We start from the raw sequence: 56438 nt of genomic DNA on the forward strand, positions 1-56438 counted from the left end.
GCTACCGGGTTCGGTACCGCAGTGTCGGCGTTCTTCTGGGTCTATGCGCCGCTTTGCCTGGTCGTGGGCTGGCTGTGTGACCGGTTCTGCGTCTACCGCCTGTTCGCCGCCGGGATCGCGCTGTGGGCGGCGGCAACGCTTTTGACCGGTTTCGTCCACGGTCTGGCCATGCTGATCGCTTTGCGGCTGATATTGGGCCTGGGCGAAAGCATCGCCTTTCCCGGCAGTTCCAAGATTTTTGCCGCCGAAGTTTCCGCAACCAGCCGCGGCATGGCCAACGCGATGGTCGCTGCGGCTCTCGCCTTCGGTCCGGCAGTCGGCACGCTCAGCGGCGGCCTGATTCTGGAAAGCCACGGCTGGCGGCCAATCTTCTGGATCTTTGGTGCGGTGACGCTGCTTTGGCTGATACCGTGGCAGGCCGTCGCCGCGCCGCTGCGCAGCACGAACGTGGCGGTGCCGGTGACCGACCCCGTCCCGCTGGGGCGCCTGCTGCGCGTGCCGAGCGTCTGGGTGGTGGGCATCGGGCATTTCTGCACCAATTACGGGTTCTATTTCCTGCTGACCTGGTTGCCGCTCTATCTGGTCAAAGAACGCGGACTTTCGATCGGCGACATGACTGTTCTGACCACCCTGGGGTTTACCGTGCAGGGGGTCATGGCTTTGGTGATGGGCCGCGCTTCGGACCGCTGGGTCAAGGCCGGTGCGGACGAGGCGCGGGTGCGCCGCGGGCTGATGGTAGCAGGACAGGCCATGATCGCGGCGGCGATCGGCGGGGTGTTCTTCGCCCATTCCGCCTTGGCCGTCGGCGCCTGCCTCGTCCTGGCAGGCCTGGCCACCAGCCTCTTATCCGTTAACGTGTTCGCCATCGGCCAGATGTTTGGCGGCGCGCGGGCATCTGGCGGCTGGATTGGAATCCAGAACATGGTCGGCAATTTATCGGGCATCATAGGCCCGATCGCCACGGGGGTGATGATCGACCAGCTGGGCGGTTATGGCTGGGCCTTCGCTCTTACCGCGCTGGTTCCGGCGCTGGGCGCCTTGTGGTGGTGGAAGGCCGTTCCGCCGATCCGCCAGTTCGACGCACTCTAAAGCGCAACGAAGCGGCCTGCGGCGCGGTCCTTGCGTACCTTAAGGCCGTCGAACACCTCGCCGCTCATCGCGATGTAGACGCCGGGCGCAGCGACCTGCGCCGTGGCAAAAGCCATGCCGAGGTTGAAGTTGGCATCCGTTTCGGCAAACCGCGCCGGGCTGAGCGCGCCGGTCAGGCAGATTGTCTTGCCCGGAACCTGGGCGGCCAGCACGCCGGCGGTTTCGGTCATGGTATCGGTGCCATGGGTCACGACGATCCGCGTTTCGGGCGCTTGTGCCGCAGCGCTCGCGATCGCAGCGCGGTCGGCATCGTCCATCTCAAGGCTGTCCTTGCGCATCAATTCGACAACGCGAAACGGCAGCGCGACCCGCGCCTCGGTCAGCAAGGCCGGAATGCCGCTATCGACGATCTGGTATGCGCTGAGCGCGTCGAAATAGTTCTTGTCAATCGTGCCGCCGGTGGTGAGCACAAGAATGGCTGGGCTGGTCATGCACCGCCCTTAGTCGCCCCGCGCCGTCCCGGCCAGTCGGTAGCATGGCCGACCCACAGCGCCAGCCAGATCAGGACCGGCTGAAAAGCCAGACGCGGGATATGGTAACCCAGCCCCAGCCCGCCATCGGCGCGGGCCGTGTCGTTGAACATGTGCTGCAGGTTGGCCGGCCAGACGCACAGCGCATACAGTGCCAGCCCCCACCCCGCGGCCCGGCGCAGCGGCGCGGACCACGGCTGCAGCAAGCCCGCCGCGCCGGCCAGTTCGGCCACGCCGGTCAGCGCGACCACAGCCGTCGGTGCGGGTACCCACGGCGGCATGATCGTCAGAAAAGGCGCGGGATTGGACAGGTGGATCACCCCCGCCGCGGCGTAGAACAGCGCCAGCACCCAGCGCAGCACAGTGCGCGTCATGGCCGGAATTGCACGCCGGTCATCTGTTCCGACAGATCCCACAGCCCTTCGGCCAATGCCGCGTCACGGATATGGGGATGGGCACCGGCGAAAGGGGGGGTATCAGGACCGGCCATCGCGGCGATGTTGCAGTCTTCACAGTAAACCCCGCCCACGGTGTCCAGAAGGGGGGATACCGCGCACCACACGCTGGTGGCTGCACCTTCTTCGGTTGATTTGAAACGCGGATCGATGGTGCCCTCGGCATCCATCCAGCCCATCGCGATCTGCTCCTCGCGCGTCAGATGGCGCTGCAGCGGCGTGGCAATCCCGCCGGGATGAACCGCAAAGGCACGCACGCCGCGGGGCGCGCCCAGCGTGTCCAGTTGCAAGGCAAACAGCGCATTGGCCGACTTTGCCTGACCGTAAGCCTGCCATTTGTCATAAGGGCGGCTTTCAAAATTGGGATCGGCAAGGTCGGGCGGGCAGATCCGGTGGCCGATCGACGACACCGAAACCACTCGCGCGCCGCCAGCGGCTTGCAGCAGCGGCCACAACCGCGCCGCCAGCTGGAAATGCCCCAGATGGTTGGTGGCGAACTGGCTTTCGTATCCGCGTGCATCGCGGGTCAGCGGGTTGGCCATGACGGCGGCATTGCCGATCAGCATATCGATCCGGCCCGTGCGCGAGCCGACATCGGCCGCAAAGGCATCGATCGAAGCCGGATCCGACAGATCCAGCGCGGCGATTTCCGCCCCGCCTGCCACCCCGGCCAGGTCCTGCGCCGCCTGATCAGGCCGCCGCGCGCCTACGATCACGCGCGCGCCGGCTCCGGCCAGCGCGCGCACCGTTTCGGTGCCAAGGCCCGAATATCCGCCTGTAACAACCGCAACCTTGCCGGCAAGATCGATCCCCTGAACGACCTCGCGCGCGGTAGAGCGATAGCCGAAAGGCGAAGCGATCGGGGCCTGGGCAGTGTTCATGGCAAGGCATCCTTTGATGTGCCGGCCAAGGGATAGGGCCAGCGCAGCGAAACACAACCGGCGCAGCGTATCAGGCGGCCAGCGCGCCCTGTTCCATGGCATCGATCGCGCCGTGCAGCCGGGTAGCTGATTCGGGATCCAGCTGGTGTTCGAACAGCGTCAGGTGGCGCTTCAGCGTCAAGCGAACGGCACCGGTGCCCGTGCCGGTCGGCTCGCCAAGTTCGCGGTAGTGTTCCAGCCCGTAGCGCAGGATGATGGTCGCGTTGATTGCCAGATCACGCAAAGCTGCGCGCGGCCAATCGAGCTGGCCGGTATCGACCAGCCGGGCCAGATGCACCTCGATCTGGGTAAAGGTCTTTGCGGTCCATTCGGGCGCGCGTTCGGCAATGACCGCAACGTGCTCACCGTATGCAGCCTGGTCGCGGTAGAGAAAGCGGAACGTCCGAAACTCGTCCATCAGGGCGCCGATCAACCGGGTGTAATCGGCCAGGGCATCACCCTGCGCCGCCGGGGCCAGCGCCAGGCGTGCATCGATCACCGCCGCGAATTGATCGGCAATGGCTTCCAGCAGGTCACGCCTGGTCTTGAAGTGGTACCACAGGTTACCTTCGGCAATCCCGCATTGCGCCGCCAGCGCCGCGGTAGTGACCGCGCCATAACCCTGTTCGTTGAACAGCGCCCGCGCGGCCACCACGATCCGGTCACGCGTTTTCATCCGTAATGCGACAGTTCGACCATCATCTTCTTGTAGCCATGGACGAAGCAGGCCGGCACGCGTTCCGGTTCGCCCACGGGCGTCGCACGCAGGCGGCGCTTGCCCATTTCTTCAAGCAGGGTGCACAGCTGCATTTCAGCCACGCGCGCGCCCACGCAGCGGTGGATCCCGTAACCGAACGACAGATGCCGCCGGGCGTTTTCGCGGTCGACCCGGATTGCGTCGGCATCCTTGAAAACGGCTTCATCGCGGTTGGCGGAAATGTACCACATCACCACTTTGTCGCCCTTTTTCATGGGCACGCCATCGACTTCGGTATCTTCCAGCACCGTCCGGCGCATATGTGCCAGCGGCGTCTGCCAGCGGATCAGTTCCTGCACCGCATTGGGGATCAGCGCGGGGTCAGCTTCCAGCTTGGCGCGTTCTTCGGGGAATTGAGACAGGCCCCAGACAAATCCCGACATCGAATTGCGGGTGGTATCGTTGCCGCCGACGATCAGCAAGATCAGGTTGCCCATGAACTCCTGCTGGCTCATGTGGTTCATCGCATCGGACTGAAGCATGACAGAAATCAGATCCTTGCCCGGATTGGCGACCTTTTCCTGCCACAGCGCGCCAAAAGCCTCGCCCATCTCGGTCAAGGCCGCATTGCGGCGGGCATGGCCTTCGGGTGTGGTCATCTGTTCGACATCGCCGCCCATGTCCGACCAGTAGGTCAGCTTGTGGCGTTGCTCCCACGGGAAGTCGAACAGCTTGGCCAGCATCCCGGTGGTAAGTTCGATCGAGACGCGATCAACCCAGTCAAACGCCTCGCCAACTGGCAGCGAATCGAGCACTTCGCCGGTGCGCTGCTGTATTTCTGCCTTCATCGCGGCCACTTCGCTGGGTCCGAACGAAGGCGCGATGGTGCGCCGCTGCGCGGTGTGGTGCGGCGGGTCCATGGCGATGAACATCGGCATGCGCACTTCATTTTCCATCAAGCGGTCGACGATGCCGGTGATCGCGATGCCGCCATATTCCCAGCCGGACGAAAAAATCTTGGGCAGCGCCTCGATCTTAACGATCGGTTTGTGCGTGCTGACCGACCAGTAAGGACCGAACGGACTGTCGGGAACATACTGGATCGGCGCCTGTGCCCGCAGTGTGCGGAACGGTTCCTGCCAGCGATCCTGAGCATAGAGTTCAGGGCGGCTGACATCGATCGGCGCCAGCGGCGGGGCGTTACGGTCCAGTGCGGCGGTGGCCATGGCAATCCTCTCCCACGGGTCCTTGCCCGTCTAGGGTATGCACCCTAATCGGATGCGCGGCCGTGTCAATCGGATCAGAAGTCGACGGCCAGGAACCCGTTGACCGAGCGCGGCTGGTTAGTGCGGTAAAGCCCGGGTCCGCCCGAAACGAGGCCGTACTGGTCCAGTACGTTGTAGATCTGCACCCGTGCGGTCACCGCCTTGCCCGCGACCTTGAATGAATAACGCGCGCCCAGATTCACGATCTGCCGCCCGACAATTTCAAGGGAATTGTCGGTAGTGGCCGGCATTGCGCCGCGTTCCAGAACGCTGGCGTCAAACGACAGTCCTTCGGCCCACGGCGTGCGCCAGTTGAGGTTGACGTTGAACAGATGCTTGGCCACCCCCACGGGACGGCGCCCGATGGTTCCGGTGGCTCCGGCGTCGCGCTGGACCTGCGCATCCAGCACCACCCCGCCGGCCACCAGATCGAGCCGCGCGGTCAGCGGGCCCGAAAGCGAAAACTCAGCCCCGCGGTTGCGGATCGACCCGACCTGACGAAAGGCTTGTGCGGAATCGAAGCCGAAATAAGGCTTCGACAATTCAAATACCCCCGCGATCAGCTTGACCCTGGGAGTGATTGCCCAGCGCAGCCCGGCGTCCTTCTGGCTGGTCAGGATCGCGGGCAAAGGCGCGTTGCGGTTAGCCGCATTGGGCGGCGCAGTGCCGCTTTCCTCCAGCCCGCGCGCATAGCCAGCGAAGAGGCTGACCCCCTGTGCCACCGACACGGCGGCGTTGACGTTATACAGCCAGGGATCATCCCGGCCAACAATCGGCGCCACACCGGGCAGCTGCGTGGTCTTGCGATAGCGCACTTTGGACAGCCCAAGGCCCAGTTCCCCGACATTGCGCCAACGCCCGCTATAGGCCAGCCCCAGCATGTCCTGGCGAACGCGTTCGCGGCTGACCGGGCCAAACGTGAAGCTGGCCGGACGGGCCGCATCTTCCTCCTCATAAATGGTCGTCGGGCCAAGGTCGAACTCCTGCGACCCGCCAAACTCGCTGCGGGCATCGCGTGAGCGCAGGCTGAGGTGAAGCACATGAAGCCGCGGCCCATCCGGAACCGAATGGCTGACCCGCAATTCTCCGCTGAGCGAGCGTTGGTGAAGCGGCGGATCGGCAAACAGCAGCCGTGTGGCGCTGCCATCGGGCGCAACATCGGTCAGCAGGTTGAAGTAACCTTCGCGCTGTTTGAAGCTTGACCGGAACAGGCCCAATCGTACCGCCCAGCCGCGCGCCGGGGTAATGCTGGTCAGCAGGCCGGCGGATTGCGCGATAAGGCGGTAATCGGCCCAATGCGGGCCCAGGTAAGTGTGCTTGGCAGGAACCGGCGGCAGGTAATTGCCTGCCGCGATATAAAACGGCCCAGCTTCGTCGTTGTAATCATCAAACCGGGCATAGAACGGCAACAGTTCAATCCCCGGGGCCGGCCGCCAGCGCAGTGCCAGCGATTCGCTATGGCTGATGCTGTCGGTCCCGTCGGGATAGCCGGTGCGCGACACGTTGGCACCATAGGCCAGCCCCAGCGTTTGACCGAGCGGCGCCGATCCGGTCAGTTCCATCCCCGCCGAACCAAAACTGTCACCGTTGACCACCACCGATGCGCCTGCCTTGTCGCCGGGGCGGCGCAGCGCAATGTCAACAATGCCGCTGGGCGCGGCGAACGGATAGCCCTGGGCTGAAAGGCCCACCTTGATCCCGGTCGAATCGGTCAGCAGTCCGGGAAAATCGAAGGCTGGATCGAAATAGAGCCCGTCGATCCGGACATTGCCTGCCGCCGTTGGCGAAAAGCCGCGAACATTCCCGCCGTTGTAGATGCCCAGCACCTCGCGCCCGACCGAGTAGCCGAAGCCATCCTCGGCTTCGGTGACGGCGTTGTCGCTGCTGCGGTCTTGCGCAGCGGCCGGTGCGGCCAAGACGCAGGCCATGACCGGCGCCACAATCGTTAATGTGCTGAATGCCCTCACCAACCGCCCCCTCTATCCCGATGGGCGTTATCCCGATGGCATTCCTGCCTGATACAGCCGCTCGACAGGCGGCGCCGAGGGACCGGCCAACGACGCCCGGACAAAAACGTGCCGCCCGGACACAGGTCCGGACGGCACCTCGCTGAACCTCGGTTGCGGTCAGTTGCGCGCGGCGACGCGGCGATAAGGAACGAAATCGCCCAATGCGATGAATCCGGTCACGAAATTGCCGCTGCGTTCAACGGTCTGGACACGGTCCAGCCGGCAGAACGAACCGCCCGTAGGATAGGTCACCAGAATATCGTCATCATCAAGCTTGCGGGCATTTTGTGGACGGTTGACCCAGATCGTGCCTCCCGAACGATAAACCAGTGCCGTCTTGTCAATCACGGTGCCATCGCGCGATTCGCTAAGGCTGATGCAGCTGGCAGGTTTGCCCGGCTCACGCCCTTGGAGCATCTTGGCAAGCTGTTCTTCCCCGGAAAGCCGGGGGCCAGCCTGTGCGGCCGATCCGCCGATCAGCAATGATGCGGCAATAAGGGCAAAACCAGTTATGCGCATGGGATGCTCCTTCGCTTGTCCTGTCTGGGTAGAGCATACTATCTGAACCGGGCCTGAAATGATCCCTTTGTTTTCGCCGATCCGCGTTACCAGACGTTGCCAGCCGCAATAGCCTTCTGTTCTGCCGCGCTGGAACGACGACCCAGAACGGCATTGCGGTGGGGAAAGCGCCCGAAGCGGAAGATCATCCGGGCATGTTCCCGCGCGAAGCGTAAGTTTCGCGCGTCACCCAGTTCGGCAAACCGGTGCAGGCTTGCGCGCTGATCTTCGGCGTGTTCGGAATGCATCAGCGGCAACAGTACGAACTGTGCCTGGCCTTTGGGCAGGCCGCGGTGCCACCCCCGCGCGATCGCGGCGCGGGACAAGGCGCGGGCCAGCGGATCGGCGGCAAAGGCGGCGGGCGATCCGCGGAAACAGTTGCGCGGTATCTGATCGAACAGCAGGATTGCAGCGCGTGCCGTATCGCGATTGGTCAGGAAACGATCGGCGCTCAGGTACGAAAAGGGGCCAACCCGGCGGGCAAACCGCCGCGCCAGCATGGCATCGACAGCGTCGTCGCGCTTGTACCACTGCGCCGGCTTCAGGACGTGGAACCAGACGTGCAGCAGGTCAGCTGCCCAAGCCGGTGATGCCAGTGCCATGCTTTCAACCAGTGCCGCCGACAGTCAGCCCGTCGACCAGCAGGGTTGGCTGTCCGACCCCGGCCGGCACGCTTTGCCCGCCCTTGCCGCAAATCCCTACGCCTTCGTCGATCTGCATGTCGTTGCCGATGCCGATCACCTTGGTCAGTACCGTCGGCCCGTCACCGATCAGCGTCGCGCCCTTGATCGGCGCACCCAGCTTGCCGTTTTCGACCTTGTAGGCCTCGGTACAACTGAACACGAACTTGCCCGACACGATGTCGACCTGGCCGCCGCCAAAACTCTTGGCGAAGATCCCGCTTTTCATCCGGCTGAGCAGTTCTTCCGGATTATCGTTACCCGCGCGCATGAAAGTGTTGGTCATGCGCGGCATCGGAGCGTGGGCATAGTTTTCGCGGCGCCCGTTGCCGGTGGCGGGCACGCCCATCAGCCGCGCGTTGAGCCGGTCCTGCATATAGCCTTTAAGGATGCCGTCCTCGATCAGCACGTTTTCCTGGGTAGGTGTGCCTTCATCGTCGATCGACAGCGATCCGCGCCGCCCCTGGCCATTGACGCCAAGCAGCGTGCCATCGTCGATCACCGTCACCCCGGGCGCGCCGACACGGTCACCGATCCGGCCCGAAAAGGCGCTGGTGCCCTTGCGGTTGAAATCGCCTTCCAGCCCGTGGCCGACCGCTTCGTGCAGCAGCACGCCGGGCCAGCCGGGGCCAAGCAACACCTGACATTCGCCGGCCGGCGCGGCCACGCTGTCCAGATTGACCAGCGCCTGCGCCAGCGCATTGTCGATCGCCCGGTTCCAGGTTTCAGGAAGAAACAGATCATCGTACAAGCGCCGCCCGCCGATCCCGAACGACCCGGTTTCGCGGCGTCCGTTCTGCTCGACCACGATCCCGACATTCAGCCGTACCAGTGGCCGCACATCGTGCGCGGTAAAGCCATCGGCGCGGACGATCTCGATCACTGACCAGGTCGCAGCCAGACTGGCGCTGACCTGGACCACGCGCGGATCGCGGGCCCGGGCGGCGGCGTCGATCGTCTCGAGCAGCCTGACCTTTTCGGCAAAGTTGATCGCATCAAGCGGCGAGGCGTCGGTATAGAGGTGGCGGTTGTTTTGCCGCGGCGGCGGCGCGGCCTCGCCTTTGGCCGGATCGAGCAATTGCAGCGTTTCGCCGGCGCGGCGGATTGCAGCCAGGCTGATTTCGTTGGCATGGGCAAAGCCGGTCATCTCGCCCGAGAGGCCGCGCAGGCCAAACCCGGCATCGCGGGCATAATCGGCTGTTTTCAGACGGCCGTCATCAAAGGCAAACGTCTCGCTGGCGATGAACTGCATATACAGTTCACCATCATCGCAGGCCCGCAGCGTATCACGAGTGACGGCCAGCGCCTCATCAGGCGTGATCTGGCGGTAAAGGAGCGAGCGGGGATCGGAAGCGTTCATGCGCCCCGATATAGGGATTGCGCGCGGCGGCGCCAGTGCTGCGTTCAGGGGTGCGGGGTGTTGCTGCTGCCAGCGGCGATATCGGGGGCGGCAGACAGATCGGCCCCATCCGCCGGGCCGCCTTTCAGCACAAAGCGCTTGTCGCAATAGCCGCAGTCGACATAGCCATGCTCGTCGATTTCCAGCCAGACGCGCGGATGGCCCAGCGCCGCGCCGCCGGGAATGTCGCGTGCCCCGTCGCAGCTGACGCGGGTGGTGGTGACTGATGCGGTTTCCGGCGGCTTGATCATGGCCGCGCCATAGCGACTGCGCCGCGCCATTTCCAGCCTTTACGAACGCGGCGCGAGGTCGCAAGGAAGCGGTCATGGACACCCCCGCCGCAATATCGATCCGCGATCTCGCCAAGATATATGCCGCGCAGGGCGGCGCCCCTGCCAAGCACGCACTGAAGAGCGTCAGTTTCGACGTGCCGCAGGGCCAGATTTTCGGCCTGCTCGGCCCCAACGGCGCGGGCAAGTCGACCCTGATCAATATTCTGGCGGGCCTGGTCAACAAGACTGGCGGCAGCGCCAATATCTGGGGTTTCGACATCGACGAGCATCCCCGCAATGCCAAACGGTCAATCGGGATCGTGCCGCAGGAGATCGTCTTCGACCCGTTCTTCACGCCTTATGAGGTGCTGGAAAATACCGCCGGGTTTTATGGCGTCCCCAAGGCGGCGCGGCGCAGCCTGGAAATCCTGGCCGAAGTGCACCTGGCCGACAAGGCAAACGCTTATGCCCGCACGCTGTCAGGCGGCATGAAGCGCCGCCTGCTGATCGCCAAGGCGCTGGTTCACCGCCCCCCGGTTATCGTGCTGGATGAACCCACCGCCGGGGTCGACGTCGAACTGCGCCGCCAACTGTGGGACCTGGTGGGCGAACTCAATTCCGAAGGGGTGACTGTGGTCCTGACCACCCATTACCTCGAAGAGGCCGAGCAATTGTGTGACCGTATCGCCATCATCAACCACGGCGAACTGATTGCCAACAAACCGACCCGCGAACTGATCGGTATGGCGCGCGAAAAGGTGGTGGTGCTGACACTGGACCGCGATGTGGCCGCGCTGCCCGCCAGCGCATCGTTCCTGAAATGCGAAAGCGTGGGCGACCGCATGATCGAAGTGACTTACGACAAGGATCGCACCAATGCCGGCGAAGTGCTGGCGCAGCTGCAGGGCCAGGGCTTCGGAATTGTCGACGTGACCACGCGTGAGGCCGATCTGGAGGATGTTTTCGTCACTCTGACCAGCGCGGCCCGCGACGCAGCATGATCACTTCAGACGTCATCATCGTCGGGTCGGGGGCGGCTGGGCTTACTGCGGCACTGGCGCTGGCCGACAGGGTCAAGGTGCTGGTGCTGGCCAAGGGCGATCTGACCGGCGGGTCGACCGCGTGGGCACAGGGCGGCATTGCCGCCGTGCTGGACGAAGGCGACACCTTCGAAAACCACATTCGCGATACCATGGTCGCCGGGGCCGGGCTGAACCGGCTGGAGACGGTCGAGTTCGTGATCGAGCAGGCCCCCCACGCGATCCAGCGGCTGATCGATCTGGGCGTGCCGTTCAACAAGGAAGCAGGCGACCTGCACCTGACGCGTGAGGGCGGGCATAGCCACCGCCGCATCGTCCACGTCGCCGATGCGACCGGCTGGGCCGTGCAGGAAGCGCTGCTGAAAGCAGCCGCCGCGCATCCCAATGTCACGCTGCTGCCGCACCAGAGCTGCATTGATCTGATTACCGGCAAGCACGAGGAACGCTATTCGGGATCGGGCCGCGTCTGGGGGGTCTATGCCCTTAACGAAAAGACCGGCAAGGTTGAGGCGCATACCGCCCGCGCCACGATCCTGGCGACCGGCGGGGCTGGCCGCGTCTACCAGTTTTCAACCGCGCCGCGCGGTGCCACGGGAGACGGGATTGCCATGGCCTGGCGCGCGGGGGCACGCGTGGGCAACATGGAAATGATGCAGTTCCACCCCACCTGCCTCTACAACCTCGACGTCAAGAACTTCCTGATTACCGAGGCGGTGCGCGGCGAAGGCGGGCGGCTGATCAATCCCAAAAGCGGGCACCGCTACATGCCCGACTATGACGAGCGCGCGGAACTGGCCCCGCGCGATATTGTCGCCCGCGCCAACGACGCCGAAATCAAGCGCGACGGGCTGGACTTCGTCCATCTGGATATCAGCCACCAGCCGCCTGAGTTTGTCCGCGAACACTTCCCCAACATCTACGAAAAGCTGATCGGCCTGGGGATCGACATGACCAAGGGCCCGATCCCGGTCGTCCCCGCACAGCATTACACGTGCGGCGGGGTGATGATCGACCTTGCCGGGCGGACCGACTTGCCAGGGCTGTATGCCGCAGGCGAATGCACCGAAAGCGGACTGCACGGGGCCAATCGGCTTGCCAGCAACAGCCTGCTCGAATGCTTCGTTTTCGGCGAGGCGGCAGCCAAGGACATACTGGCGCGCTGGGACAGTTTCGAGGCCCCGCCTACCGTGCGCGGCTGGGATGAAAGCCGGGTGACCGATTCGGATGAAGAGGTCATTATCAAACAGAACTGGACCGAAATCCGCCGCTTCATGTGGAACTATGTCGGGATCGTGCGGACCACCAAGCGGCTGGAACGCGCGGCGCACCGTATCCAGATGATGTTTGGCGAGATCGAGGATTATTACGGCCACTTCCGCGTTTCGACCGACCTGATCGAGCTGCGCAATCTGCTGCAATGCGCCGATCTGATCGTCCGGTCGGCCTTGTCGCGCAAGGAAAGCCGCGGGCTGCACTACACGCTGGACTATCCCGAAACGCTGGCCGAGCCCAAGGACACCGTGCTTGTTCCATAACCGTTGCCGCCGTGTCGTGAAGCTGCAACAATTCCGCCATATAATCCGGCAATCACTGGCCTTAACACCTATCGCACCATGACAGAGCGTAACGACACCAGCGACCGCGAAGCCCTGACCCGCGCGGCGATCAGCGCAAGTCTGGCGCAGGAACGTGTCGTCGCCGCCCAGACCGGACTTTTTTCTGCTGCCCAGGCGCTGATTGCGCGCGGCGCGAAGAAAGAGCTTGAGGCGCTGATCGCCGGGGCAGCCCCCGACGATGCCGAGCGGCTGCGCGAACATCTAGGGCTGCCGCCATCGGCCATACCTTTGCGCAAGACCAGTGACGAATTGGCACCGGGCTGGAAAGGCGGCGGCTACCCCTACAAGTACAAGATGCTGCGGCAGGACTATGAGCGCGAGAAGTTCCTGCTCCAGGCCGAACTGCTCAAGCTGCAGAGCTGGATCAAGGACACCGGCGAACGGGTGGTGATCGTGTTCGAAGGGCGTGACGCGGCCGGCAAGGGCGGCACGATCAAGCGCTTCATGGAACATCTCAACCCGCGCGGCGCGCGCGTGGTCGCGCTCGAAAAACCCAGCGAGGTCGAGCGCGGACAATGGTATTTCCAGCGCTATGTCGGGCACCTGCCGACCAAGGGTGAAATCGTGCTGTTCGACCGTTCGTGGTACAACCGCGCCGGGGTAGAGCACGTAATGGGGTTCTGCAGCGACGCCGAATATGACGAGTTTCTGCGCGAGGCGCCCGAGTTTGAACGCAACCTGGTGCGCAGCGGCATCCACCTGATCAAGTTCTGGATCTCGGTCAGCCGCGAGGAACAGCTGCGCCGCTTTACCGAGCGCAAGATGCACCCGTTAAAGCAGTGGAAGCTGAGCCAGGTCGATGTCGCCAGCCTTGACAAGTGGGACGATTATACCCGCGCCAAAGAAGCGATGTTTCGCGCCACCGACACCGACCTGTGCCCGTGGACCGTGATCAAGAGCGACGACAAGAAGCGCGCGCGGCTTAACGCGATGCGGTTCGTGCTGAACAGCCTGCCCTATGAAGGGCGCAACGATCACGTGGTCGGCACAGTCGATCCGCTGCTGGTCGGCCGGGCGAGCAAGGTGTTCGAGCGCGGCGAAAAGGCCACCCCGCCCGCCTCTGACAGTTAAGCCCCTTGCCAGGCGCGCGGCTTGCCGCCAGCCTTGACCAAACAATCAATCGGGAGCGCCCATGCCGCAGGTCCACGCCAACGGAATCGATATTGCCTATGAAACGCACGGCGATCCGGCCAATCCGCCGCTGCTGCTGATCATGGGTCTGGGCGCGCAGCTGACGCTGTGGCCGATCGAGCTGGTCGAAGCACTGGTCAATCGCGGATATTATGTGATCCGCCATGACAACCGCGACATCGGCCTGTCGACCAAGTTCACCGATCACGGCGTGCCCAATTTTCGCCGTGTGGCGCTCATGCGGCTGTTGGGCCTGCGCGCCAGGCTGCCCTACCGCCTGACCGAAATGGCGGCCGATGCAGTTGCCCTGCTGGACGCGCTGGGTATTGCCAGGGCCCACGTGGTGGGTGCATCGATGGGCGGGATGATCGCGCAGCTGGTGGCAATCGGTTATCCCGGCCGGGTCTTGTCGCTGACCTCGATCATGTCGACCACCGGCAATCCGCGCCTGCCCCGGTCAAAACCCGAAGCACTGGCCGCATTGATGAACCGCCCGCCAGCCGGAGCATCAATGGACGAGGTCATCCCCTTTGGCATCGCCATCGCGCGCGCAATTGGCAGCCCGGCCTATCCGGCAGAGGAAACCGGCCTGCGCGAACGGATCGAACGCGATTACAAGCGCAGCTTCCACCCGACCGGTCCCGGGCGGCACCTTGCTGCGATCCTCGACGATGGTGACCGGCGCAAGCGGCTGCGCGATGTGAAAGTGCCGACATTGGTGATCCACGGCGCCGAAGATCCGTTGATCCCGGTGGCCGGCGGCCAGGATACCGCCGCTGCGATTCCCGGTGCAACGCTCAAGATCATTCCTGGCATGGGCCACGATCTGCCGCATGAACTGATTGACGAAATCGCCGACGCGGTTGCCGGGATCGCGCGCTAGACGCCGGCATCCCACTGCATCGACCAGAAATGCGGGCCGCCCTTGGGCACGTCCCATTCGCCTGTCACGGCAAAGCCCAGACTTTGGTAAAGACTGACATTCGATGCGGTCGCCGTTTCCAGATAGACAGGGACGCCGCGCTTGCGGGCGCGGACCTGCCCGGCCCTGATCGCCGCTCCGCCCCAGCCGCGCCCCTGAAAAGCGGGATCGACACCGGCGAAGTGCAGGTAATCGTAATCGCGGCCACGCGGATGGTGGGCCTCGATCGCATCGCCCACGGCCATGCCGCGCGGCAGGTTGCGGCCAAGTACGCGCAGGTAAGCCGGCAAGGCGCGCAGGGTTTGCCACAGGTTGCCGTGCACTGCATCGCTGCGGCGCCACAGGGTCACCGCCTCGTTCCCCGGCGAAGCCAGAGCCCAACCCAGCCTTAGCTCTTCTGCGACAAGGACGCGGAACAGCCCCGGCAGCCGGGCGAGCCGCTCGGCCTTGTCGGGCATCATCCAGACCATCGCCGGATCATCGGCAAAAGCGGCGGCAAGCGATGCAGCCAGCGCATCGCGCCGTGCCGCTCCCGCTTGGGCTATTTCGGGAAGCGTGCGGGGCTGGCCCGCGGCACCGCTCACAGATGCCAGCCCATCATCCGGCCAAGCAGGATCAGCAGCATTGCCCCGATGATCGAGGCAAAGCAGCCAGCGCGGTGAAAACTGTCGCCCGGGCGGCCGCGGCTGGCCGCCAGGCCGGCCAGCAGGGATCCCGCGATACCCAGCAGGATGGTCATGCCCCAGCCCATGTTCACCGCTCCGGGATAGAAATAGCGGGCCAGGACACCGATCAGCAGGCCGCTGAAGATTGCACCGATGATGTTGAACATTATAATATCCTCTGCTGCATATCGCCTGCCCCCCACGATAGTGGGTGCCTTAGTGTAATCAAGCGGCAAGGCGCAGGCGGGTTGAACCTTTTTGGAATCGAAACCGGCAACAAAATTTCCGCACCCGATTCTATCCGTGTCAACGCCCTGAACGGGCTGTTCCCGGACAAATATTTTTTCACAGATTCACTTTGACTCTTGCAGTCGCGGCGAGTGACGCTTTTCCCACGCGTCGCTGCACCGCAAGGTCGGATCTGATCGCCTTCGAAGACCCGATTTTGGGTTAACGCGAAAATTACCCTCTTGCGCCTGACTCGTGCATCGGCACTATAGGTAGTGGTCCGGCAAGCCGGGGGGCTCAAGACTTAGATTTTACCGCCACGGCGCGCCAGGCGCAGCGAGCGGGATTCGGGTCGTGATCACGGCAGGCCAAAGGACCGGCCTGGGGAACGAATGGGGATAAGTTTTTCTCGTTTCGTTCTTCCGGTCTGATACGATCGGCGCTTCGGCACCGATTCGAACACATGCAGAACAAACGCGCCTGCGCAATGCGGCGCCTGGGCGAATGGAAACGGGGGCGAACACAGTGGATTTCAGAAACGGAGACGAGCCGGCAATGGCCGATTTGGAAGCAGCGATGGACGAAACAGGCATCGCCACCGGTCCTGCCGCCCCTGCGGCTCGCGAACAAAAGGAGGCGGGCGGCAGCCCGGCAGTCGCCATGGCAGACAAGACCGATGCCGGTTCGGCAGAGCTTATCGACACGCTCGGTGCGCAGGCGCTGGCCGGGGCGATGGGCGAAATGGTCAAGGCCGCGGCGCAGAACGCAGCAAAGTCCGGCGATGACAGCAAGGCGATCCACGACCGCCGCTTCGCGATCGAGATTGACCATGCCCGCGATGCGCTGCTGACCGATTTCGGCAAGGAAACGCTGGACGATCGCTACCTGCTGCCGGGCGAACGCTACCAGGATCTGTTCGCCCGCGTAGCGGCGGCCTATGCCGACGATCAGGACCACGCCCAGCGCCTGTACGATTACGTCAGCCGCCTGTGGTTCATGCCGGCTACTCCGGTGCTGTCGAACGGCGGCACCAACCGCGGCCTGCCGATCAGCTGCTACCTCAATTCGGTGTCGGACAGCCTGGAAGGCATCGTCGGCACCTGGAACGAGAACGTCTGGCTCGCTTCGCGCGGCGGCGGCATCGGCACCTATTGGGGCGCGGTGCGCGGGATCGGCGAACCGGTCGGCCTCAACGGCAAGACCAGCGGGATCATACCCTTCGTCCGGGTTATGGATTCGCTCACCCTGGCGATCAGCCAAGGCTCGCTGCGCCGCGGATCGGCGGCCTGCTATCTTGATGTCAGCCATCCAGAGATCGAGGAGTTCCTCGAAATCCGCAAACCCTCGGGCGATTTCAACCGCAAGGCGCTGAACCTCCATCACGGCGTGCTGCTGACCGACGATTTCATGGAAGCGGTGCGCGACGGGGCCGAGTTTGACCTCAAATCACCCAAGGACGGCTCGGTGCGCGGCACGGTCGATGCCCGCGCGCTGTTCCAGAAGCTGGTTGAAACCCGGCTGGCCACGGGCGAACCCTACATTGTCTTCTCCGACACCGTGAACCGCATGATGCCCCAGCATCACCGCGATCTGGGACTGAAGGTTTCAACATCCAACCTGTGTTCGGAAATCACCCTGCCGACCGGCAAGGACCATCTGGGCAATGACCGTACGGCGGTGTGCTGCCTTTCCTCGCTCAACCTGGAAACTTGGGAAGAGTGGAACGGCGACGAGCGCTTCATCGAGGACGTGCTGCGCTTCCTCGACAACGTCCTGCAGGACTATATCGACCGCGCGCCGGACGAAATGGCCCGCGCCAAGTATTCCGCGATGCGCGAACGCAGCGTCGGCATGGGCGTTATGGGCTTCCACTCCTACCTTCAGAAAAAGGGCGTCGCCTTTGAAAGCGCAATGGCCAAGGCGCTGAACATGAAAATGTTCAAGCACGTCGCGGCCCGCGCGGATGAGGCCAGCCTGATGCTGGCGCAAGAACGCGGCGCTTGCCCCGATGCGGCAGACATGGGCGTGATGCAGCGTTTTTCCTGCAAGATGGCGATCGCGCCGACCGCGTCGATCAGCATCATCTGCGGCGGCACCAGCGCCTGCATCGAACCGATCCCGGCCAACATCTATACCCACAAGACGCTGTCGGGCAGCTTCGTGGTCAAGAACCCCTATCTTCAGGCGCTGCTTGCCGCCAAGAGCAAGGATTCCAACAACGTCTGGAACACGATCCTTGAACGCGGCGGTTCGGTCCAGCACCTCGATTTCCTCAGTGCTGAGGAAAAGGCCGTCTACAAGACCAGCTTCGAGATCGACCAGCGCTGGCTGCTGGAGTTTGCAGCCGATCGCACTCCCTATATCGACCAGGCCCAGTCGCTTAACCTCTACATTCCCGCCGATGTCGAGAAGTGGGACCTGATGCAGCTGCACTTCCAGGCCTGGGAAAAGGGCATCAAAAGCCTGTATTACCTGCGCTCGAAGTCGGTCCAGCGCGCCGGGTTTGCCGGCGGGGTCGAGGCGGACAACACCGCCCTGGCGCCGAAGATGGAACTGGCCGCGCAGGAAACCGATTATGAGGAATGCCTGGCCTGCCAGTGATGGCAGAGCGGGCATCCCGGCGGCTGAAAGGGGCCCTGACGATGGATGGCAAGGCAGGATGCAGCGTGGCCGGCGTGGTGATCGGTGCATTGGCACTGGTCGCCCTGCTGGTCGGCTGGCCGCAGTACCGCGTCTACCAGCAGCGGCTGGCGGGCGAGGCTGCGCTGGCCGAGGCGCAAAGCTCGCGCCAGGTCGCGATCCTTGAAGCCCGCGCCAAAAAGGAAAGCGCGATTTCGCTGGCCGAGGCCGAAGTGATCCGCGCACAAGGCGCAGCCAAGGCCAATGCCATCCTGCAGAACTCGCTTGGCGGGCCGGAAGGCTATCTGCGCTATCTGCAGATCCAGGCGCTGGAAAATACCAAGTCGTCACTGATCTATGTGCCTACCGAAGCCGGCCTGCCGGTGACCGAAGCACGGCGGCTGGACCAGCGCTAGGCGGTGGGCATGGGTTCACCCCTGATGCTCGGGATCGGGCTGGTGCTGCTGGCCGCCGGGGTGGTCACGATCCTGCGCGGGCTGCGCGGCGATCCGGCCAACCAGCGCGCGGTCTATGGCCGGCGGATCACGGGCATGATGCTGTTCGCCGGCGGGCTCGCGCTCACGGCATTCAATCTGGCGCTGGGGCACTGGTCATGATGCCCCGCGTGATGGAGACGTTCTGATGCGCAAGTGGCATCGCTGGCTGTCGGTGCTGTTCGGCGTGATCCTGCTGTGGATCGCGGTGACCGGGGTGATGAGCCAGTTCGCCGATCTGGTCGCCCAGAGTGAACGGCCCGCCGCCGCCGCGGTGCCGGCCGGCTTCACCTGTCCTGACGGGATGACTTGCCGGCCCAAACCGGCCCCCGATGGGGCGCGCGCCTGGGTCGGCTATCTGCACCACCTGCATTCGGGCGAGGAGTTTGGCCCGGTCGGCACCGCGCTGTCGATCATGGGCGGCTTTGCCCTGATGTTCTTCGCCTTTTCGGGGCTGTGGATGTATGTCCAGATGTGGCGCGCCCGCAAAGACCGCGCGCAAAAGCCCGGATGGTTCTGGAAATGAGGCGGGCGCCGCCTCGCTGTTCGGTGGCCCCACCGCGGCGCCCGCTGCCCATGCTTGGGCTGCAGACCGCTGGAAGGGGGAAACCAGCAGCCGGCATCATGTGTCCAACTCGCCAGCACCCTTCCGGGTTCCAGCCCGCCATTCTTTTCCCCGCCTTCGGGTGTCCGCCAGCTGTGCGCCGCGCCCGCCTGTCCTATAACCGCCTGACCTGATCCGGAGTCGTTCCATGCCCCTTCTCGAAGCACGCAAGACCTACAAGCCGTTCGAATATCCGTGGGCTTACGACATGTGGAAACGCCAGCAGCAGATCCACTGGATGCCCGAGGAAGTGCCGCTGGGCGAGGATTGCCGCGACTGGGCACAAAAGATTTCGGATCACGAGCGCAACCTGCTGACGCAGATCTTCCGTTTTTTCACCCAGGCCGATATCGACGTGCAGAACTGCTATCACGAGCAGTACGGCCGGGTGTTCAAGCCGACCGAGATCAAGATGATGCTGGCCGCGTTCAGCAACATGGAAACGGTCCACATCGCGGCGTATTCGCACCTGCTTGACACCATCGGCATGCCCGAAAGCGAATACGGCATGTTCCTCGAATACGAGGAGATGCGCAACAAGCACGATTACCTTGCCCAGTTCGGGGTCGACAATGACGAGGATATCGCCCGCACCTTGGCGATGTTCGGCGGCTTTACCGAAGGGCTGCAGCTGTTCGCCAGCTTTGCCATGCTGATGAACTTCCCGCGCTTCAACAAGATGAAGGGCATGGGCCAGATCGTCACCTGGTCGGTGCGCGATGAAAGCCTGCACTGCGAAGGCATCACCAAGCTGTTCCACGCCTTCGTGGCCGAACGCAACTGCCTGACCAAATCGGTCAAGGAAGACATCATCGACTGCTGCCAGAAAACCGTGCGGCTGGAAGATGCCTTCATCGATCTGGCGTTCGAACAGGGTCCGGTCCCGGGGATGAGCCCCAAGGAAATCAAGCGCTATATCCGCTATATCGCCGACTGGCGGCTGAGCCAGCTGGGCCTGCCGGCGATCTACATGGTCGAGGATCACCCCCTCCCCTGGCTCGCCCCGCTGCTCAACGGGGTCGAACACGCCAACTTCTTCGAAACCCGCGCCACCGAATATTCAAAGGGCGCGACCAAGGGCAACTGGCAGGACGTCTGGTCCAGCTTCGACCAGCGCCGCAAGGCCAAGGGCAGCGATGTCGTCGCGGCGAACGAAGCGGGCGAGGCCGGGAGCGAGCCGGACATGTTCAGCGGGGCCGGCGTGGCAGCGGAGTGATGTAAAACACGTAAGTATATGGCCTTTCAATTACGGTGCCGAAAAAGGTGACATGTTACCAAGATCACTAAGTCAAATACGGTGAAGCAGTTGTGGTGGGACAGACGAGGCCGATTCCTCATTGCCCCAACATGCCACCCCCGGCACAGCTCGCACCCTCGCTGCATTTGCCGGATAAGCCGCGCTATCGCCGAAAAAGCGATATAGCCCGCTGCTCGCGCGCAGATCATACCCCGCCCTGCGCGCCAGGTCCGCGCCGGGGCGGTCGGCGGCCAGTTCGTTCTCGCGGGCGCTGGCGGTGTGGCCGAGGTACCAGTGGGCGATCTCGTGGCCGGCCAGCAAAGTGAACTCGTCCGCGCTCAGCCGCCGACCCGCGTCTTTTTTGTAGGTGCTCCGCCCGCCGCCGCTCCACCCGCCAACGGTCCCGGCCGCGCCGCAGGGTGATGGCGCGGTAATCCGCTGCCGTGCTAACCTGCGCCCATGTCCCCCGAAGCCCCCGCCGCGTTGACCGCGCTGACCCCCTGGATCGCCCTGATCGGGCCGGCAGAGCTGTTCGCCGGTTTTGCCGCGATCAACACCGTCACCTTTGCCATGTTCGGGATCGACAAGGCGCGCGCTGCAAACGGGCAGTGGCGGGTGCAGGAATCGACGTTGCTGGGGCTGGCGCTGCTGGGCGGATCGATCGGCGCCTGGGCCGGGCGCCGCGCCTTTCGCCACAAGACCCGCAAGCAGCCGTTTGGGCGCCGGCTGGTCACGATCAGCGCGGTGCAAGTCCTGGCTGTGGCTGGCCTGGCTGGATGGTGGCTGGGCGGGTAATGTGGACGGGCGCTGCGGCCGCGGCGCTGGCTATCGCCATCGCACCAGTGCCCACGGCAGCAGGGCGAACACCATCTGACCGGCCAGCCCGACGGCCCCCGGCGGGGCCGCAAGCAGGCGTGCCCACTGTGCCGCGCCTTGGCCGCCAAGCAGTACCGCCAGCGCCGCCTCGGCCAGCAACAGCAGGACAAAAGCCAGCACGCCCAGCGCCAGCGCCTCGCCTGTCCGGGTAACGCTGTAGCGGCGCAAAACTGCGCGTGCGGCGGCAAAGCTGACCAGCAGCATCGCCGGCAGCTCCAGCAAGACTGCGGCCAGCAGACCCGTACGCGGCGCCACCCACAGCGTGCGCAGGGTGCCAAGCACAAAGCCGGCGGCAAAGACCCAGGCCCAATAGGCCAGGGCAGCCGCCACTATCCGGCGCACCGGCCGCGTCCTAATCGCTCCAGCGCCGGACCGCGCCGCCATCCCCGGCATGAACGCCCAGCAGCACCGCCCGCAGCGCACCCTTTTCGCGGTGCAGCAGGATCAGGAGATAAGCCATTAGAAAGGTACCGCCGAACAGGAGAGCCGCCACTGCCAGCACCCAGCCTGCAACGCTCCACCCGCTGCGCCACCCGGTCCACAGCGCACAAAGCGCCAGCATCGACAGGAAATCAGCATTGAATTGCCCCGCCCAGTGCCCCCGCGCGATATCGCCGAAAAACACCGGAAGCAGGTTGAGCCCGTCGCGCCCGATGACAAAGGCGGTAAAGGTGATCAACACGCTCCAGGCTATAATCAGGTAGAGCCGAAAGGCAGTCATGGCAGCACTCCCCCCTTTTCAAGATTGGCCCGTTCAGCATAACGCATCGCGGTCCCTGTCCAAAACCAGGGGCAGAGCCGGAATTGGAGAATGCCTGTTCAACGCGGCGGGACGCGGTCCCGGATGCGGTCGAACGCTGCCTTGATCGCGGCGAAACGTTCGTCGATCGCCGGCTCGAACTCGGTATCGGTAACGATATAGGGCCAGTCCCCTTCGATCCCCTCACGCACCAGTTCGCCCACATAACGCGGGTCAATCCCGTGGGCGATCGCCTCACGCGCCAGCACGGCAAACTCGCTTTCGTCGGTTCCGTCAGTCATCCCTTCGACCGCGCCGAACCGGCTGGGAACATTGCGCGTCGATTCCATGATTTGGGTCTTGATGAAGCCGGGGCACAGCACCGAAACCCCGATACCGCGCTTGGCCAGATCGGGCCGCAGCCCTTCGCTCAGGCCGACGACACCGTATTTGGTGACGTTATAGCTGGGATTGACCCCGGCCCACAACCCGGCAATCGACGCGGTGGAAACGATCTGCCCGCCTTCGCCGTGCGTCTCGATCAGGGGTCCGAAAATCTCTATCCCCCAGATCACACTCATCAGGTTGACGCCCAGCGTCCAGTCCCAGCTGGCCTGGGTCCACGCACCGTAATCGCCCCCGCCGCCCACGCCCGCGTTGTTGACCAGGATGTGAACCTTGCCAAAGCGGGCGATGGTCGCGTCAGCCGCGGCCTGCAGCTCTGCCTTGAGCGAGACGTCCGCGCGCACTGCCGCCACATCGGCATTGGTCGCGGCAAGCGCGGCACGCGCGTTTTCCAGCGCGGCTTCCTCGATATCGCAGAGCATCACTTTGCACCCGGCCGCCGCCAGCGCCTGCGCGATGCCAAGGCCGATCCCCGATGCCGCCCCGGTGACGAAAGCGACCTTGCCCTGAACGTCTTGCATTTGCGACTCTCCCGCCAAATCCATACCGCGATCATGACGCCGATTGCGCGCCCGGCAAGTGGTTTAAGCGCGCCCTTAAATTGCTGGTGGACGCAGGCGCACAGGCGCGGCACGATGGCATGCATACATCGCCATCGGGGAGAGAGACATGGCTGCCTATCTGGTTTTCATCAAGGAACGCGAACACGATGCCGCCGCCATGGCAGACTATGCCCCCAAAGCCGGTGCTTCGCTGCAAGGCCACGCGGGCAAGCCGCTGGCCTATTACGGCGCGATCGAGACACTGGAGGGGCCAGAGGCCAAAGGCGCGGTTATCGTTGAGTTTGCGGGCATGGACGAAGCGCGTGCCTGGTACGGCAGCGAAGCCTATCAGGACGCGCGCAAATCGCGGTTTGCCGGCGCCGATTACCGGGTGCTGCTGATCGACGGAATGGGCTGAGGCAGCCCGCCCGCGCGCCTATTCAGCGCCGCGGATGAAATCGTCCTCCATGCCGGATTTGCCCAGTGTGTCCTCGACATCGTCGTCGTTTCGCTCGCCGCGAAAGGCGCTCATGTCGATGTGACCGCTGGACACCATCTGGTTCATGTGATCGACCAGATCGGGTGCGTCGGTACTTTCATCATCGTAAGCGCCGTTGACCTTTTCGGTTTCGCCGCCTTCAAAAGTGGAGGCCCGGCCCAGCGCTTCGTCCGCCAGGGTCTGGGCCTGATCGGCAGCATCGTCCTGTGACAGGTTGCGGGCTTCGGGGGGAAGGTTGTCAGGCTCGTCCATGAGGGGGCTCTCCGGGGGTTATGGGCTTGCCTTCCTGAACCCCTCGCCGCGCGGCTTGTTCCCGCGGCGCCTACCGGCGCTAGTCGGGCAGCAGCCCTATGGTCTTGGCCAGTAAAAGCGCGAAAAGGGCTGCTAGCAGTGCATAGACCCCCAGCCACATCAGCGGGCGCGGGACGCGGGCAAGCTCAGGTCGGCCGAAGGGATAGTGCAGCGTAACGCGCGTCCCCAGCGGCGGGCGCGGGCTGGTGTGCAGCACCTGGTCGGTCACTTCATGCGCAGCGCCTTCGGCGGTGAAACGGTAAACTGCGGCGTGCGAAGTGCCATCGCTATCGCGAGTGATACGGTGGCCGATCACTTCGGCATCGACCGAGCGGGTCAAGCCGCGCAGCCGCACCCAGTCACGCCGACCGATTGCCCACAGGCTAAACAGGCAAAGGGCCATGCCGGCAAACAGAAACCAGCTTTCCATTCGGGTCAGCTTGCCAGTTTGAGCCCCGGTTGGCCAGCGGCCAGCGCTGTCTTGGGCTGGTCTAGCCAGATGCCGCGCGTGTCATAGACGTGGTGGCCGGCGCGTTCGGCCACGGGCACGGCCTTGAATGCATCGTGATCGACCAGAACGATCAGCACGCCGCAGGTTTCCAGCGCTGTGTCGATATCGACCAGCGCGGCCCCGGTGCCATCAAACTCGCCGGGCAGTTCCGCCGCATATGGTTCGACCAGCCTGACCCGGTTGCCGTATTTACGCGCGAGACGCGCGGCGACGGCGCGGGCCGGACTTTCGCGAAAATCGTCGATGTTGGCCTTGAAGGCCAGACCCAGACAGGCGACCGCCTGGCCGGGATTGGCGTCGATCAGCGCTTCGGCGCGGGCGACGACATGGTGGATCTTGCCATCGTTGACCCCGCGTGCGGTGCGGATCAGCGGGGTATCTTCCGGCGCGCCATGGACGATGAACCACGGGTCGACCGCGATGCAATGGCCGCCGACGCCGGGACCGGGGGTAAGGATGCTAACGCGCGGATGGCGATTGGCCAGCCGGATCACTTCCCACACATCAAGCCCCATTTTGTCGGCGACGATGCTCAATTCGTTGGCAAAGGCGATGTTGACATCGCGGTAGGCGTTTTCGACCAGCTTCGTCATTTCGGCGCTGCGCGCGTCGGTGGTGACACAGGTGCCGCGCACGAAGCGCTTGTAGAAGGCCAGCGCCTTGCGCGCACAGCGCGGGGTAATCCCGCCGATCGAACGATCGTTATTGGTCAGTTCTTCCAGGATCTTGCCGGGCAGGACGCGCTCCGGGCAATAGGCAATCGATATGTCGGGCGTTTCGGCAGTCAGACCCGGACATTTAAGATCGGGCCGCGCCGCGGCGATAAGATCGCGCAAGGCTTCGGTCGTGCCGACAGGCGAAGTTGATTCAAGGATGACACAATCGCCGGGCTTCAGAACCTTGGCTACCGCCTCGCCTGCGGCAAGGACATAGGACACATCGGGCGCATGGGCATCATCGAACGGGGTCGGCACCGCGATTACGAAAACATCGGCCGGAGCCATCCGGGTTGAGGCACGCAGCAGCCCGCGCTGGACCACGCCCTGAACCAGGCCGTCAAGATCGACTTCCTCGATATGAATCTCGCCGCGGTTGATAGTATCCACCACGGTTTGGGTCACATCAACACCGTGAACCTTGCATCCGGCGCGCGCGACGACGGCGGCGGTAGGCAATCCGATATAGCCCAGCCCTACGACACAGACGTCAGGCTTGATGTCCGATTTCATTACCCAACAGCTCCACGATCCGTTGCGCGGCGCGCCCATCCCCAAAGGGATTGTGCGCCCGTGCCATGTTTTCGTAGGCAGCCTTATCGTCGAGAAGCTTAAACAATTCGGTAACGATAACCTTGGTCTGGGTGCCGACCAGCCGGGCCGTTCCCGCCGCCACCCCTTCGGGCCGCTCGGTTGTCTCGCGCATGACCAGTACCGGCTTACCCAGCGCGGGCGCTTCTTCCTGCACCCCGCCGCTGTCAGTCAACATGATGTGGGCAATTGCCAGCAGCCGCGCGAAGTGCGGGTAATCGAGCGGCTCGATCAGCGCGACATTGTCCAGCCCGCCCAGCGCGCTGTGCATCACCGCGCGGACATTGGGGTTAAGGTGGACCGGAAAGATCACCGCCACATCGGGCCGCGCAGCGATCTGGCGAATCGCATCGGCAATCGCCTCCATCCCGCCGCCGAAGTTTTCGCGGCGGTGGCTGGTCACGCCGATGATCCGTTTGCCCGCGAAACGCTGTTCAAGATCGGCAAGCCCGCTGGCAAGGGCTGGCTGCGCGGCGATTTGCGCGGTCACCCACTCAAGCGCATCGATCACCGTGTTGCCGGTTACGTGGACGCGGGCTGCAGGGACGTTTTCCGCCAGCAGCGCCGACTTGCTTACGCTTGTTGGGGCAAAGTGCAGGCTTGCAATCGCACCGATCACCTTGCGGTTCACCTCTTCGGGCCAGGGGTGATAGATATGGCCGCTGCGTAGCCCCGCTTCGACATGGTCGACCGGGATTTTGCGGTAATAGGCGGCCAGCGCGCCAGCCATGGCCGTGGCGGTATCGCCCTGGACCATGACCCGGTCAGGCTGCACTTCATCCATCACCTTGCCCAGTTCAACCAGCAGTGCGGCGGTAAGCCCGTCCAGCGTCTGGTCAGGACGCATCAGGTCGAGATCGTGATCCGGCACGATCGCGGCGATCTGCAGTACCTGATCAAGCATCTGGCGGTGCTGCGCCGAAACGCAGACCACCGGGGTAAAGTGCGGGTCTGCCGCCAATGCCTTGATCACCGGAAACAGCTTGATCGCTTCGGGACGGGTACCGAACACGACGAGGATTTTTGCAGGCTGGGTCATCATGTTCGCCCCTACCATCGACATGTTAACCATGAAATAAGACCGCCCGGTTAGGGGGAATGAATGCGCGTTCTGGTTACCGGTGCTGCCGGCTTCATTGGTCATGCCCTGTCCCGTGCCCTGCTGGCGCGGGGCAACCGGGTGGTGGGCATCGACAACCTCAATTCCTATTACCAGGTTTCGCTGAAACGTGACCGGGTGGCGACGCTGATGGAAGGCGGCGGAAACCGCTTTGCCTTTCACGAGATCGATTTCAGCGACATGGCCGCGCTGGATGCGGCATTGGACAGTGCAGAGATCGACCGGGTGGTCCATCTGGGCGCGCAGGCCGGGGTGCGTTATTCGATCGAAAACCCGCAGGCCTATGTCCGGTCAAACCTGGCAGGCCACGTCAACTTGCTGGAGTTTGGGCGTCACCGCAGCCTGGCCCACATGGTCTATGCCAGTTCCAGCTCGGTTTATGGCGGCAATGCCAAGTTGCCTTTTTCGGTGGATGACAGGGTGGATCACCCCGTATCGCTGTATGCCGCCACCAAGCGCGCGGACGAGCTGATGAGCGAAACCTACGCCCACCTGTTTCGCCTGCCGCTGACCGGATTGCGCTTTTTCACGGTCTATGGCCCATGGGGCCGCCCCGACATGATGCTGTGGAACTTTACCCGGCGGATCCTGGCAGGCGAACCGATCCCGGTCTTCAACCACGGTGATATGTACCGCGACTTCACCTATATAGACGACATTATCGCCGGGGTATTGGCTTGCCTGGACAGCCCGCCAGCCGACGACGGCGCGGAAAAGGCCGGCGGTTCGGTCAAGCCGCATGCACTGTACAACATCGGCAATAACCGGTCGGAACACCTGATGAAAGTTGTCGGGATCCTGGAAGAGGCTTGCGGCAAAAAGGCGCAAATCGAACTTCTGCCGATGCAGCCGGGCGACGTGCACAAGACCTTTGCCGATATCGGCGCGATAAGCCGCGACCTGGGCTATGCGCCCAGCACCAGCATCGAGGAGGGCGTACCTGCCTTCGTTGACTGGTACCGCCATTACCACGGGGTTTGATCCTGCGCCTGGACGGCCTTAAGAAGCCTTGGCTTCGATCCGGTGGAATGTCAGGATGATAACAGCCCCGGCTGCGGGCCATTGCCGTTCGATTGTGCCGCCGATCTGGCGCAGTACTGCGTCGGTCATCCGATTTCCGAAACCGCCATTTGCCGGAACTACAGCGCTTAGCGCAGGGTCCGGTGCCGGCCCCCCTTCCTCGCGCCAGACCAGCGTCGTCCTGACTGCGCTGTCCGGCTGGATTTCACACGACCAAGACAGGCGCACCCGTCCGTTGCTGACCGAAAGCGCGCCATACTTGGCCGCGTTGGTCGCCAGTTCGTGCAGCACCAGCGCCAGCGGCGTGATCTGCTGCGCGGCGATCCCGCACTCTCCGCCGTTCAGCGTTATCTTTTCGCCCGCTGCGTCCTGATAGGGTTCAAGCACACTTTCCAGCAGCTTGCCCAGCTCGGTCACCGAATCGGGGGTAGTACCAAAAGCAAGTGAATGGGCGCGGGCGAGGGCGTGGATCCGCGTGCTGAGATCACCGATGATGACGTCGGTCGAGCCCTTCTCGCGCCCGGCCAGTCCGATCAGGGACAGGACAACGCCGAACAGGTTCTTGACCCGGTGGTTAAGCTCCTGCGCCAACAGCTTGTTGCGTTCGTTCAGGTCGTGCAGCCGTGCCGCCTGGCTGGCCAGGATTTCGGCCCCGGCGCGGCGGCGTTCGCCTCGAACGGCGGCCAGCACCAGCAGGATGAGCGCCGCCCACATGGACAGCAGCAAGGGGATTTGCCATTGCTCGACCTGATCGGCCGAAGTGAATGCAGCTTCACGTCTTTGCCGCTGTATTGCTGAAAAGTGCGCCAGCTGGAACCGCAGCCGGTCCATGGTGGTCTTGCCGGCATTGGTTCGCACAACCTCAAGCGCGGCATCGACGCTCCCCCTGCGGGCATAGCCAACGGTCTGGTCAAGTTCGGCCAGCTTTTCAGTTACCAGGGTGTCAACGCTGCGCAGGCGATCGTCGGCTTCAGCATCGGCTACGCTGGCAAGCTGGGTGTGCAGCGCCGCCAGTTCCTGGGGAATGCGTTTGCGGGCAGCATCATAGGGGGCCAGATATGCCGGATTCTGGGTCAGCAGAAAGCCCCGCTGGCCGGTTTCGGCATCAACCAGAGACTGCGCCAGGCTTTGCAAGACGGTCATTGTCTCAGCCTCTTCGCGGGCGGACGAACGGGCGTTGCGCTGAGCGAAGGACAGCTGGACCAGAAGCAGCCCGATCGCGACGATCACGCCGGTCAAAAGGACCAGCACCGTCGCCGGCGGCAGCATGGCCGCCACTTTGCGAAAAGGGGCAGCCCAACCGGTGTCTTGGGTGAGAGGGCGCGACCCTGGCATCACGGCCGCCTAACACAGCCCCGCACCGGTTTGAAGCTGCAAGTCACCGTGGACAAGCCATAGGCGCCGCCTTGCTGGCAGCGGATGGTCTGGGCCATCAGCAGACCATGTCGATTCTTTCAGACCGCTGGATTCGTGCCGAGGCCAAGCATTCGGGCATGATCGAACCGTTTGTCGAGCGCCAGCAGGCGGGCGATTGTATTTCTTATGGCCTATCGTCCTATGGCTATGACGCGCGCGTGGCGGACGAGTTCAAGGTGTTTACCAACGTCCATTCGGCAGTGGTCGATCCAAAGAATTTCTCTGATAACAGCTTTGTCGACATGAAGACTGACTGCTGCGTCATCCCGCCCAATTCCTTTGCGCTGGCCCGCACGGTTGAATATTTTCGCATCCCGCGCGACGTGCTGGTGATCTGCCTTGGCAAAAGCACCTATGCCCGCTGCGGAATCATCGTCAATGTCACCCCGCTGGAACCCGAATGGGAAGGCCACGTGACATTGGAGTTTTCCAATACCACGCCGCTTCCGGCCAAGATCTATGCCAACGAAGGCGCCTGCCAGTTCCTGTTCCTCAAGGGGAACGAGCCCTGCGAGGTCAGTTACGGTGACCGGTCGGGTAAATATATGGGCCAGCGCGGCGTGACTCTGCCGCGGCTATAGCCAGCGGGAACATTTATCCCTCCGACGTGCTTTAGCACACATAACCGGTCGGAGAGTGCCGCCATGTCCACTATCGCCGCCGTCATTGGACGGATTCTGATCGCCGCGATCTTCATTGTATCGGGTGCCGGAAAACTTATGAATCCCGCGATGGTCGAAAGCATGATCACCGGCGCCGGCCTTCCGCCAGGTCTTGCCCTGCCAACAGGGGCGTTTGAAGTGCTGGCAGGCCTTGCCCTTGCCCTGGGTGTCATGACCCGGCTTACCGCCATACTGCTGTTCGGCTTCACCGCGCTGGCCACCTTGTTCTTCCACCGCAACGTGGCTGATCCGATGCAGATTACGCTGGCGCTGAAGAATCTGTCGATCATGGGCGGTCTGCTGCTGGTCTTTGCCCACAGCCAGATGTGGTGGTCGTGGGACCGGATGCGTAATGCGCGCAAGGGCGAAATGGCCACTCTGGCCGCCCAGCAACGCGCACACGATGCCGAACTGCGGGCCGCCCGCGCCGAAGGTATGGCCGAAGCCGTTCGCACGGGACGGGTTGACCCGGCAGTCACAGTGACCGACACCAACGGCGACGGAGTGCCCGAGGTGCGCAAGCGCCGCTGGTGGGAATGATCGCTCCGCGCGGAGGATCATGACTGCATCAGCCAAAGCCGACCGGCCATACGATATCGTCGTTTACGGAGCGACCGGATATACCGGACGCCTTGTGGCCGAATATCTGGCTCATCACTATCAGGGTAAGGGTCCGAAATGGGCCATGGCCGGGCGCAGCGCGGCTAAACTTGCCGAAGTGCGCGACCTGATCGGCGCACCCGCTGATACCCCGCTGATCGTTGCCGATGCAGATAATCCGGCCAGTCTGGCGGCGATGGCACAGAGCGCCCGCGTGGTGATTACGACGGTCGGCCCGTACCAGCTTTATGGCGAACCCCTGGTCAAGGCCTGCGTCGAGGCAGGGACCGATTATGCCGATCTGTGCGGCGAACCGGCGTGGATGCGCCAGATGATCGACGCCTATGACGAACAGGCAAAGGCTTCAGGCGCGCGGATTGCCTTTTCTTCCGGATTTGATTCGATCCCCTTTGATCTGGGCGTCTTCATGCTGCAGCAAGAGGCCGCAAAGCGCCACGGTGCCCCCGCTCCGCGGGTCAAAGGCCGGGTGCGCGCCATGCAGGGTACATTTTCAGGCGGAACAGCGGCCAGCCTGACCGAAACCATGAAGGCCGTCGCCAAGAACCCCAAGCTTATCCCGATCCTGCAAAGCCCGTTCGGGCTGACCCCCGGCTTTGATGGACCGTCACAGCCGATGGGTCTTATCCCCGAATATGAGGAAAGCGTCGGCAAGTGGGCCGCGCCGTTCATCATGGCGACGATCAACACCAAAAACGTGCACCGCACCAATTTCCTGCTGGGCCATCCATATGGTGCAGATTTCAAATATGACGAGATGATGCTGACCAGCGCCGGGGAAATTGGCCAGAAAGCCGCCCATGCCGTAGCTGAGATGCTGAAAAACCCGTTTGGCGCCAAACCGCCCAAGCCCGGCGAAGGCCCCAGCAAGGAAGAACGCGATAACGGCTTTTACGACGTTCTGTTCATCGGTGAATGGCCCGATGGCAAGACCATCCGCTATGGGGTCAAGGGTCGCTATGATCCCGGCTATGGTTCAACCAGCCGGATGATCGCGGAAACCGGAATCGCCCTCCTTGATTGCAAGGCAGCAGGCGGGATCTCCACCCCCGGAGCCTTGCTTGGCGAAGCGCTGGTCAAGCGACTGGAAGAACACGCCGAGATCACCTTCGCGACTGAAGACTGAGTACGTTCGCCCCGTGCCAAGTCTGGCAGAACGTCTGTCCGCAGCGCGTGCGACTACGGTGTTCGAGCGGATGTCGGCGCAGGCGCGCGAAACCGGCGCAATCAACCTGGGCCAGGGCTTCCCCGATCTGCCCGAGCCGGCCGAACTGATCACGGCAGCGCAGCGCGCCTTGCACGGCAAGTCCAACCAGTATCCGCCGATGCGCGGGCTGGCCGAGCTGCGCAGGGCGGTTGCTGGCTATTACCGTCAAGAGCAGGGACTGGAAATCGCAGCCCACGACATCGTGGTCACCTCCGGCGCGACCGAGGCGCTGGCTGCCGCTCTCCTCGCACTGGTCGAGCCGGGGGATGAGGTAGTGCTGGTCCAGCCGTGCTACGACGCCTACCAGCCGCTGATCGAACGCGCCGGAGGCACTGCGCGCTTCGTCAGCCTGACCCCGCCGCAATGGTCGCTCGATCCTGTCGCGCTTGCCGCCGTGATCGGACCGCGCACGCGGGGGATCGTGATCAATTCGCCTAACAATCCGGTCGGCACCTTGCTTGGCCGCGCAGAACTCGAATCAATCGGGGCGCTGTGCGAAGCGCACGACCTGTGGCTGGTCAGCGACGAGGTTTGGGAAGGCACGATCCTGGACGGCACGCCGCACCTGTCGGCACTGGCGATCCCGGCGCTGCGCGAACGCACGGTCAAGATCGGATCGGCAGGCAAGATCTTTTCGCTGACCGGGTGGAAAATTGGCTGGGCCGTCGCTGCCCCGCCGCTGGCGGAAGCTGTTGCCGCGCGGCACCAGTTCCTGACCTTCACCACTGCGACCCCGCTGCAATGGGCGGCGGCCGAAGGGCTGGCCTTGCCTCCTGCCTGGCATCAGGCGCACCGTGCGCGCTATGCCCATGCCAAGTCGCGGCTTGTCGGCGGCCTGGCCAAGGCGGGTTTTGCCGTATTGCCGGCCAGCGGCACATGGTTTGTGACCATTGATCTGGCCGCATCGGGCCTGCCTAAAGACGACGAAGCCGCAGCACGCCTTCTGATCGAGCAGGCCGGGGTTGCGTCAATCCCGGTCTCGGCGTTCTATGCCGAGCAGGCAGAGCACGGTTATCTGCGGCTGTGTTTTGCAAAAGAAGACGCCGTGCTGGACGAGGCGGTGCGGCGGCTGGCACAGCTGCGGAGCTGAGAGGGGATACCAATGGCCGGCAGCTATGAACGCATTTCCTATCTGGTGGTGTTTACCGAAACGAGCGCATTCAAAGATACCTATGGCGGGGCCATCGGCACGGTCGCGGCCGAATGCCAGTTGCTCAAACCGGATGTTCCATCAGACAGCGTCGTGATCTTTTCGCACCCGATCGGCGGCGGGGCCTATCTGCCGCTGGTTGGGCAGCTGGCGAAGATGGGCGTCCACACAATCTATTGTAACCCGCGCTACCGCGGCAACGATACCGCGCTGATCATGGAACGGGCGGCGATGGACCTGGGCGCCTGCGTGCGCAACGCGAAAGATCGGCTGGGCTACAAGAAGGTCTATCTTGGCGGCTGGTCGGGCGGCGGGTCGCTGTCTATGTTCTACCAGGCAGAGGCGCAGGACCCGCGCGTCACGCACACACCCGCAGGTGATCCCTATGATCTGACTGCGGCCGGTTTTATCCCTGCAGACGGGGTGATGCTGCTTGCCGCTCACCTGTCTCGCAACCTGACCCTGACCGAATGGATGGACCCATCAATCGAAGATGAAAGCCGCCCGTTCGATCGCGATCCGGCATGGAACCTTTACGCCCCCGATGGCCCCAAGCCGCCTTATTCCGATACCTTTGTGGCGCAATACCGTCAGCGCCAGATTGACCGCAACCGGCGTATTACTGCCTGGGTGAAGGACGAGCTTGCGGCACTCAAAGCGCAAGGGCTGGAAAGCCACGAACGCTGCTTTACTGTGCAGGGCACCATGGCCGATCCGCGCTGGCTGGACCCGCTGGTCGATCCCAACGAACGCCGGCCCAACCACTGCATGTTGGGCGATCCATTCGTTGTCAACGACGGCCCGGTGGGGCTGGCACGGTTCACCACACTGCGATCCTGGTTGTCGCAGTGGTCCTATGATGACAGCCAGGCCGATGGACTCAAATGCGCGGCGCGGATTGCCTGCCCGATGCTGGTGATCGAAAACGGTGCCGACGATGCCTGCACTCCCAGCCACGCCGCGCGGCTGATGGCGGCGGCACAGGGCTGCACGATCGAGCACCGCACGATTGCCGGCGCCAACCACTACTATTTCGGCCAGCCCGAACACTGCCGGCAGGCCGCAGAAACCGTGCGGGACTGGATCACTGCGCAAGAGTAACCCCAGCCTTCGGCCTTGCCATGCCCGCCCGCCGTGTTAATCGAACGATTAAATGTGCGCGGGAGCAGAACCATGACGGCGGCCTACCAGACGATCACGGTGGAGAAACGTGGCCAAACCGATTGGCTGACGCTCAATCGCCCCGATGCGCTCAACACGATCAACGCCGCCATGGTGGGTGAGCTCAACGACTACTTCGGCAAGCTTTATCACGATGGAACGGTCCGCGTGGTGGTGCTGCGCGGTACGGGCAAGGCTTTTTGCGCCGGGCTCGATATCAAGGAACACGAACGCGGCGAAGTGCCGTTCGGCGGGGGCTTCGGATTTCAGGGCTGGCTGGCCGATGTCTATATCAAGATGCGGCGCTGCCCCCAGCCAATTGTCTCGCTGATCCACGGGCCGGCCTGCGGTGGCGGGTTTGCCTTTGCGCTTGCCAGCGACATACGCCTGGCCGGGGAAAGCGCGCGGATGAACGCCGCCTTCATCCGCATCGGCCTGTCATCGTGCGACATGGGGGTAAGCTATTTCCTGCCCCGGCTGGTCGGCGGATCGGTCGCGGCTGAGCTGATGCTTACCGGGCGTTTCCTGCTCGCGCAGCGTGCCCACGCCCTGGGGCTGGTGGCCGAAGTTGTGCCTGACGATCAGCTGGAAGCCGCGGCGCAGCCGTGGATCGACGATCTGCTTCACGCTTCCCCCATGGGTCTGCGGATGACCAAGGAAGGGTTGGCGATGGGCATTGATGCCAGTAGCCTGGAAAGCGCCATGGCGATCGAGAACCGCAACCAGGTCCTTACCTCCAAAAGTGCCAATTTCGCCGAAGGCATGCGTGCCTTTATGGAAAAGCGCAGACCTGACTACACCCCCGATTGACCGTGAGGATTTGACCAATGACCCCGCACCCGCGCTATCCGCACGTGTTCTCGCCGCTCAAGATCGGCAATACTTTGGTCAAGAACCGCATCCTGATGGGATCGATGCACACCGGCCTGGAAGACCAGCCCGACGCGGCAGAGCGGCTGTCCGCCTATTTCGTCGAGCGGGCAAAAGGCGGGGTCGGCATGATCATCACTGGCGGGATCGGGCCGCACCCCACGGCCGGGTACGGCGCCAAGCTGCTGGATGACAAGGACGCGGCGCTGCACCGCCAGGTGACCGAAGCAGTCCACGCGGCCGCGCCCGATGTGAAGATTGTCATGCAGATCCTCCATACCGGGCCATTGGCTGGCACTGCCGACTGTGTCGCGCCATCGCCGGTCAAATCGCGGATCGGCCGCCATGCCCCCAATGAACTTACCGAAGAAGGCATTGCCGAACAGATAGCCGCCTTTGCCAACTGCGCCCGGCTGGCCCAACAGGCAGGCTATGACGGGGTAGAGATCATCGGTTCTGCGGGCTATCTCATTTCCACTTTCCTCGTTGAAAAGACCAACCAGCGCACCGACCAGTGGGGCGGATCGTGGGACAACCGGATGCGCTTCCCGCGCGAAGTGATCCGCGCGGTGCGGGCAGCAGTCGGCCTGGATTTCGTGGTAATTTTCCGGATCGCGGCGATGGACATGCTCCAAGGCGGCATGGCCTGGGATGAAGTGGTCAGCCTGGCCCAGGCGCTTGAAGCGGACGGCGTGGACGTCATCTCCACCCACTTCTGCTGGCACGAAAGCTTTGTCCCGACCATCGCCACCATGGTGCCCCGTGCGGCCTTTACCCAGGTGACTGGGCGCTTGAGAAAGGCGCTGTCGATCCCGGTCATTACCAGCAACCGGATCAACATGCCCCAGGTTGCCGAAGATGTGCTGGCCCGCGGCGATGCCGATCTGGTTTCGATGGCGCGGCCGATGCTGGCCGATGCCGAGCTGGTTAACAAGGCGCGCGAGGGCCGCGAGGACGAGATCAATACCTGCATCGCCTGCAATCAGGCGTGTCTGGATCACACCTTTACCGGCAAGCTCACATCATGCCTGGTCAACGCCCGTGCCTGCCGCGAGACCGAGATCGCCGTGCTGCCCGCCGCTGCGCCCAGGCGGATCGCCGTGGTCGGCGCAGGTCCGGCCGGGCTGGCCTATGCCGCCATTGCTGCCGAGCGCGGGCACAAGGTAACGCTTTATGATGCGGCGGACGAAATCGGCGGGCAATTCAATCTTGCCAAGCAAATCCCCGGCAAGGAAGAGTTCTATGAAACCCTGCGCTATTTCGCCCGGATGATCGAGGTGCACGGCATTGATCTGCGGCTTGGCACCCGCATCGATGCGGCCCGTCTGAAGGACGCCGGGTTTGATGAAGTCATTGTCGCCACCGGAATAACCCCGCGCAGACCGGTGCTGGACGGGATCGATCATCCCAAGGCGGTCAGCTATGTCGATGTGATCAGGGGCAAAGCCCCGGTCGGACAGAAGGTTGCTATCATGGGCGCTGGCGGGATTGGCTTCGACGTCGCCGAACTGATCACTCACCAGGGGACCAGCGCGGCGCTGGATGTCGCCGTCTTTGCCCGCGAATGGGGGGTTGATTTTGCCAACCACCCGCGCGGCGGTGTAACCGGAATCGAACCTCAGGTGGCCAGCAACGGCCGCGAAGTGACCCTGCTCCAGCGCAAGGCCACCCCGGTCGGCCAAGGCCTGGGCAAGACCACCGGCTGGACCCACCGCCTGACCCTGCAGCGGCGCGGCGTGAAGATGGTGTCGGGCATCGAGTATGACCGCATCGACGATGCCGGCCTGCACTGCCGGATCAACGGCGAGCCGGTACTGATGGAAGTAGACACGGTGATCGTCTGTGCCGGACAGGAACCGGCACGCGGGCTTTACGATGACCTGGTCGCCCTTGGCATTTCCGCCCAGCTTATCGGCGGCGCCTTTGAAGCCGCCGAACTCGACGCCAAACGAGCGATCAAACAGGCGACCGAACTGGCCGTGGCCGCGTGAAGTGATGAGGTAGGTGAAGGGAAGCCAAAAATCTGTGTATCAATTTGATTTATCTATAGTTTATCCTGAAGCAATCCGGCAGTGGCCCCAATATGGCCCCCTGCGTCGTTGGATACCTGTGGAAATCCTGAGATAATAAAAGATTTGGGCAGGCTACAACGTCCGACTTGTCGGACATAGCAGTCATTCCGAAGGCAATTTATTTTAGTCTGCACCTGCCGTCCATTCATAACTTGGAATGTCGGCATCTGGATCGTAACTAAGGCAGCAATCGCGATCAGAAGAGCAAGGTGCCAGACGCCCATCCTACCTCGCAAATGAGCGCTCTCATCACCTGTTGCAGCTGCTCGAAACCAAGGACAAGGCCGCGCATTTGCTTGATGCGTTTCTGAACCATTTCCGGTAACGGCAGCTTTCGGAGCGGCGATAGGCCGAGCGAAATGACCGAAATCAGGACGCACAGCCGACGTGCCGGTTCGCTGCTCGAAATATCGGCTATCCATATAGGCGCAGCTAAGAGGAGCCCTTCCGGATCGTCCAACAAACCTGCCGTCAGCTTCCGCTAACAGAGCCGCCGTTTGAACCCTCAAATCGAACCACCGGATCCTGCCGTTTGTTCACGCCGCAATTTGCGGAACAGGTCCAATGTAGATTGACGCCGGGCGGATTAGTCTGCCGTTTGCAACCTGCTCGCGTGCATGCGCGATCCATCCCAGGGAGCGCCCCATCGCAAAGACGCAGGTAAACTCGTCAGGATCGAAGCCCAGAGCCTCAAGCAAAAGCGCGGTGTAAAACTCAACGTTCGTTTGCAAGGAGCGATCCGGCTTGCGCTCACGCAGAATCTCCAATGCAGCGGCCTCCACAGCCTCAGCATGGGCAAGTCGACCGGAATGCGGCCCCAAAATGCGGACTGCTTTCTTCAGAGCGTCCGCGCGCGGATCGCGGACGCGGTAGATGCGGTGTCCAAAGCCCATCAATCTGTCACCCCGGTCGATTGCCTGCTCGATCCAGGTCCGGGCGTTGCTGGCATCGCCAATCTCGTCCAGCATCTCGATCACCGGACCAGGTGCGCCACCATGCAGCGGACCCTTCAAGGTGCTGATCCCGGTGAGAACGGCAGAGTTTAGGCCCGCCAGTGTTGATGCGGTGACGCGCGCAGCGAAGGTCGAGGCATTCAGGCCATGATCGCAGACCGTTACGAGATAGGTGTCGAGTGCCGCGGCTTCTTCGGGCGTCGGCGCGACACCCTTCATCATCCGCAATATATCGGTGGCGTGATCCAGCGAGGGATCAGGGGAGATCAGCGGCATCCCTCGCCGCGCGCGGGCAACCGCAGCCGTGAACACAGACACGCCAGCCAGAAGAAGCAAGGCGATCTTCAGGTTGTCGCCGTCGGGTATCCGCGCGATCAGCGCGCGAACGGCCTCAACCGCGTTCAAACCAGGTGGGATCGCGTTGACTACATTCGCATATTCGAAGGCTTCGACCCGAGCCTGCCCCAATTGTACATCGAGCTCTCCGATATCGGGAAGGTCTTCGAAAAAGCCATCCAGCAGGAGATGTGCAGCCTCGGCAAAGCGGATGCGCTCCGCCAGCTGGTCGAGCTCATATCCACGGATAACCAGATGGCCTCCTACGCCATCGACATCGGACAGTATCGTGTGGGCGGCAACCACGCCCTCGAGCCCTTCGGCCATGAATGAAACTCCTGCACTTGACGCGGGCAGAGTTCCGACAGAAGTTGATTTCGTCAATCTTGATCAATTTAATCAATATAAAGGCTCCGAGAACGATGACGGGCTGGTTGACTGCTGAGGAAGTGATGGACCGCTTGGGTCTAAAGCCGCAGACCCTATATGCCTATGTCAGTCGCGGCAGGATCGAGGCGCGCCGGGACGACGGGGATGCGCGGCGCAGTGCCTATCGCGCAGCCGATGTCGCCAGGCTGGAAAAGCGCAGGGCACGCGGAAAAGGGTCCGCGGCCGTTGCCGAAGACGCTATTGCCTGGGGCGAACCGGTGCTGGCCTCATCAATCACGACAATCGCCCACGGCAAGCTGTGGTACAGGGGGCAGGACGCAGCGGCGCTGGCCGAAACGGCACGACTCGAGGACGTTGCACGCCTGTTGTGGGATTGCGGCGAGGAACGCTTCCCCGTGCAAACCAACAACATCGCGCCCGGGCGTCCGCATGATCGAATGTTTCAAGCTCTGGCATGGCGGGCGGCGACCAGCCCCGCGATGCACGGACGCCGCCCCGAAGCCCTCTATTTCGAGGCCGCATCGCTGCTCGACCTCATGGTTGATGCCGTGGCTGGTGGTTCTGCCGACGGCCCAATGCATCTGCGGCTTGGCCGAGCCTGGGGATGCGATGACGCAGGGACCGATCTGGTCCGGCGTTCCCTGGTCCTTCTGGCCGACCATGAATTAAACGCCTCCACCTTCGCTGCGCGAGTCACTGCATCGACAGGTGCCTCATTGGCAGCCTGCGCACTGTCCGGCCTGAATGCGCTTTCCGGCCCCCTGCATGGCGGAATGGCTGTGCGGGTTCGCAGCTTCTGCGAAGAGGCCCAAAAGCGAGGTGCTCATGAGGCTGTCACGGAACGTCTCGCAAGTGGCGGCTATATACCAGGCTTTGGCCATCCTCTCTATCCCCACGGAGATCCGCGGGCAAAGGCTTTGCTGACCGCGTTTGCACCATCCAACGAGCATGTTGCGCTTGCTGGCACGGTTCGCGAAATCACTGGCGAATTACCGAACATCGACTTTGCATTGACGGCATTAAGCGATGCCGCGCACCTGCCGGATGATGCTCCATTCCAAGTCTTCGCCACGGCGCGTTGCACCGGGTGGATCGCCCATGCTCTCGAACAATCTCGAACCGGACGCCTGATCCGGCCCAGAGCCAGATACATTGGCATCGCGCCTGTCGCCGCGTTACCATGACCGCTAACAGAACAGACTTCGCGAGTCTCACAATTTTGTGCAGAGGCGGTCGTTCATATATAAACTTTAGGTTTGTAAAAATCTGTTGGATAAAAAATAAGGTTTTTATATAATTATGCTATAAATAATAGCAAATATCCTTCAGGCGATTAAAATCCCGTTCTTCGATTAGATCTGAAATTCTAATATCACTAACTTCATCAGATATCTGTTGAGCTATTCGAAAATTGGTGGATTCGATCTCAACCCTGGACAGGGTCGCTCCAGGATTTCGGACGAAGAACAGAAATCGCCCAGGCTTGGCATCTCTTTTCATACCTGTGCCCCGATATCGCAGATTGAGAGGTATTTGGATGAGCGCGTGGAAACACTTAGGCTTGATCGCGCGCCTTCGAGCGAAAGAGATACGAAGGGGGCGAAGGTTCCGCCAAAATGCGTGCGGCCAGCTGGTTTTAGCTGCGCAGCTTCATCATCGAGGCCCCAGTAATCGATGAATGCGGCGACCTGCAGGTCGGGCATTACCCACCAACTGTATGACTGGAACGGCTCGCTCATGGGATTGGCGAGAACCAAGCCATTTTGGTTGAGCAATTCCCACGGCCCTTCGACCGAATGGGCAGTTGCTCCGTAAAGACCTGTCGGCGCAGAGATGCCCGGCGCGAACACATGCGACTGAGTCGACCAGAACAGGTACAGGCGACCGTCACGGCGTACGATGTGCGGACGTTCCAGCTCGTTGTTGACATCTGTGGCGTCGATCAGTGGCGGCAAGGCGGTATAGGCACGGCCAGCCGCGTCGCCGCGCGCGATCCCGATGACGCCGTTGAATGCACGCGGGGCGGCAGCGGCTGAAGCGGTGAATAGCAGGTATCTGGCGCCGTCAGCGTCCTGCCACGGGCACGGATCGCGAAACGCCTTGATCTCGCCGGCGCGCCCCTCTCGCTGATCGGCGGGCATATATGGGCTGGCCGCGCGCAAAAGCTCCTCGGGCGACGACCACGCGCCGAATGGACAAGCCTGATCAGTCGTCAGGCTGGCCTTGGTTACGAACAGTCGCTGGCAAAAGCTCTGCGGGCATTCTCCCCTGATACCGGCTGCCGTGAAGTAGAGGGAAACGCTCGAACCTTCGAGGCGGGCAGCGCCCGACCACTCGCGGCTTCCTGGGGTAAGACCCTCAGCGATGGTCTGGCCAAGATGGAGATAGGTCGTGCCAGTGCGGTGAAAGGTGTGGATCCGGGCATGGCCATGGCGTTCTTCAGGATCGGCAAAAGCCGGTGCGGCAAGCGCGAACCACAGTTCGCCGCCGCACCATGCAACCGGCTGGCCTGACGTGTCCGCAAGCGGCCAGGAATCCCACACGTCAAGGTCGGACGAAATCCGGTGGATTTGATCCGCCCCGATCACCGGCAAGCGTGCGGTGTCCGCGCAGTGCAAACCTTGCAGATCCTGGGCAGTCCAGTTGCGGGTCATTATCGCAGGCAGGGAAGCGTCCATCACTGGCAAACCGGGCAAGGCAGTCTCGTCATGCAAGGTCAGCGTCGCGTCGCAGCAGGACCCTGGAGCTGGTAACCGACCAGCACCGATGCATAGGGTTCAAGTATTGGATCGGCCAGATTGACAGGACCTGCCGGCGTGCTGCTCATCAGGATCGTGCCGGATTTGGGCTGCACACTGGGCCAACCCGTGATATTCAGGTCTTGTCGTTGGGTGCTCATATTGAGCAGCACCAGCACGCCCCGTCCTGCCTTATCCTGCCTGGCATATGCGAGCACGCTTGAATTACCGGATTCGAGCGGGATGTAAGCACCATCGCGCAGGGCCGGATGGTTCTTGCGCAAGGTCAACAGGCGCAGGTACCAGTTATATACCGAATTGGGCTCAATCTGCTGCTGGGCGACATTGCGAGTGGTGGCGGTCCGCGCAACCGGTAACCATGACGTTCCGGTGCTGAAGCCTGCTCCCGCACTTCCGCTCCACTGCATAGGCGACCGAACTGGATCGCGATTGTCGCGAACCTTGCGCTTTGGGCCAAGCGGGAAATCGGCCAGCTCAGCCGGCTTGAGATCGGACATGCCGATTTCCTCGCCATAATACATCAGGGCTGTACCGCGCAGAGTCAGGCTCATGGCCGCGGTGAGACGCGCGATTCGTTCGTCGTATATTCCGTCGCCGAACCGCGTCCATTGCCGGGTGGTGTCGTGGTTGCTGAAGTGGAAGACTGGCGGCAATCCGTCGAGCTTAAGTTCGGCTTCGTCGATCCGAGCCTTGAACTTTGCGGCGTCGAGCGGCTTCACCGCAGTGTAAAGGAAATTGATCGGCAGATTGATCTCGTCACCCTTGGCACCGTAGACCTGCCGCAGGCCATCGAATGTCGCGACCGAATTTTCGCCGAGCAACACGGGATTCCCGGGAAAGCTGTCCACGATCGCGCGCATTTCGCGCAGCGCCCCGTGATTTGAGGGCAAGTTACTGTTGTAGGGTTTCAGCCAGACTGGCTGGCCGGAGGCTACATCGGGATCCTGCGGCCAGTTCGGATCCTCGAACAAATAGGGCGTCGCGTCCAGCCGGAATCCGCTGGCACCGTGGCTCAGCCAGAAACGCATCACATCATGCATCGCCTTTCGCAGGCCGGGACTGTTCCAGTTCAGATCGGGCTGCTGCTTGTAGAAAATGTGATAGTAATACTGTCCGGTGGGCTTGTCGTATTCCCAGGTCGATCCGCCGAAGATCGATTGCCAGTTAGTCGGCGGTCCACCGCCCGGCGCGGGATCGTGCCAGACATACCAGTCGCGCTTCGGATTGGTTCGCGACGACCGCGATTCCTTGAACCACGGATGCTGGTCGGACGAATGGTTGAGGACGAAGTCCACAAGAATTCGGATGCCGCGCTTTCGCGCCTCACGCGACAACCGGTCCCAATCCGCCATGGTGCCGTACTCAGGCGAAACACTGGTGTAGTCCGAGACATCGTAACCGAAATCGACGTTCGGCGAAGGAAAAAACGGGGTGATCCAGATCGCGTCGACACCTAAGGTTTTCAGGTAGTCGAGCCGCCGCGTGATGCCGTTCAGATCGCCTATGCCATCGCCATTGGTGTCCTGAAAACTGCGTGGATAGATTTCGTAGATCACGGCACTCTTCCACCACGGCTCGGCCGCCTTGCCCGGCTTGGCGATCGCAGGCGTGGCCAGTGTCGCCAGTCCAACGGCGGCCAGCACGGCGGAAATCGATTGCATGCAGGTGCGGAAGCGCATCGTGAACGTCTTTCTGCGTTTGATCAGGACGGAAGGGTTTCGGCGGAGCAAGTCTGGTGCCCAGCCAGCACGGAAGCCTGGCTCGGGAAGTTCAAGGCACAGCCATCAAGGAATGCTCCGATCTGGCGATCCCGGTAGAAATCGACATCGCCGCGCTGGTCGACGGCAAGACCAGGGTAGGCGCCGTAGCCCGACAGCAAACAGTGCCAGGACGCGCTGCCGAAATGGCTGAGACCCTTTTGCCGTTCGAGCAAAGTGGCGAGATCAGCGCGGCGAAACCAGGTTTCGAGTATTTCGAGAAGGTTGTCGGACAGAGCTTCGTTTTCGCGATTGGCCCGCCAGTAATCCCCATCGGCACGGGTATTAAGCTTGTAATGCGCGACCACGTAGTCGCGGACATGTTCGATCTGGTCAGAGATATCGGCGTTGAAGGCATCGCGATGTTGCGCACTAAAGCCGCCTTGTTCGAACCGTTTGATGAACTGTTCGACAGTGTTGAGCACAAGATGCAGCGCGGTTGCTTCCAGCGGTTCGATGAAGCCTTGGGCCAGGCCGATCGCGACGCAGTTGCGGTCCCAGTGCCGTTCGAGCTGGCCGACGCGGAATTTCAGATGACGTGCCGGCGTGTCGTCTTGCTTCAGGCCGAGATGGGCGCGCAGTTCCGCCTCGGCCGCGTCTGCCGAAAGGAAGTCGGAGCTGTAGACATAGCCATTGCCGACCCGGCTGGTTAGCGGGATCGACCAGGCCCACCCTGCTGATAATGCGGTTGATGTCGTTTCGACAGGGAGCACCACTTGCGCTGCGGTTGGCATCACCACCGCCGCATCGTTGAACAGGTTGGACTTGAAGCTGCGATAGGGAACGCCCAGTTCGCGCTCCATCAGCAGCCCTGCGAAGCCGCTGCAATCGATGAAGACATCGGCGGCGATGCGGTCGCCCTCGCGGGTGCACAGTGCGGCGATGTCACCGCGCTCGGTGCGTTCCACTTTTTCGACATGGCGCGACAGGTGCGTAACGCCTTGCGCGATGGCGTGATCGCGCAGGAATTGGCCAACCAGGGCGGAATCGAAATGGTAGCCGTATTCCATCCGGAACGGGAAATTGGAAGGTGCCAGGGGTGCCTTCGCCTGGCGAGCCAACACGCCGCCCAGGAAAAAGTCGTCCGGCTGCGTCGGGACGTCGAAGCCGAGCCGGCGGTTGCCGCAGTTAAGCACAAAGGCGTCCTCGGTAAGGACATCGAGCTGCGTCAGAAACGGATGGCTGTAACTGGTGATGCCCGAACCCGGACTCCAGCCGGCAAAGCGGATATTGACCTTGTAGGTCGCATGGCACGCCGCCATCCATTCGGTTTCGGCAATGCCGATGACTTCGAAGAAGCGTTTGAGCGACGGGGTCGAACCTTCTCCAACCCCGATCGCGGCGATATCGGGTGTCTCGACCAGGGTGATCTTGAATCGCTGCTCATGCCAGTGCCTGGCCATCAGGTTCGCGGCCATCCAGCCCGCCGTCCCGCCGCCGACGATGGCTATCCGCAGCGGGTCGGTCATGCCGCCCTGTGCACCTGGGTCTGAAGCCACCGGTCGTGATCGGGCAACTGGGGCAGAGGCCGGGCCTTGACTGCCGCCAACTTCTCAAGCTGGTCCTGTAGTTCAGCGTCCGACGGACCGTCGGCCAAGGGATGGTGATCATCTGGCAGCACATGCTGGCCCATCAGGACCTGCACCCACGACGGCTCCATGAAGATGTCGTACTGATCCTGCACCAGTGTCCCGTTGGCGCGGAACAGGGCGATCTTCTCGGCCAGCCGGGTGGGCACCTCCATTTCGCGCAAATCTTTCCAGAAGCCGTCGCTCCCGCGATTGTTGACGTGGTAATGCAGAATGATGAAATCGCGGATCTGTTCGTACTCGATCTGTGACTGCCGGTTGTACTCATCGACCAGTTCGGCGGTGACGCCATGGTGCGGGAACAGGTGGAGCAACCGCACGATCGCCGACTGGATCAGATAGATACTGGTCGATTCCAGGGGTTCGAGGAAACCGCTTGCCAACCCGACCGCAACGACATTGTGGGACCATTGACGGCGGGCGCGACCAGTCTGGAAGCGGATGATCTTCGGATCAGCCAGTGCTGGCGTGTCAAGGTTCGCGAGCAGCACGTCGGCTGCAGCCTCGTCGCTGCAATGACGGCTGCTGTAAACCAGACCATTGCCGTTTCGGTGCTGCAAGGGAATGCGCCATTGCCATCCGGCATCGCGGGCAATTGCGCGGGTGAAGGGCAAGGTCGTGTCGAACCGTTCGGATGGCACGGCCATGGCGCTGTCGCAGGGCAGCCAGTGCCCCCAGTCCTCATAACCCACGGCAAGCTGCTGCTGGATCAACACGCCCCTGGATCCGGAGCAATCGATAAACAGGTCCCCCGCGACCGTGCGTCCATCGCGCAGCTCCAGGCTGGTGATGTCACCGGTGTGAGAATGGCGCGTGACGCCCGCGACCATGCCTTCGGTCCGTACAACGCCCAGGCCTTCCGAATAGGAGCGCAAAAATTGGCCGTAGAGCGCGGAATCGAAATGGTAGGCGTAAGGCATATCCCAGATTGGATCGTTGCCTTGAGTCGGCGCGAACCGGCCAGCTTCCGCCGCGAGAAAATTGAGATCGTAGTCCCAATAGCTTCCCCCGAAACCCAATTTGTGGGCCCGGTTCCAGAAGTGATGGAACGAAGCGAAGGCGGTGTTGCGGCCCGCGCTACCAAAGGTGTGATAATAGCAATCGCCATCCGCACCCCAGTTCTCGAACCGGATTGCAAGCTTGATTGTGGCTTTGGTTTCTCGAAGAAAGTCGCTCTCGGCAATGCCGAGCACCGCGTTGACTTGCTGGATCGGGGGAATGGTAGCTTCACCCACCCCGACGATACCAATTTCATCGGATTCGACGAGTTCGATTTCGACCAGTGATCCAAGCACTTTGGCAGTCAGCGCCGCTGCCAACCAGCCTGCTGTGCCGCCACCGAGGATGACGACCTTACGGATCGCTTTCGTCATCAGCCGCCCTTCGCATGATCGAACTGTTCAAACACCCCCGGCGTGTTTTGCACCGGGGGTATTCCTAGTCTGGTTTAGAAGAACGAGAAAGTCGCGTTGAACAGGAAGTTGCGACCGTAGGTTTCGCTGCGGCTGATGAGGCCGCTGGCGCTATCCACGTAGATGTCCTTCTGGTTCGTGAGGTTCTGGGCCTGGAGCGAGAGCCGCAGTCCGCTTAGTGCGCCAAGTCCGGAGTCCTTGAAGTCATAGCCGATCTGCGCGTCGACCAATGTCTCACCCGCCCGGTTGACCGGCGAGATCGAGTTGGAGCCGCCGCGATCTTCCGACAGCCAGGCAGAACGCTTGTTGGCCGAAACCCGGGCAGAGAAGCCGGCTTTTTCAAAATAGACAGTGCCAGTCAGAACCGACTTTGAAAGACCCGGTATGGCCGAGCCATCGTCAAGCTTGCCATCGGTAAACGCGCCGCCGGCAATAATCCCGAAGCCGTCAAGCGCTCCAACGAACCGACCAAACGGCAGCGCTGCCTGCACTTCAAGCCCCTTCACGTCGCCCTTCAGTCCGCCGGTGTACGATGTGTTCACGCCCTTGAAAGTGGCCGGGGTGTACTTGGTCAGGCCGTCACTGCTGACTGCCTGATGGTAACCGGGGATGTAGAACGCCGTGAAGTCGCGGATCGAAGTGGCTGCCACGTTCCAGTTTACCAGCTTCTTATAGAATACCGTTGCCGAGACAAAGCCGTCACGGGCAAAATACCATTCATAAGAAAGGTCGACCTGATTGGCTTCATACGGCCGCAACGTGGCATTGCCCGAGCTTGAAACCCAAGGACCCAGCGCCGGATCCGGGTTGGTGACATTGGCAACATTGTTGCGGAAGTTGATCTTCGAGCCCGGGTTGAGGAAATCGATCCGCGGACGGCTGATAACCTTCGCTGCCGACAGCCGGATGGTGTGCCCACCGGTCAGATCGAAGTTGATGTTCACGCTTGGCAGGATGCGGGTATAGCTGGCACCGTCGGTGATCGGGACACCCAGCGCAACCAGGTTGGACTGGATCGCCGAATTGAAGCCGGTTCCGCGCTGCTTGGTAATGACAGCCTGCACCCCGGCGTTACCGAAGATCCGGGCCCCGCCGCTCAATTCGCTTTCGAACTCTCCCTCGATAAACGGCTGCCACACCGTTTCCGAGATGGTGTAAGTGTCGGCCAGGCGGTCGGGTTCGTAGAGCCCGGCGTCCCACTTCTTGTAGTAGCCGCCATTGATCAACGACAGGGCATCATAGGCTACGACATTACCCAGCCCAACCCAGTTGAGATCGGCCAAGCCGCGCTGGGCATCGGTCGGAATTGGCCCGTCGAGCGGATAGGTCGGCGCGGTCAGGAAGAAGCCCTGGTTTATCTTCGACTTCTTGTGGTTCGAATAGCGAACTCCGGCGTTCACCGTTTTGATGAAGCCGTTATCGAGGTTCGCCTTGACTTCAAACCGGGCAGAATCGAGCTTTTCGTCAAAAATTCCGGTGTTGACGAAGCCGTCCTGCGCCTGGGCAAAGCCGACGGGCGAGGTCGCGCTGACGTAGAGCGGAGTGCCCGGTGCGTTGCCGAGCGGGGCAAGGCCTCCGCCCCACGATTGCGGACCGGCCAGCTTGACCTTGTTGAAATCATCGAAAAGCTGCGAATTGTTGGAAAAGACCAGTCCGTTGGGCGTGTAAGTATAGGTCTGGATATTGTTGGGACCTTGGGTCGAGGTCGCTGCGCGGCCAAGGCCTGAATAGCTTTCTGCACGGGTGTCGCGCTTGCTGCTCTTGGCATGCGATACGTCAAGCAGGAACTTCACGTTGGCGCCCGCGTCATACTCGAAGTTCCCACCAAATACCGTCAGCTTGCCGGTCTTGTCCAACGGATCGGTGCGCAGCACGGAATTGAAGCCACTGGTCCTCGCTGAAGTGATGGCGGTAGCGGTCGAAGTCAGCACCGTGCTGCCGTTAGACGGAATTCCCAGCGCCTCGATAAAGCCGCGCGAAACGCCCTTGTCGGAAAAGTTGATGTAGAGACCATCGAACCTGGCCGTGAAATTTGACGAAGGCTTGAATTCGATTACGCCTGCCAGCGTATCGCGCTTGAGCACGCGTGAACGCGACGAGATATCGATGCCTGCCGGGGCATATTTTCCGGCATCGGGACCGGATGTGATCGCGCCCTTGTCGTAACCCCAGACGCTGAAGAAGTTGTCTTGCGTCGGTGACGATGTGGTTGCAGCGGTCAGCGCCACACCGATGGTGTCGTTGGCAAATCGGTCGCTGAACGAAAGCGCCGCACGATAGCCCTTGTCCTTGAAATCAGGGTTCTTCGACTTCTGGCCGTTCAGTTCGAAACTGCCATTCACCACCAGCGAACGCTTGTGTTCGAGAGGATGGATCGTACGCAAATCGACGGTGCCGCCAATGCCCACGGCACTGAGTTCGGCATTCGGTGTCTTATAAACCACCGCGCTATCGATGATTTCAGAAGGGTAGAGATCGTACTCGACGCCGCGGTTGTCGCCGATACCGATCAGTTCGCGGCCGTTCAAGGTGGTGCCGACAAAGTCTTCGCGGAAGCCGCGTACCGAAATGCCGCTGACGCGGCCAGAGCGGCGCTCACCAGCAAGGCCGGCCAGACGGCCCAGCGAATCGGCGACGCTCGACTGCGGCAATTTGCCGATGTCTTCGGCCGAAAGCGCTTCGACCACCGAGGCACTGTCCTGCTTGAGGGTCTGTGCACGCTCAAGGCTGGCCCGCAGACCGGTGACGACGATTTCCTGACCGGACGTATCGTCCTCGGCAGCGCTCGGCGCGGTGGCAGTCTGGGCATGCGCAAGGCTGGCGCAGGACAGCGCAAGTGCTGCGGTCGAGCACGCCAGACCCAAACGGATATTGGATTTCATGGTTTTCCCCTCCGGAATCATTTTTTACGACGAGTGAACCAGCGCCGCGTCCGATCGCCTTACAAAGTTTGCAATCGATTGCCATCAGACTTGGTTTATTTGCACGTGCAAAAATTCAGGGTGCTTCCGCCTGTTTCGCCATTGTGGGAATCCGTGCGAGAACGGCACCGATGCCCATGGATACCTCTCCATCCGATCAATACTCCCCTGCAGGATCGAGCTGGATCAGGCTGGATCAGACTGCAGTGCTACTGGCATTCGGAGCACTCGGCTTCTGCGGCTCTATCTCGGGTACTCTGGTACCTGCAGTCAGGCAGGCCTTCGGTCTTGGGCTTTCTGCAGCGATGTCGGTGCAGTGGATCGCGCTGATAGGCGTCGGGCTTTCGTCGCTCCCGCTGGCACGGCTGATGCAGCGGATCGGCACCGTGCGCATGGCCATCGCCGCTCTGGCGATGAGCTTCTTCGGGTGCATTGCGGTCGCCATTGTAATGACTCCCACGATTGTTGGTGCTCCCGGATACGCGCTGTTGCTCCTGTCTCTGTTGATTTTGTCGATTGGCGGGACGGCTCTGCAGGTGTCGATCAATCCTTTGGTTGCCGGGCTTGGTCCGACCAGGCTGGCTGCATCGCGGATGACCTTGGCTCAAGGTTTCAATTCGCTCGGTACACTGGCCGCCGTCTACCTGTCTTCGGTCATGGTGCTGGCAAGGGTCGATCGGGCGACCGTTTCATCGTCGGGCCCGCTCCTGGCAGGGATCGCGCAGACGTATCTGATCTGCGCGCTGTTCACGGGAGGTGTGCTGCTGCTGGCAGTCTTTGCATTCAGGCCCGGCAATCAGGTGCTGGCGTCGCCCACCGCCAAACATTCGCATTCGATCACCCGTACGCTGCGCGACCGTTGGGCATTGGGCGGTTCGCTCGCGATCGCTGCTTATGTCGGCGCCGAAGGGGCGATCGGCGCGATGGTGACCAGCTTTCTTCATCAACCAGATGTGATGGATCTGCCGCTGCAGACTGCGGGATACTATTTTGCCGCGATCTACCTCGGCGGGATGATCGCGGGGCGGTTCATGGGCGGTGTGCTGCTGCGCGCCCGGCAGCCCTCTCGTGTGCTTGCCAGCGCTGCAGTGGCGGCAGCGGCGGGGTGCCTGGTTGCCATCGTGGGACACGGCGAGATCACCGGGATCGCGGTGCTTTTGATCGGATCGCTCAATTCCATCATGTTCCCGGTGATCTTTTCGCTGTCGTTGGAGCGATCGGATGCTCCCGCCGCGGCAGTCTCGGGATTGCTGGTACTGGCGACGTCGGGAGGGGCGACCGTCTCGGCATTGGCGGGCGCGGTCGCCGACCACCGCGGGATCGGGCTGGCTTTTTCCATTCCGCTCTGCGCCTACCTCATTGTCGCCGGTTTTGCCGTGCGCGCCGCCCGGCGCTATTGACCTTGATGGCCCCCGCAGGATTCGCGGATCGTGATCTGGGTGGGAAGCCGTTCCGACCTGACTTCGTGGCCGGTCATCAATCGCAGTAACTTCGCTACCAGCAGGTCGCCGGCCAGAATCGGATCCTGCCGCATGCTCGTCAACTTGGGTCGGATGAAGTCTGCGATCTCGCTGTCATCATAGCCGATCACCGAGACGTCGCCGGGAACGGCAAGACCGCGGCGCAGCAGCGCCTCGATCGCGCCGGCCGCGATGTAGTCCGATGAGGTGACCAAGCCATCGAACGCGATCGCCTGATCAAGCAATTCCTCGACTGCATCGTTGCCGGCGTTGCGGCCGGGACCATGTGGTCGCATCATCACATTTCCATGGGCATATCCTGATGCAGCGTGGGCCGCCTTGAAGCCGGCCACCCGTGCCGCAAGCTGGGACAGCCCGGTCTGCGCCGACGTGATCGGAGCGGCCTGCCCGACAAATGCGATGCGCCGTCGTCCGAGCTCGAGCAAATGACGTGTGGCGCGAAGGCTGCCTTCGAAATTGTCGCTCCCGACCGAGCAATACTTCTGGTCCGGTGCATCGACGCCCCAGACCACGAACGGTCGCGGCCCGCCGGCAAGACTGTTCAGGCCAGCATGAAACTGCGATTGGCCAACAAAGATAATCCCGTGATAGGGATGTTCAGCCATAAATTTGATCAAGCTCCTGTCATCGAAGGGTGACTGTGACGACACCGAGAAATCGACGCCGTGGTCGCGCATCGCCGCACCGATTCCGCCCAGTAGATTAAGTTCGAACGAGTTGGCCAGTGGACTTCCTGCGGTGAGGGCCACCGGCATGACCACGCAGACCGAACTCGATCGGCTGGGCCGCCGCACGCGGATCTTGCGTGGCAGTTTGGAACTTGTGTCAGCACTGTAGCCTTGCGCCTCGGCCAAGGCCAACACGCGAATTTTGGTTTCTGGTGTAATCGCCGGATGGTCGGCCAGAACCCGAGAGACCGTTGCTATGGACACGCCGGCTGCAGCTGCGATGTCCGCCAATCTCGGCTTTCCGCTGCGCATTGAATCACGCCTCATTGAGCAATTTGCATCACAGATTGCTCCGGAACCCTGGTCTGAGCAACAGACTTCATGAATGAAAGGTCACTTGAGGAACTTGCGGGCGAGCAAATTTCGGCGTTGATTGCAAGATCACCAATCCTCCACAATTCGGCAAAAGGACGCGCGCCGCGAACCAACATCGAATCCCGACAGGCAAAGTCGTCCAACATTTCAGCCATGGGGCTGAATTGTCTATCTGTTTGTTCCCGCAAACTGAGCGGACGGTTAGCTCCTCATCGAGGCGTTCTGTAAGCTGCCGCTCAATCATCGTAGCCCACACGTCGGCAATTGGGCCGATTGCTGACTTGCGGGTTTCGGTCAGCTTTGAAGAGGTAGCCGCCGTTTCTGGAGCGCGGCTAATGGCAATACTGGCCCCGGAATTCGTCGGTTTCGAACTCAGGAGCAGTTGGCACCAGCCAACTAGGGCATTGGAGCTCAAAATATGGTCGAGCGCCGGCTGCCATGTGGTCGTGCAAATTCTGTACTACCACGGCAAAGGATGCCAACGTGCTTGGTCTCGACAATAGCGGCATTTCACTGATGTTCGGACGCGGATGCCTCAGTCAACCGTTACAAGCGAAATATGAACGGAGAAGAGGTTGGATCATCTATCCCGGCGGCGCTTGCTTGGTGCCGGAACCGTTGGACTTGCCGCCGCGGCGACTTTGTCGGCAACCAGGGTTCATGCGGCACAAGCCCCGGTGTGGGATCGGGCCCACCGCCGTGCGCAGGCTCAGCCTATTGTCGACTACCTTGCTGCAAACGGAGCGAAGTTGCTGCGTGAACCACAGGGCGCAATCGCACTGCCGAGCATCTCGCCCAGCCTGCCGGGCAAAGAATACAGTGCGCAGCTGTGGGATTGGGACACCCTTTGGACGAGTACCGCCTTGTTCAAGCTGGCCGACTTCATGGCTGATCCCGCGTTCAGCGCCCGGCTGACCCGTCATGTCGAGGGCAGCCTGCTGACATTCTTCCAGCATCAGAGGCGTGAGGGGAGGATTCCGCTTGTCATCAATCCGGTGATGCCTCCCGATGGCGGCCTCAGGATGGACGCGCCCAACCATCAGAATCAGGCCAAGCCGGTGTTCGGGCAACTCGCACTGCTGCTTGCCGATCGCACTGGCAGCGCCGAATTCCTGCGTCCGCACTTCGAACCGCTGCTGCGATTTTACGAGAGCTGGTATCTGGGCAACATGTCGAAGCCTGGGCTGTTCGTCTGGGGAGACGATGTCTGTATCGGTAACGACAACGATCCGACCACTTATGGACGTCCCTACTTCTCATCCGCAAACTTGCTGCTCAATTGCCTCTTCTACCAAGATCTGGGTGCCGCGTTGACGCTTGCGCAGCGGCTCGGACGGCCCGCAGCGGAACAGGCATCGCTCGCCGCGCGGCGTCAGGCCCTCGGCGATGCTATTCAGCGGCATTGCTGGGACGAGCGCGACGCGTTCTACTACACAGCCGACGTGCAAGTCGTTGACCGGCGGTCCGAACTGCTTCCGGGAATTCCGCAGGGCATGGCGACGAGCTGGCAGGTTCTGCCTTTGCGTATCCAGACCTTTACCGGGTTTTTGCCGCTTTGGTGTGGGCTGGCAAGCCCGGCGCAGGCTGCGCGACTGCTGGAACGCAACTGGTTTGCCGACGACCGTTTGCGCGGCGCATGGGGTGTGCGCTCGCTCGGGCGGCAGGAGCCGATGTATTCGATGGTGGCCAGCGGCAACCCAAGCAACTGGCTCGGGCCAGTGTGGATCATTGCCAATTATTTCGTCTGGAAGGGGCTGGTCGCTTACGGTCAGACACAGGCTGCCGATGCGCTGGCCAGTGATACGGTCCGATTGCTGGTCAAGAGCCTTGCGGAAACCGGAAGTCTCAACGAATATTACCACCCGGACACAGGCGCGGCGCTTAGCCATCCCGGTTTTATGGACTGGGACATGCTGGTGCTGGAAATGATCTGACGGACAGTCTGGCGAAAGCGGACGCTAAGCGCCTGCTGTTTAATGGCGTGAGTTGGTCGGCAGCTGCCGCCGGGCGCTGACGCATCCGGATGACTGCTTATCCCCATTTACGAATTATAAGTTGACCTTCCGGACAGTCCCAAAGCCGGTCGACCGGTCCCTTGCAAAGGCCCGATGAACGAAGGCAGCTTCTAGAGAGCGATGCTGGTCCGCCAAACGGCCGCTATGTTGGCAGTAGTGCTCGCAAGCAAGCTGGTGCTTGCAATTTGCTATTGTTGCAGTGCACAATCAGGCGATGCGGATTGCGATCGTCGATGAAAGCGCCACGCGCGCTGCGGTGATCCGCGAGGGGCTGGCGGCGGCCGACGATTGCGAGCTGTTTGTCATTACAGAACGGCGTGGGCTGGTCGCGCAGATCAGCGAAATTGCACCCGACATCGTGTTGATCGACCTTGGCAATCCGTCGCGCGATGTGCTGGAGGAATTTTTCGCCGTCAGCCGGGCTTTGGCCAAGCCCATTGCCATGTTCGTCGACGAATCGGACGATGAGGCCACCGCCGCGTCGGTCGATGCCGGGGTCTCGGCCTATGTCGTCGATGGCCTCGCGGCTCACCGGATCCGGCCACTACTAGATCTTGCGGTGCGCCGGTTCCACGCCTTTGCCCGGCTGCAATCCGATCTGGCCGAAGCGCGCGGGGCGCTGGCTGAGCGCCAGACCGTCGACAAGGCCAAACGCATCCTGATGGACAGCCGCGGCCTGCCCGAACCGGCCGCTTACAAAGAAATGCGCGACGCCGCGATGAAGCAGGGGCGGCGGATCGCCGATATTGCCGAAGCCATTGTCACGGCCCACAACTTGCTTGGAGGAGGCCGATGAGCGCCGAACTCACCATTGGTTTTCTGCCGCTAGTCGATGCCTGTCTGCCGATTCTGGCCCGGGAACACGGATTCGCCGAGGAGGAAGGCCTGTCGTTGCGGCTGGTCAAGGATATGAGCTGGGCGACGGTACTTGACCGGCTGCTCTATGGCCACAGCGACGCTGCGCACATGGTTGCGCCGCTGGCGATTGCGACCACGCTGGGGCGCGGCCGACCAGCTCAGCCGTTGTCCGTTCCGTTCGTGCTGGGGCTTAACGGCAATGCGATTACCATGACGCCAGACTTGGCGGCAAAGGTCCACGCGAAAGGGCACTTGGGCGATCCGACCGAGGTTGGTGCAGCGTTGCGGACTGTTGCCGCGGAACGCCGCGAAGCCGGACGCCCGCTGCGTTTTGGCGTGGTCCATCGCTATTCGAGCCACAACTATATGCTGCGTTACTGGCTGGCGGCTTGCGGCGTGCGGCCTGACAGCGATGTCGAAATTACCACCGTCGCCCCGCCGTTCTGCGCCGACGCGCTCGAAGCTGGCGAGGTCGACGCGATCTGTGTGGGCGAGCCATGGAACTCTGTCGCAGTGGAGCGCGGAGTGGGCGAGATCGTGCTGGTCACCGCACAAATCTGGCGGCGCGGCGTGGAAAAGGTGCTGGCCCTGCGCGAATCCGTGCTGGAAGACCGGCGCGGCCACGTTGAAAGCCTGGTCCGCGCACTGCGCAAGGCTGGGCAGCATTTCGTTGATCCGGAACATTGGGACGCAAATGCTGCGATTCTGGCCCGGCCTGAATACCTCGACGGCAATGCCGATCTGATCAAGCATGCGATTTCCGATCGCCTGCTGCTCACGCGCGGGGGCGAACTTGTCCACTATCCCGATTTCATGTTCCAGTACCGCGAGGCGGCGAACTTTCCGTGGGTCAGTCAGGCTGAGTGGCTCTATACCCAGATGGTTCGGTGGGACGGGATGGCATTTGACCCGCTCGCAGCTGCAAAAGCGGCCCTCACCTTTCGCCCGGATGTCTACCGCAGTGCACTAAAGGGAACCGGTGAGCCGCTTCCAGGGGCCAATTCGAAGGTCGAAGGAAGTGTGTCAGGACCTCTTGCTGTGGGCACCCAGCAGGGCAATATGACATTGACTAGTGACGGTTTTTTCGACGGCGGCAGATTCGATCCGGATGACTTGGCAGGATACCTGGCCAAGCGCCCCTGAGGAAAAAATCATGCTGCAGTGCAAAAAGAGCTTTACGCGCGCGCCCCGAATCGCTTAGTTTCGATTCGAGCAGAGGCGGAAGCGGTCCAGCGTGGGGCCGCATCTTTCCACTCTGCCGCACACAGACATTGCGTGGCAACGGAGCCGCCCGATCTGATCCTTTTTGGGGTCAAGTCGAGGCGGCTTTTTCGTGTTGTTCGCGCACCGGAACAGGGATCACGCGATGAAGACTGCTGGCAAATTTGGGTTCGACAAGCGTTCGATTTTGGCCGCCCTGCTGCTGGGCTCGGCACTGTCTGGTTGCAGCAAAAGCAGCGCCCCGCCCGAAGGCGGTGACATCGCCAAGGTCGCGGCGGCCAAGGGGATTGAAAAGTCCGCGCTAAAGCTGGGTTTCATCAAACTTACCGATATGGCCCCGCTGGCTGTCGCTAAGGAAAAGGGCTTCTTTGCCGAAGAAGGCCTCAACGTCACGCTGGAGCCGCAGGCCAACTGGAAGGTGCTGCTGGACGGCGTTGCCGGTGGGCAGCTTGATGGCGCGCACATGCTGGCCGGCCAGCCGATCGCCGCCGCCGCTGGGATCGGCGCGAAGGTCAAGCTGGTCGCGCCGCTCAGCCTCGATCTCAACGGCAATGCGATTACGGTCTCAAACAAGGTCTGGGACAAGATCGCGCCCGGCCTGCCCAAGGGCGCGGACGGCAAGCCGGTGCACCCGATTGCCGCTTCTGCGCTGAAGCCCGCGATGGCAGCAGGGCCGCTCAAGTTCGGGATGGTCTTCCCGTTCAGCCCGCACAATTACGAGCTACGCTATTGGCTGGCAGCAGGCGGGATTACGCCGGGTTATTACTTGCCGGGGGATCTGGCTGGCACCACCGGTGCGCAGGTGCA

Annotated in this window: 54 protein-coding genes (1 of these 54 running past the window's edge); 26 read left to right on the forward strand and 28 right to left on the reverse strand. The window is 62.3% G+C overall.

Features of this window, described 5'->3' with window-relative positions; all coding sequences use genetic code 11:
- On the forward strand, positions 1–1089 hold a 1089-nt coding region (locus Q0L62_RS04970), incomplete at its 5' end, for an MFS transporter (RefSeq protein ID WP_296677263.1).
- On the opposite strand, the gene Q0L62_RS04975 is transcribed toward Q0L62_RS04970, so the two are convergent.
- The 10 genes from Q0L62_RS04975 to Q0L62_RS05020 all read right to left on the reverse strand — a co-directional run bounded on the left by Q0L62_RS04975 (position 1086) and on the right by Q0L62_RS05020 (position 9853).
- Positions 1086–1580, reverse strand: coding sequence for an asparaginase domain-containing protein (locus tag Q0L62_RS04975; RefSeq protein WP_296677265.1), 495 nt, complete (start codon positions 1578–1580; stop codon positions 1086–1088). The two genes, Q0L62_RS04970 and Q0L62_RS04975, sit on opposite strands and share 4 nt — an antisense overlap.
- Complete coding sequence (locus tag Q0L62_RS04980; protein WP_296677268.1) at positions 1577–1993, reverse strand: DoxX family protein; 417 nt, start codon at positions 1991–1993, stop codon at positions 1577–1579. The genes Q0L62_RS04975 and Q0L62_RS04980 overlap by 4 nt, the downstream gene beginning before the upstream one ends.
- Complete coding sequence (locus Q0L62_RS04985) at positions 1990–2955, reverse strand: oxidoreductase (protein WP_296677271.1); 966 nt, start codon at positions 2953–2955, stop codon at positions 1990–1992. The genes Q0L62_RS04980 and Q0L62_RS04985 overlap by 4 nt, the downstream gene beginning before the upstream one ends.
- Before the next feature lie 70 nt (positions 2956–3025).
- Entirely contained in the window at positions 3026–3670 is a 645-nt protein-coding gene (locus tag Q0L62_RS04990) for a TetR/AcrR family transcriptional regulator (RefSeq protein WP_296677273.1), read from the reverse strand.
- Positions 3667–4917: a cytochrome P450 gene (locus tag Q0L62_RS04995; RefSeq protein WP_296677276.1), complete on the reverse strand. Its 1251-nt coding sequence runs from the start codon at positions 4915–4917 to the stop codon at positions 3667–3669. The genes Q0L62_RS04990 and Q0L62_RS04995 overlap by 4 nt, the downstream gene beginning before the upstream one ends.
- 74 nt (positions 4918–4991) lie before the next feature.
- Entirely contained in the window at positions 4992–6884 is a 1893-nt protein-coding gene (locus Q0L62_RS05000) for a TonB-dependent siderophore receptor (protein WP_296677278.1), read from the reverse strand.
- Between the two features lie 198 nt (positions 6885–7082).
- Complete coding sequence (locus Q0L62_RS05005) at positions 7083–7484, reverse strand: hypothetical protein (protein ID WP_296677282.1); 402 nt, start codon at positions 7482–7484, stop codon at positions 7083–7085.
- 86 nt (positions 7485–7570) lie between these two features.
- A complete protein-coding gene (locus Q0L62_RS05010) occupies positions 7571–8125 on the reverse strand; it encodes a DUF924 family protein (RefSeq protein WP_296677284.1) in 555 nt (184 codons plus the stop codon).
- Between the two features lie 4 nt (positions 8126–8129).
- Complete coding sequence (tldD, locus tag Q0L62_RS05015; protein ID WP_296677286.1) at positions 8130–9563, reverse strand: metalloprotease TldD; 1434 nt, start codon at positions 9561–9563, stop codon at positions 8130–8132.
- A gap of 44 nt (positions 9564–9607) precedes the next feature.
- On the reverse strand, positions 9608–9853 hold the full coding sequence (locus Q0L62_RS05020; RefSeq protein ID WP_296677288.1) for a zinc-finger domain-containing protein: 246 nt from the start codon (positions 9851–9853) through the stop codon (positions 9608–9610).
- 74 nt (positions 9854–9927) lie between these two features.
- Between Q0L62_RS05020 and Q0L62_RS05025 the strand changes: the two genes are divergently transcribed.
- The 4 genes from Q0L62_RS05025 to Q0L62_RS05040 all read left to right on the forward strand — a co-directional run bounded on the left by Q0L62_RS05025 (position 9928) and on the right by Q0L62_RS05040 (position 14544).
- The gene (locus Q0L62_RS05025; protein WP_296677290.1) at positions 9928–10875 is read left to right on the forward strand and encodes an ABC transporter ATP-binding protein; all 948 of its coding nucleotides are present in this window, start codon (positions 9928–9930) and stop codon (positions 10873–10875) included.
- Positions 10872–12449 carry an L-aspartate oxidase gene (gene nadB, locus Q0L62_RS05030; RefSeq protein WP_296677293.1) on the forward strand — a complete coding sequence of 526 codons (1578 nt, stop codon included), beginning with the start codon at positions 10872–10874 and terminating at the stop codon, positions 12447–12449. The genes Q0L62_RS05025 and nadB overlap by 4 nt, the downstream gene beginning before the upstream one ends.
- Before the next feature lie 78 nt (positions 12450–12527).
- Positions 12528–13601: a polyphosphate kinase 2 gene (ppk2, locus tag Q0L62_RS05035; RefSeq protein ID WP_296677297.1), complete on the forward strand. Its 1074-nt coding sequence runs from the start codon at positions 12528–12530 to the stop codon at positions 13599–13601.
- A gap of 61 nt (positions 13602–13662) precedes the next feature.
- Positions 13663–14544, forward strand: a complete 882-nt coding sequence (locus tag Q0L62_RS05040) for an alpha/beta hydrolase (protein ID WP_296677300.1) — start codon at positions 13663–13665, stop codon at positions 14542–14544.
- Here Q0L62_RS05040 and Q0L62_RS05045 read toward each other — a convergent pair.
- Positions 14541–15167, reverse strand: coding sequence for an N-acetyltransferase (locus Q0L62_RS05045; protein WP_296677307.1), 627 nt, complete (start codon positions 15165–15167; stop codon positions 14541–14543). The genes Q0L62_RS05040 and Q0L62_RS05045 overlap by 4 nt on opposite strands.
- Positions 15164–15415 (reverse strand): GlsB/YeaQ/YmgE family stress response membrane protein, encoded by a 252-nt coding sequence (locus Q0L62_RS05050; protein ID WP_296677309.1) that lies wholly within the window; start codon positions 15413–15415, stop codon positions 15164–15166. Before Q0L62_RS05050 ends, Q0L62_RS05045 begins: the two co-directional genes overlap by 4 nt.
- 616 nt (positions 15416–16031) lie before the next feature.
- Between Q0L62_RS05050 and Q0L62_RS05055 the strand changes: the two genes are divergently transcribed.
- The 6 genes from Q0L62_RS05055 to Q0L62_RS05080 all read left to right on the forward strand — a co-directional run bounded on the left by Q0L62_RS05055 (position 16032) and on the right by Q0L62_RS05080 (position 21225).
- Complete coding sequence (locus tag Q0L62_RS05055; RefSeq protein ID WP_296677312.1) at positions 16032–18077, forward strand: ribonucleoside-diphosphate reductase subunit alpha; 2046 nt, start codon at positions 16032–16034, stop codon at positions 18075–18077.
- Positions 18059–18511 carry a membrane protease subunit gene (locus Q0L62_RS05060; protein WP_296677360.1) on the forward strand — a complete coding sequence of 151 codons (453 nt, stop codon included), beginning with the start codon at positions 18059–18061 and terminating at the stop codon, positions 18509–18511. The genes Q0L62_RS05055 and Q0L62_RS05060 overlap by 19 nt, the downstream gene beginning before the upstream one ends.
- A gap of 9 nt (positions 18512–18520) precedes the next feature.
- Positions 18521–18712 carry a hypothetical protein gene (locus tag Q0L62_RS05065; RefSeq protein ID WP_296677364.1) on the forward strand — a complete coding sequence of 64 codons (192 nt, stop codon included), beginning with the start codon at positions 18521–18523 and terminating at the stop codon, positions 18710–18712.
- Between the two features lie 25 nt (positions 18713–18737).
- Positions 18738–19115 (forward strand): PepSY domain-containing protein, encoded by a 378-nt coding sequence (locus Q0L62_RS05070; RefSeq protein WP_296677367.1) that lies wholly within the window; start codon positions 18738–18740, stop codon positions 19113–19115.
- Positions 19116–19341: 226 nt separating this feature from the next.
- A complete protein-coding gene (locus tag Q0L62_RS05075; protein WP_296677370.1) occupies positions 19342–20409 on the forward strand; it encodes a ribonucleotide-diphosphate reductase subunit beta in 1068 nt (355 codons plus the stop codon).
- A 480-nt stretch (positions 20410–20889) separates the two neighbouring features.
- Positions 20890–21225: a DUF1294 domain-containing protein gene (locus Q0L62_RS05080; RefSeq protein WP_296677373.1), complete on the forward strand. Its 336-nt coding sequence runs from the start codon at positions 20890–20892 to the stop codon at positions 21223–21225.
- Positions 21226–21255: 30 nt separating this feature from the next.
- Here Q0L62_RS05080 and Q0L62_RS05085 read toward each other — a convergent pair whose 3' ends face one another.
- From Q0L62_RS05085 to Q0L62_RS05095, 3 genes are all read right to left on the reverse strand, one after another.
- On the reverse strand, positions 21256–21648 hold the full coding sequence (locus tag Q0L62_RS05085; protein ID WP_296677374.1) for a hypothetical protein: 393 nt from the start codon (positions 21646–21648) through the stop codon (positions 21256–21258).
- 10 nt (positions 21649–21658) lie between these two features.
- Positions 21659–22027, reverse strand: coding sequence for a hypothetical protein (locus Q0L62_RS05090; RefSeq protein ID WP_296677376.1), 369 nt, complete (start codon positions 22025–22027; stop codon positions 21659–21661).
- Positions 22028–22125: 98 nt separating this feature from the next.
- Entirely contained in the window at positions 22126–22971 is an 846-nt protein-coding gene (locus Q0L62_RS05095) for an SDR family NAD(P)-dependent oxidoreductase (RefSeq protein ID WP_296677379.1), read from the reverse strand.
- A gap of 148 nt (positions 22972–23119) precedes the next feature.
- On the opposite strand from Q0L62_RS05095, the gene Q0L62_RS05100 reads away from it, so the two are divergent.
- Positions 23120–23410 carry a DUF1330 domain-containing protein gene (locus Q0L62_RS05100; RefSeq protein ID WP_296677381.1) on the forward strand — a complete coding sequence of 97 codons (291 nt, stop codon included), beginning with the start codon at positions 23120–23122 and terminating at the stop codon, positions 23408–23410.
- An 18-nt stretch (positions 23411–23428) separates the two neighbouring features.
- Here Q0L62_RS05100 and Q0L62_RS05105 read toward each other — a convergent pair whose 3' ends face one another.
- The 4 genes from Q0L62_RS05105 to wecB all read right to left on the reverse strand — a co-directional run bounded on the left by Q0L62_RS05105 (position 23429) and on the right by wecB (position 26639).
- The gene (locus tag Q0L62_RS05105; protein WP_296677383.1) at positions 23429–23743 is read right to left on the reverse strand and encodes a hypothetical protein; all 315 of its coding nucleotides are present in this window, start codon (positions 23741–23743) and stop codon (positions 23429–23431) included.
- 79 nt (positions 23744–23822) lie between these two features.
- The gene (locus tag Q0L62_RS05110) at positions 23823–24212 is read right to left on the reverse strand and encodes a hypothetical protein (protein WP_296677385.1); all 390 of its coding nucleotides are present in this window, start codon (positions 24210–24212) and stop codon (positions 23823–23825) included.
- 5 nt (positions 24213–24217) lie between these two features.
- A complete protein-coding gene (gene wecC / locus Q0L62_RS05115) occupies positions 24218–25522 on the reverse strand; it encodes a UDP-N-acetyl-D-mannosamine dehydrogenase (RefSeq protein WP_296677388.1) in 1305 nt (434 codons plus the stop codon).
- A complete protein-coding gene (gene wecB, locus Q0L62_RS05120) occupies positions 25500–26639 on the reverse strand; it encodes a non-hydrolyzing UDP-N-acetylglucosamine 2-epimerase (RefSeq protein ID WP_296677544.1) in 1140 nt (379 codons plus the stop codon). The genes wecC and wecB overlap by 23 nt, the downstream gene beginning before the upstream one ends.
- A gap of 63 nt (positions 26640–26702) precedes the next feature.
- Here wecB and Q0L62_RS05125 point away from each other — a divergent pair, with 63 nt between their 5' ends.
- The gene (locus tag Q0L62_RS05125) at positions 26703–27701 is read left to right on the forward strand and encodes an NAD-dependent epimerase/dehydratase family protein (RefSeq protein ID WP_296677390.1); all 999 of its coding nucleotides are present in this window, start codon (positions 26703–26705) and stop codon (positions 27699–27701) included.
- A gap of 18 nt (positions 27702–27719) precedes the next feature.
- On the opposite strand, the gene Q0L62_RS05130 is transcribed toward Q0L62_RS05125, so the two are convergent.
- Positions 27720–29009 (reverse strand): CHASE3 domain-containing protein, encoded by a 1290-nt coding sequence (locus tag Q0L62_RS05130; RefSeq protein WP_296677392.1) that lies wholly within the window; start codon positions 29007–29009, stop codon positions 27720–27722.
- A 173-nt stretch (positions 29010–29182) separates the two neighbouring features.
- Between Q0L62_RS05130 and dcd the strand changes: the two genes are divergently transcribed.
- The 7 genes from dcd to Q0L62_RS05165 all read left to right on the forward strand — a co-directional run bounded on the left by dcd (position 29183) and on the right by Q0L62_RS05165 (position 36815).
- On the forward strand, positions 29183–29737 hold the full coding sequence (gene dcd, locus Q0L62_RS05135; RefSeq protein WP_296677396.1) for a dCTP deaminase: 555 nt from the start codon (positions 29183–29185) through the stop codon (positions 29735–29737).
- Positions 29738–29800: 63 nt separating this feature from the next.
- Positions 29801–30358, forward strand: coding sequence for a DoxX family protein (locus Q0L62_RS05140; RefSeq protein WP_296677399.1), 558 nt, complete (start codon positions 29801–29803; stop codon positions 30356–30358).
- A 19-nt stretch (positions 30359–30377) separates the two neighbouring features.
- Positions 30378–31562 (forward strand): saccharopine dehydrogenase NADP-binding domain-containing protein, encoded by a 1185-nt coding sequence (locus tag Q0L62_RS05145; RefSeq protein WP_296677401.1) that lies wholly within the window; start codon positions 30378–30380, stop codon positions 31560–31562.
- 13 nt (positions 31563–31575) lie between these two features.
- Positions 31576–32733 carry an aminotransferase gene (locus Q0L62_RS05150; RefSeq protein ID WP_296677404.1) on the forward strand — a complete coding sequence of 386 codons (1158 nt, stop codon included), beginning with the start codon at positions 31576–31578 and terminating at the stop codon, positions 32731–32733.
- Positions 32734–32745: 12 nt separating this feature from the next.
- The gene (locus tag Q0L62_RS05155; protein ID WP_296677407.1) at positions 32746–33894 is read left to right on the forward strand and encodes an alpha/beta fold hydrolase; all 1149 of its coding nucleotides are present in this window, start codon (positions 32746–32748) and stop codon (positions 33892–33894) included.
- 72 nt (positions 33895–33966) lie between these two features.
- Positions 33967–34764: an enoyl-CoA hydratase/isomerase family protein gene (locus Q0L62_RS05160; protein WP_296677409.1), complete on the forward strand. Its 798-nt coding sequence runs from the start codon at positions 33967–33969 to the stop codon at positions 34762–34764.
- Positions 34765–34781: 17 nt separating this feature from the next.
- On the forward strand, positions 34782–36815 hold the full coding sequence (locus Q0L62_RS05165) for an FAD-dependent oxidoreductase (RefSeq protein ID WP_296677411.1): 2034 nt from the start codon (positions 34782–34784) through the stop codon (positions 36813–36815).
- A 617-nt stretch (positions 36816–37432) separates the two neighbouring features.
- On the opposite strand, the gene Q0L62_RS05170 is transcribed toward Q0L62_RS05165, so the two are convergent.
- The gene (locus Q0L62_RS05170) at positions 37433–38512 is read right to left on the reverse strand and encodes a citrate synthase/methylcitrate synthase (protein WP_296677414.1); all 1080 of its coding nucleotides are present in this window, start codon (positions 38510–38512) and stop codon (positions 37433–37435) included.
- 95 nt (positions 38513–38607) lie between these two features.
- Here Q0L62_RS05170 and Q0L62_RS05175 point away from each other — a divergent pair, with 95 nt between their 5' ends.
- Positions 38608–39759, forward strand: coding sequence for a citrate synthase family protein (locus tag Q0L62_RS05175; RefSeq protein WP_296677416.1), 1152 nt, complete (start codon positions 38608–38610; stop codon positions 39757–39759).
- A gap of 312 nt (positions 39760–40071) precedes the next feature.
- On the opposite strand, the gene Q0L62_RS05180 is transcribed toward Q0L62_RS05175, so the two are convergent.
- The 5 genes from Q0L62_RS05180 to Q0L62_RS05200 form a co-directional block, all read right to left on the reverse strand.
- Positions 40072–41253 carry a glycoside hydrolase family 68 protein gene (locus tag Q0L62_RS05180; RefSeq protein ID WP_296677419.1) on the reverse strand — a complete coding sequence of 394 codons (1182 nt, stop codon included), beginning with the start codon at positions 41251–41253 and terminating at the stop codon, positions 40072–40074.
- A 38-nt stretch (positions 41254–41291) separates the two neighbouring features.
- Positions 41292–43013, reverse strand: a complete 1722-nt coding sequence (locus tag Q0L62_RS05185; RefSeq protein WP_296677422.1) for an alpha-glucosidase — start codon at positions 43011–43013, stop codon at positions 41292–41294.
- A 23-nt stretch (positions 43014–43036) separates the two neighbouring features.
- Positions 43037–44560: a tryptophan halogenase family protein gene (locus Q0L62_RS05190; RefSeq protein ID WP_296677426.1), complete on the reverse strand. Its 1524-nt coding sequence runs from the start codon at positions 44558–44560 to the stop codon at positions 43037–43039.
- Entirely contained in the window at positions 44557–46053 is a 1497-nt protein-coding gene (locus Q0L62_RS05195; RefSeq protein WP_296677428.1) for a tryptophan halogenase family protein, read from the reverse strand. The genes Q0L62_RS05190 and Q0L62_RS05195 overlap by 4 nt, the downstream gene beginning before the upstream one ends.
- A 74-nt stretch (positions 46054–46127) precedes the next feature.
- Positions 46128–48974: a TonB-dependent receptor gene (locus Q0L62_RS05200; RefSeq protein WP_296677431.1), complete on the reverse strand. Its 2847-nt coding sequence runs from the start codon at positions 48972–48974 to the stop codon at positions 46128–46130.
- 176 nt (positions 48975–49150) lie between these two features.
- Here Q0L62_RS05200 and Q0L62_RS05205 point away from each other — a divergent pair, with 176 nt between their 5' ends.
- Positions 49151–50413 carry an MFS transporter gene (locus Q0L62_RS05205; protein ID WP_296677434.1) on the forward strand — a complete coding sequence of 421 codons (1263 nt, stop codon included), beginning with the start codon at positions 49151–49153 and terminating at the stop codon, positions 50411–50413.
- On the opposite strand, the gene Q0L62_RS05210 is transcribed toward Q0L62_RS05205, so the two are convergent.
- Together Q0L62_RS05210 and Q0L62_RS05215 are read right to left on the reverse strand one after the other, a co-directional pair.
- On the reverse strand, positions 50407–51489 hold the full coding sequence (locus Q0L62_RS05210; protein WP_367183254.1) for a LacI family DNA-binding transcriptional regulator: 1083 nt from the start codon (positions 51487–51489) through the stop codon (positions 50407–50409). The genes Q0L62_RS05205 and Q0L62_RS05210 overlap by 7 nt on opposite strands.
- Positions 51486–51692 (reverse strand): hypothetical protein, encoded by a 207-nt coding sequence (locus tag Q0L62_RS05215; RefSeq protein WP_296677438.1) that lies wholly within the window; start codon positions 51690–51692, stop codon positions 51486–51488. Before Q0L62_RS05215 ends, Q0L62_RS05210 begins: the two co-directional genes overlap by 4 nt.
- A gap of 420 nt (positions 51693–52112) precedes the next feature.
- Between Q0L62_RS05215 and Q0L62_RS05220 the strand changes: the two genes are divergently transcribed.
- The 4 genes from Q0L62_RS05220 to Q0L62_RS05235 form a co-directional block, all read left to right on the forward strand.
- Complete coding sequence (locus tag Q0L62_RS05220; RefSeq protein ID WP_296677441.1) at positions 52113–53471, forward strand: trehalase family glycosidase; 1359 nt, start codon at positions 52113–52115, stop codon at positions 53469–53471.
- Between the two features lie 295 nt (positions 53472–53766).
- Complete coding sequence (locus Q0L62_RS05225) at positions 53767–54348, forward strand: ANTAR domain-containing response regulator (RefSeq protein WP_296677444.1); 582 nt, start codon at positions 53767–53769, stop codon at positions 54346–54348.
- The gene (locus Q0L62_RS05230; protein WP_296677446.1) at positions 54345–55553 is read left to right on the forward strand and encodes an ABC transporter substrate-binding protein; all 1209 of its coding nucleotides are present in this window, start codon (positions 54345–54347) and stop codon (positions 55551–55553) included. The genes Q0L62_RS05225 and Q0L62_RS05230 overlap by 4 nt, the downstream gene beginning before the upstream one ends.
- 223 nt (positions 55554–55776) lie before the next feature.
- Positions 55777–56438, forward strand: the 5' portion of a protein-coding gene (locus tag Q0L62_RS05235; RefSeq protein ID WP_296677449.1) for a CmpA/NrtA family ABC transporter substrate-binding protein. The gene runs 748 nt beyond the window's last position; 662 of the gene's 1410 nt are visible here — the first part of the coding sequence; its start codon is at positions 55777–55779; its stop codon lies beyond the right edge, outside the window.

Origin of the sequence: Novosphingobium sp., from assembly GCF_024642085.1 — a bacterium.
Lineage (GTDB): Bacteria > Pseudomonadota > Alphaproteobacteria > Sphingomonadales > Sphingomonadaceae > Novosphingobium.

Excerpts from the sequence above, each read along its gene's own strand:
- Q0L62_RS05160 (WP_296677409.1), top strand. The coding sequence starts at position 33,967 with ATGACGGCGGCCTACCAGACGATCACGGTGGAGAAACGTGGCCAAACC.
- Q0L62_RS05130 (WP_296677392.1), bottom strand. The coding sequence starts at position 29,009 with ATGCTGCCGCCGGCGACGGTGCTGGTCCTTTTGACCGGCGTGATCGTC.
- Q0L62_RS05040 (WP_296677300.1), top strand. The coding sequence starts at position 13,663 with ATGCCGCAGGTCCACGCCAACGGAATCGATATTGCCTATGAAACGCAC.
- Q0L62_RS05165 (WP_296677411.1), top strand. The coding sequence starts at position 34,782 with ATGACCCCGCACCCGCGCTATCCGCACGTGTTCTCGCCGCTCAAGATC.
- Q0L62_RS05175 (WP_296677416.1), top strand. The coding sequence starts at position 38,608 with ATGACGGGCTGGTTGACTGCTGAGGAAGTGATGGACCGCTTGGGTCTA.
- Q0L62_RS05080 (WP_296677373.1), top strand. The coding sequence starts at position 20,890 with ATGTCCCCCGAAGCCCCCGCCGCGTTGACCGCGCTGACCCCCTGGATC.
- Q0L62_RS05090 (WP_296677376.1), bottom strand. The coding sequence starts at position 22,027 with ATGACTGCCTTTCGGCTCTACCTGATTATAGCCTGGAGCGTGTTGATC.
- Q0L62_RS05155 (WP_296677407.1), top strand. The coding sequence starts at position 32,746 with ATGGCCGGCAGCTATGAACGCATTTCCTATCTGGTGGTGTTTACCGAA.
- Q0L62_RS05000 (WP_296677278.1), bottom strand. The coding sequence starts at position 6,884 with ATGGCCTGCGTCTTGGCCGCACCGGCCGCTGCGCAAGACCGCAGCAGC.
- Q0L62_RS05060 (WP_296677360.1), top strand. The coding sequence starts at position 18,059 with ATGCCTGGCCTGCCAGTGATGGCAGAGCGGGCATCCCGGCGGCTGAAA.
- Q0L62_RS05075 (WP_296677370.1), top strand. The coding sequence starts at position 19,342 with ATGCCCCTTCTCGAAGCACGCAAGACCTACAAGCCGTTCGAATATCCG.
- Q0L62_RS05190 (WP_296677426.1), bottom strand. The coding sequence starts at position 44,560 with ATGACCGACCCGCTGCGGATAGCCATCGTCGGCGGCGGGACGGCGGGC.
- Q0L62_RS05100 (WP_296677381.1), top strand. The coding sequence starts at position 23,120 with ATGGCTGCCTATCTGGTTTTCATCAAGGAACGCGAACACGATGCCGCC.
- Q0L62_RS04990 (WP_296677273.1), bottom strand. The coding sequence starts at position 3,670 with ATGAAAACGCGTGACCGGATCGTGGTGGCCGCGCGGGCGCTGTTCAAC.
- Q0L62_RS05070 (WP_296677367.1), top strand. The coding sequence starts at position 18,738 with ATGCGCAAGTGGCATCGCTGGCTGTCGGTGCTGTTCGGCGTGATCCTG.
- wecB (WP_296677544.1), bottom strand. The coding sequence starts at position 26,639 with ATGACCCAGCCTGCAAAAATCCTCGTCGTGTTCGGTACCCGTCCCGAA.
- Q0L62_RS05185 (WP_296677422.1), bottom strand. The coding sequence starts at position 43,013 with ATGCGCTTCCGCACCTGCATGCAATCGATTTCCGCCGTGCTGGCCGCC.
- Q0L62_RS05145 (WP_296677401.1), top strand. The coding sequence starts at position 30,378 with ATGACTGCATCAGCCAAAGCCGACCGGCCATACGATATCGTCGTTTAC.
- Q0L62_RS05005 (WP_296677282.1), bottom strand. The coding sequence starts at position 7,484 with ATGCGCATAACTGGTTTTGCCCTTATTGCCGCATCATTGCTGATCGGC.
- Q0L62_RS05200 (WP_296677431.1), bottom strand. The coding sequence starts at position 48,974 with ATGAAATCCAATATCCGTTTGGGTCTGGCGTGCTCGACCGCAGCACTT.
- Q0L62_RS04995 (WP_296677276.1), bottom strand. The coding sequence starts at position 4,917 with ATGGCCACCGCCGCACTGGACCGTAACGCCCCGCCGCTGGCGCCGATC.
- Q0L62_RS05170 (WP_296677414.1), bottom strand. The coding sequence starts at position 38,512 with ATGGCCGAAGGGCTCGAGGGCGTGGTTGCCGCCCACACGATACTGTCC.
- Q0L62_RS05025 (WP_296677290.1), top strand. The coding sequence starts at position 9,928 with ATGGACACCCCCGCCGCAATATCGATCCGCGATCTCGCCAAGATATAT.
- Q0L62_RS05125 (WP_296677390.1), top strand. The coding sequence starts at position 26,703 with ATGCGCGTTCTGGTTACCGGTGCTGCCGGCTTCATTGGTCATGCCCTG.
- Q0L62_RS05180 (WP_296677419.1), bottom strand. The coding sequence starts at position 41,253 with ATGGACGCTTCCCTGCCTGCGATAATGACCCGCAACTGGACTGCCCAG.
- Q0L62_RS05010 (WP_296677284.1), bottom strand. The coding sequence starts at position 8,125 with ATGGCACTGGCATCACCGGCTTGGGCAGCTGACCTGCTGCACGTCTGG.
- Q0L62_RS05205 (WP_296677434.1), top strand. The coding sequence starts at position 49,151 with ATGGATACCTCTCCATCCGATCAATACTCCCCTGCAGGATCGAGCTGG.
- dcd (WP_296677396.1), top strand. The coding sequence starts at position 29,183 with ATGTCGATTCTTTCAGACCGCTGGATTCGTGCCGAGGCCAAGCATTCG.
- wecC (WP_296677388.1), bottom strand. The coding sequence starts at position 25,522 with ATGAAATCGGACATCAAGCCTGACGTCTGTGTCGTAGGGCTGGGCTAT.
- Q0L62_RS05020 (WP_296677288.1), bottom strand. The coding sequence starts at position 9,853 with ATGATCAAGCCGCCGGAAACCGCATCAGTCACCACCACCCGCGTCAGC.
- nadB (WP_296677293.1), top strand. The coding sequence starts at position 10,872 with ATGATCACTTCAGACGTCATCATCGTCGGGTCGGGGGCGGCTGGGCTT.
- Q0L62_RS05140 (WP_296677399.1), top strand. The coding sequence starts at position 29,801 with ATGTCCACTATCGCCGCCGTCATTGGACGGATTCTGATCGCCGCGATC.
- Q0L62_RS05215 (WP_296677438.1), bottom strand. The coding sequence starts at position 51,692 with ATGGCTGAAATGTTGGACGACTTTGCCTGTCGGGATTCGATGTTGGTT.
- Q0L62_RS05105 (WP_296677383.1), bottom strand. The coding sequence starts at position 23,743 with ATGGACGAGCCTGACAACCTTCCCCCCGAAGCCCGCAACCTGTCACAG.
- ppk2 (WP_296677297.1), top strand. The coding sequence starts at position 12,528 with ATGACAGAGCGTAACGACACCAGCGACCGCGAAGCCCTGACCCGCGCG.
- Q0L62_RS04980 (WP_296677268.1), bottom strand. The coding sequence starts at position 1,993 with ATGACGCGCACTGTGCTGCGCTGGGTGCTGGCGCTGTTCTACGCCGCG.
- Q0L62_RS05210 (WP_367183254.1), bottom strand. The coding sequence starts at position 51,489 with ATGAGGCGTGATTCAATGCGCAGCGGAAAGCCGAGATTGGCGGACATC.
- Q0L62_RS05095 (WP_296677379.1), bottom strand. The coding sequence starts at position 22,971 with ATGCAAGACGTTCAGGGCAAGGTCGCTTTCGTCACCGGGGCGGCATCG.
- Q0L62_RS05225 (WP_296677444.1), top strand. The coding sequence starts at position 53,767 with ATGCGGATTGCGATCGTCGATGAAAGCGCCACGCGCGCTGCGGTGATC.
- tldD (WP_296677286.1), bottom strand. The coding sequence starts at position 9,563 with ATGAACGCTTCCGATCCCCGCTCGCTCCTTTACCGCCAGATCACGCCT.
- Q0L62_RS05230 (WP_296677446.1), top strand. The coding sequence starts at position 54,345 with ATGAGCGCCGAACTCACCATTGGTTTTCTGCCGCTAGTCGATGCCTGT.
- Q0L62_RS04985 (WP_296677271.1), bottom strand. The coding sequence starts at position 2,955 with ATGAACACTGCCCAGGCCCCGATCGCTTCGCCTTTCGGCTATCGCTCT.
- Q0L62_RS04975 (WP_296677265.1), bottom strand. The coding sequence starts at position 1,580 with ATGACCAGCCCAGCCATTCTTGTGCTCACCACCGGCGGCACGATTGAC.
- Q0L62_RS05050 (WP_296677309.1), bottom strand. The coding sequence starts at position 15,415 with ATGTTCAACATCATCGGTGCAATCTTCAGCGGCCTGCTGATCGGTGTC.
- Q0L62_RS05195 (WP_296677428.1), bottom strand. The coding sequence starts at position 46,053 with ATGACGAAAGCGATCCGTAAGGTCGTCATCCTCGGTGGCGGCACAGCA.
- Q0L62_RS05110 (WP_296677385.1), bottom strand. The coding sequence starts at position 24,212 with ATGGAAAGCTGGTTTCTGTTTGCCGGCATGGCCCTTTGCCTGTTTAGC.
- Q0L62_RS05055 (WP_296677312.1), top strand. The coding sequence starts at position 16,032 with ATGGCCGATTTGGAAGCAGCGATGGACGAAACAGGCATCGCCACCGGT.
- Q0L62_RS05065 (WP_296677364.1), top strand. The coding sequence starts at position 18,521 with ATGGGTTCACCCCTGATGCTCGGGATCGGGCTGGTGCTGCTGGCCGCC.